Annotated in this window: 44 protein-coding genes and 1 pseudogene (2 of these 45 only partly in view); 29 read left to right on the forward strand and 16 right to left on the reverse strand. The window is 72.3% G+C overall.

Annotation, left to right across the window (positions count from 1 at the left end):
- From ACICHK_RS28580 to ACICHK_RS28605, 6 genes are all read right to left on the reverse strand, one after another.
- Positions 1-41, reverse strand: partial view of an LOG family protein gene (locus tag ACICHK_RS28580; RefSeq protein WP_406841340.1) — the 5' portion only. 1,072 nt of this gene lie to the left of the window's left edge; only the first 41 of its 1,113 coding nucleotides appear in the window; it begins with the start codon at positions 39-41; the stop codon falls past the left edge of the window.
- 738 nt (positions 42-779) lie between these two features.
- Complete coding sequence (locus ACICHK_RS28585; RefSeq protein WP_151472183.1) at positions 780-1,187, reverse strand: VOC family protein; 408 nt, start codon at positions 1,185-1,187, stop codon at positions 780-782.
- A gap of 118 nt (positions 1,188-1,305) precedes the next feature.
- A complete protein-coding gene (locus tag ACICHK_RS28590) occupies positions 1,306-3,024 on the reverse strand; it encodes a hypothetical protein (protein ID WP_406839095.1) in 1,719 nt (572 codons plus the stop codon).
- Complete coding sequence (locus ACICHK_RS28595; RefSeq protein WP_406839096.1) at positions 3,006-3,743, reverse strand: ABC transporter ATP-binding protein; 738 nt, start codon at positions 3,741-3,743, stop codon at positions 3,006-3,008. Before ACICHK_RS28595 ends, ACICHK_RS28590 begins: the two co-directional genes overlap by 19 nt.
- A 259-nt stretch (positions 3,744-4,002) precedes the next feature.
- Positions 4,003-5,367, reverse strand: a complete 1,365-nt coding sequence (locus ACICHK_RS28600; protein WP_406839097.1) for an aspartate aminotransferase family protein — start codon at positions 5,365-5,367, stop codon at positions 4,003-4,005.
- Positions 5,368-5,369: 2 nt separating this feature from the next.
- Entirely contained in the window at positions 5,370-5,885 is a 516-nt protein-coding gene (locus tag ACICHK_RS28605) for an Lrp/AsnC family transcriptional regulator (protein WP_151472186.1), read from the reverse strand.
- Between the two features lie 187 nt (positions 5,886-6,072).
- On the opposite strand from ACICHK_RS28605, the gene ACICHK_RS28610 reads away from it, so the two are divergent.
- Positions 6,073-7,512, forward strand: a complete 1,440-nt coding sequence (locus tag ACICHK_RS28610) for a gamma-aminobutyraldehyde dehydrogenase (protein ID WP_151472187.1) — start codon at positions 6,073-6,075, stop codon at positions 7,510-7,512.
- Positions 7,513-7,600: 88 nt separating this feature from the next.
- Here the strand turns inward: ACICHK_RS28610 and ACICHK_RS28615 are convergent, their stop codons facing one another.
- The gene (locus tag ACICHK_RS28615; protein ID WP_406839098.1) at positions 7,601-8,233 is read right to left on the reverse strand and encodes a hypothetical protein; all 633 of its coding nucleotides are present in this window, start codon (positions 8,231-8,233) and stop codon (positions 7,601-7,603) included.
- A gap of 339 nt (positions 8,234-8,572) precedes the next feature.
- On the opposite strand from ACICHK_RS28615, the gene ACICHK_RS28620 reads away from it, so the two are divergent.
- The 9 genes from ACICHK_RS28620 to ACICHK_RS28660 all read left to right on the forward strand — a co-directional run bounded on the left by ACICHK_RS28620 (position 8,573) and on the right by ACICHK_RS28660 (position 16,609).
- On the forward strand, positions 8,573-9,229 hold the full coding sequence (locus tag ACICHK_RS28620) for a response regulator transcription factor (protein ID WP_406839099.1): 657 nt from the start codon (positions 8,573-8,575) through the stop codon (positions 9,227-9,229).
- Positions 9,226-10,782 (forward strand): sensor histidine kinase, encoded by a 1,557-nt coding sequence (locus ACICHK_RS28625; RefSeq protein ID WP_406839100.1) that lies wholly within the window; start codon positions 9,226-9,228, stop codon positions 10,780-10,782. The genes ACICHK_RS28620 and ACICHK_RS28625 overlap by 4 nt, the downstream gene beginning before the upstream one ends.
- A gap of 50 nt (positions 10,783-10,832) precedes the next feature.
- Complete coding sequence (locus ACICHK_RS28630; RefSeq protein WP_406839101.1) at positions 10,833-12,023, forward strand: PotD/PotF family extracellular solute-binding protein; 1,191 nt, start codon at positions 10,833-10,835, stop codon at positions 12,021-12,023.
- A 156-nt stretch (positions 12,024-12,179) separates the two neighbouring features.
- Positions 12,180-12,611 carry a sortase-dependent protein gene (locus ACICHK_RS28635; RefSeq protein ID WP_406839102.1) on the forward strand — a complete coding sequence of 144 codons (432 nt, stop codon included), beginning with the start codon at positions 12,180-12,182 and terminating at the stop codon, positions 12,609-12,611.
- On the forward strand, positions 12,608-13,234 hold the full coding sequence (locus tag ACICHK_RS28640; RefSeq protein WP_406839103.1) for a class F sortase: 627 nt from the start codon (positions 12,608-12,610) through the stop codon (positions 13,232-13,234). The genes ACICHK_RS28635 and ACICHK_RS28640 overlap by 4 nt, the downstream gene beginning before the upstream one ends.
- A 184-nt stretch (positions 13,235-13,418) precedes the next feature.
- Entirely contained in the window at positions 13,419-13,910 is a 492-nt protein-coding gene (locus tag ACICHK_RS28645; RefSeq protein ID WP_151472231.1) for an RNA polymerase sigma factor, read from the forward strand.
- A complete protein-coding gene (locus tag ACICHK_RS28650; protein ID WP_406839104.1) occupies positions 13,894-14,436 on the forward strand; it encodes a hypothetical protein in 543 nt (180 codons plus the stop codon). Before ACICHK_RS28645 ends, ACICHK_RS28650 begins: the two co-directional genes overlap by 17 nt.
- 217 nt (positions 14,437-14,653) lie before the next feature.
- The gene (locus tag ACICHK_RS28655) at positions 14,654-16,018 is read left to right on the forward strand and encodes an FAD-dependent oxidoreductase (protein WP_151472193.1); all 1,365 of its coding nucleotides are present in this window, start codon (positions 14,654-14,656) and stop codon (positions 16,016-16,018) included.
- Positions 16,019-16,081: 63 nt separating this feature from the next.
- The gene (locus ACICHK_RS28660) at positions 16,082-16,609 is read left to right on the forward strand and encodes a hypothetical protein (protein ID WP_406839105.1); all 528 of its coding nucleotides are present in this window, start codon (positions 16,082-16,084) and stop codon (positions 16,607-16,609) included.
- Here ACICHK_RS28660 and ACICHK_RS28665 read toward each other — a convergent pair.
- From ACICHK_RS28665 to ACICHK_RS28675, 3 genes and pseudogenes are all read right to left on the reverse strand, one after another.
- Complete coding sequence (locus tag ACICHK_RS28665; protein WP_406839106.1) at positions 16,602-17,753, reverse strand: serine hydrolase domain-containing protein; 1,152 nt, start codon at positions 17,751-17,753, stop codon at positions 16,602-16,604. The two genes, ACICHK_RS28660 and ACICHK_RS28665, sit on opposite strands and share 8 nt — an antisense overlap.
- Before the next feature lie 134 nt (positions 17,754-17,887).
- Entirely contained in the window at positions 17,888-18,622 is a 735-nt protein-coding gene (locus ACICHK_RS28670) for a glycerophosphodiester phosphodiesterase (protein WP_406839107.1), read from the reverse strand.
- 17 nt (positions 18,623-18,639) lie between these two features.
- A pseudogene (locus tag ACICHK_RS28675) lies at positions 18,640-19,788 on the reverse strand (adenosine deaminase); the annotation flags it as partial.
- Positions 19,789-19,909: 121 nt separating this feature from the next.
- On the opposite strand from ACICHK_RS28675, the gene ACICHK_RS28680 reads away from it, so the two are divergent.
- Positions 19,910-21,010 carry a DUF4190 domain-containing protein gene (locus ACICHK_RS28680; RefSeq protein ID WP_406839108.1) on the forward strand — a complete coding sequence of 367 codons (1,101 nt, stop codon included), beginning with the start codon at positions 19,910-19,912 and terminating at the stop codon, positions 21,008-21,010.
- A 43-nt stretch (positions 21,011-21,053) separates the two neighbouring features.
- On the opposite strand, the gene ACICHK_RS28685 is transcribed toward ACICHK_RS28680, so the two are convergent.
- Positions 21,054-22,577, reverse strand: coding sequence for an MFS transporter (locus ACICHK_RS28685; RefSeq protein WP_406841341.1), 1,524 nt, complete (start codon positions 22,575-22,577; stop codon positions 21,054-21,056).
- Positions 22,578-22,867: 290 nt separating this feature from the next.
- A complete protein-coding gene (locus ACICHK_RS28690) occupies positions 22,868-23,419 on the reverse strand; it encodes an NADAR family protein (RefSeq protein ID WP_151472199.1) in 552 nt (183 codons plus the stop codon).
- Positions 23,420-23,626: 207 nt separating this feature from the next.
- Here ACICHK_RS28690 and ACICHK_RS28695 point away from each other — a divergent pair, with 207 nt between their 5' ends.
- The 8 genes from ACICHK_RS28695 to ACICHK_RS28730 all read left to right on the forward strand — a co-directional run bounded on the left by ACICHK_RS28695 (position 23,627) and on the right by ACICHK_RS28730 (position 33,823).
- A complete protein-coding gene (locus ACICHK_RS28695) occupies positions 23,627-25,153 on the forward strand; it encodes a gamma-aminobutyraldehyde dehydrogenase (protein WP_406839109.1) in 1,527 nt (508 codons plus the stop codon).
- A 74-nt stretch (positions 25,154-25,227) separates the two neighbouring features.
- Positions 25,228-26,475: a spermidine/putrescine ABC transporter substrate-binding protein gene (locus tag ACICHK_RS28700; protein WP_406839110.1), complete on the forward strand. Its 1,248-nt coding sequence runs from the start codon at positions 25,228-25,230 to the stop codon at positions 26,473-26,475.
- 5 nt (positions 26,476-26,480) lie between these two features.
- Positions 26,481-27,635, forward strand: coding sequence for an ABC transporter ATP-binding protein (locus ACICHK_RS28705; RefSeq protein ID WP_406839111.1), 1,155 nt, complete (start codon positions 26,481-26,483; stop codon positions 27,633-27,635).
- Entirely contained in the window at positions 27,635-28,567 is a 933-nt protein-coding gene (locus tag ACICHK_RS28710) for an ABC transporter permease (protein WP_406839112.1), read from the forward strand. The genes ACICHK_RS28705 and ACICHK_RS28710 overlap by 1 nt, the downstream gene beginning before the upstream one ends.
- Positions 28,568-29,368, forward strand: a complete 801-nt coding sequence (locus tag ACICHK_RS28715; RefSeq protein ID WP_406839113.1) for an ABC transporter permease — start codon at positions 28,568-28,570, stop codon at positions 29,366-29,368.
- 27 nt (positions 29,369-29,395) lie between these two features.
- Entirely contained in the window at positions 29,396-30,823 is a 1,428-nt protein-coding gene (locus ACICHK_RS28720) for an NAD(P)/FAD-dependent oxidoreductase (RefSeq protein WP_406839114.1), read from the forward strand.
- Positions 30,824-31,185: 362 nt separating this feature from the next.
- Positions 31,186-31,644, forward strand: coding sequence for a hypothetical protein (locus ACICHK_RS28725; protein WP_406839115.1), 459 nt, complete (start codon positions 31,186-31,188; stop codon positions 31,642-31,644).
- Between the two features lie 337 nt (positions 31,645-31,981).
- Positions 31,982-33,823, forward strand: a complete 1,842-nt coding sequence (locus ACICHK_RS28730; RefSeq protein ID WP_406839116.1) for a chitinase — start codon at positions 31,982-31,984, stop codon at positions 33,821-33,823.
- On the opposite strand, the gene ACICHK_RS28735 is transcribed toward ACICHK_RS28730, so the two are convergent.
- Positions 33,762-34,412, reverse strand: a complete 651-nt coding sequence (locus tag ACICHK_RS28735; protein ID WP_406839117.1) for a phosphatase PAP2 family protein — start codon at positions 34,410-34,412, stop codon at positions 33,762-33,764. The two genes, ACICHK_RS28730 and ACICHK_RS28735, sit on opposite strands and share 62 nt — an antisense overlap.
- A gap of 688 nt (positions 34,413-35,100) precedes the next feature.
- Here ACICHK_RS28735 and ACICHK_RS28740 point away from each other — a divergent pair.
- Positions 35,101-36,333, forward strand: coding sequence for an RNA-guided endonuclease InsQ/TnpB family protein (locus ACICHK_RS28740; RefSeq protein ID WP_406839118.1), 1,233 nt, complete (start codon positions 35,101-35,103; stop codon positions 36,331-36,333).
- A gap of 133 nt (positions 36,334-36,466) precedes the next feature.
- Here ACICHK_RS28740 and gabT read toward each other — a convergent pair whose 3' ends face one another.
- The gene (gene gabT / locus ACICHK_RS28745) at positions 36,467-37,801 is read right to left on the reverse strand and encodes a 4-aminobutyrate--2-oxoglutarate transaminase (protein WP_406839119.1); all 1,335 of its coding nucleotides are present in this window, start codon (positions 37,799-37,801) and stop codon (positions 36,467-36,469) included.
- Positions 37,802-38,114: 313 nt separating this feature from the next.
- Here gabT and ACICHK_RS28750 point away from each other — a divergent pair, with 313 nt between their 5' ends.
- The 3 genes from ACICHK_RS28750 to ACICHK_RS28760 all read left to right on the forward strand — a co-directional run bounded on the left by ACICHK_RS28750 (position 38,115) and on the right by ACICHK_RS28760 (position 44,077).
- The gene (locus ACICHK_RS28750) at positions 38,115-40,529 is read left to right on the forward strand and encodes an ATP/GTP-binding protein (protein WP_406839120.1); all 2,415 of its coding nucleotides are present in this window, start codon (positions 38,115-38,117) and stop codon (positions 40,527-40,529) included.
- A 205-nt stretch (positions 40,530-40,734) separates the two neighbouring features.
- Positions 40,735-42,402, forward strand: a complete 1,668-nt coding sequence (locus ACICHK_RS28755; RefSeq protein WP_406839121.1) for a PucR family transcriptional regulator — start codon at positions 40,735-40,737, stop codon at positions 42,400-42,402.
- 229 nt (positions 42,403-42,631) lie between these two features.
- On the forward strand, positions 42,632-44,077 hold the full coding sequence (locus tag ACICHK_RS28760; RefSeq protein ID WP_406839122.1) for an aldehyde dehydrogenase family protein: 1,446 nt from the start codon (positions 42,632-42,634) through the stop codon (positions 44,075-44,077).
- A gap of 200 nt (positions 44,078-44,277) precedes the next feature.
- On the opposite strand, the gene ACICHK_RS28765 is transcribed toward ACICHK_RS28760, so the two are convergent.
- Positions 44,278-47,193, reverse strand: coding sequence for a glycoside hydrolase family 3 C-terminal domain-containing protein (locus ACICHK_RS28765; RefSeq protein ID WP_406839123.1), 2,916 nt, complete (start codon positions 47,191-47,193; stop codon positions 44,278-44,280).
- Between the two features lie 362 nt (positions 47,194-47,555).
- Between ACICHK_RS28765 and ACICHK_RS28770 the strand changes: the two genes are divergently transcribed.
- The 6 genes from ACICHK_RS28770 to ACICHK_RS28795 all read left to right on the forward strand — a co-directional run bounded on the left by ACICHK_RS28770 (position 47,556) and on the right by ACICHK_RS28795 (position 56,478).
- Positions 47,556-49,235, forward strand: coding sequence for a Tat pathway signal sequence domain protein (locus ACICHK_RS28770; protein ID WP_406839124.1), 1,680 nt, complete (start codon positions 47,556-47,558; stop codon positions 49,233-49,235).
- A gap of 26 nt (positions 49,236-49,261) precedes the next feature.
- Positions 49,262-50,314: an ABC transporter permease gene (locus tag ACICHK_RS28775; protein ID WP_406839125.1), complete on the forward strand. Its 1,053-nt coding sequence runs from the start codon at positions 49,262-49,264 to the stop codon at positions 50,312-50,314.
- On the forward strand, positions 50,311-51,246 hold the full coding sequence (locus ACICHK_RS28780) for a carbohydrate ABC transporter permease (protein WP_406839126.1): 936 nt from the start codon (positions 50,311-50,313) through the stop codon (positions 51,244-51,246). Before ACICHK_RS28775 ends, ACICHK_RS28780 begins: the two co-directional genes overlap by 4 nt.
- A 119-nt stretch (positions 51,247-51,365) precedes the next feature.
- Complete coding sequence (locus ACICHK_RS28785) at positions 51,366-53,372, forward strand: beta-galactosidase (RefSeq protein WP_406839127.1); 2,007 nt, start codon at positions 51,366-51,368, stop codon at positions 53,370-53,372.
- The gene (locus ACICHK_RS28790) at positions 53,369-55,723 is read left to right on the forward strand and encodes a glycosyl hydrolase family 95 catalytic domain-containing protein (protein WP_406839128.1); all 2,355 of its coding nucleotides are present in this window, start codon (positions 53,369-53,371) and stop codon (positions 55,721-55,723) included. Before ACICHK_RS28785 ends, ACICHK_RS28790 begins: the two co-directional genes overlap by 4 nt.
- 38 nt (positions 55,724-55,761) lie before the next feature.
- Positions 55,762-56,478: a glycoside hydrolase family 12 protein gene (locus tag ACICHK_RS28795; RefSeq protein ID WP_406839129.1), complete on the forward strand. Its 717-nt coding sequence runs from the start codon at positions 55,762-55,764 to the stop codon at positions 56,476-56,478.
- Between the two features lie 50 nt (positions 56,479-56,528).
- On the opposite strand, the gene ACICHK_RS28800 is transcribed toward ACICHK_RS28795, so the two are convergent.
- On the reverse strand, positions 56,529-57,671 hold the 3' portion of the coding sequence (locus tag ACICHK_RS28800; protein ID WP_406839130.1) for a TIM-barrel domain-containing protein. It continues 900 nt past the right edge of the window; 1,143 of the gene's 2,043 nt are visible here — the last part of the coding sequence; its start codon lies off the right edge, out of view; it ends in the stop codon at positions 56,529-56,531.

The following is a 57,671-nucleotide window of genomic DNA, read 5'->3' on the forward strand; positions in this document are numbered from 1 at the left end:
TCGATCTCACGGTCGTGGGAGGAGTGGAGAGGAGTCGGCAGCACGCGGCCATGCTAGGGGCTGCCGCCCGAGGTGCACCCGGTATCCGGGCCTTCCCGGAATCGCGACCCGGCCCGGGCCCGAGTCCCCGCCGAGACGGACGGACACCTACGCGCCGGCCCCCGCCCCCGACTCCGCACCCGCACTTGACCCTGACTCCGCGCCCGCGCCGGCGTCCGACCCTGACTCCGTGTCCGTGCCCGTGCCCGGCTCCGCGCCAGCGCCGGACCCTGACTCCGCGTCCGACCCGGACTCTGCACCCAGCCCTGGCTCCGCGCCGGGCTCCGCGCCAGCGCCCGACCCTGACTCCGTGCCCGACCCGGACTCTGCACCCAGCCCTGGCTCCGCGCCAGCGCCGGACCCTGACTCCGTGCCCGCGCCCGCGTCAGACCCCGACTGCGCACCCAGCCCTGGCTCCGCATCCGTGCCTGGCCCTGTGCCCGGTCCGGTTCTGGCCCTGCGGCAGGTCCAGTTCCAGCCCTGCGGGCGGTTCGGTTCGGTCCGTGTTCGGGGTGGTGGTTCGTGCGGGGGGCCGCGATGGCCGGGGCGGGGAACCGGAGTGCGGTGATCCGGGGAGTTGCCGCGTCAGCCGGGTTCGGGTGGTGCGTGGGTGACGCTCCGGCAGGTGTCTCGTGGTGCGGAGGGGCGGGGCCGGGGCTCTCGGGCAGACCCGCCGGGGCCGGTGCGCGGACCCCTGTACCGCGCACCGGCCCCGGAACACCGCCCGGTCCGCGAGGGGTTCAGCCCTGGACCGCCGCCGGGTCCATCCACATGACCTCCCAGGTGTGCCCGTCCAGGTCGTCGAAGGCGCGGCCGTACATGAAGCCCTGGTCCTGTGCCTCGCCGGTCCCCGAGCCGCCCGCCGCGATGGCGGCGTCGACCAGCTCGTCGACCTTCTCGCGGCTCTCGGCGCTCAGACACAGCAGCACCTCGCTGGTCCTCGTCGCGTCCGCGATCTCCTTCTTGGTGAAGTCCGCGTAGCGCTGCCTGCTGAGCAGCATCGCGACGATCGTGTCGCTGATCACCACACAGGCACAGTCGTCGGTGGAGAACTGGGGGTTGATCGTGTAGCCGAGCTCCGTGAAGAACTGCCTCGAGGCGGCGACGTCGGACACGGGCAGGTTCACGAAGATCATCTGCTGGTACATACGAGGTTCTCCCGTCGGTGTTGTGCCGTTCGCAGGGGTAGACCGGGGACCCGCGCGGAAGTCATCGCCCGGCACGGATTTTTTCCCGGCGGATCGCGCCGAGCGCCCGGCGGACCGCTCAGCTGATCAGGGGAAGCGCGGCCAGTTCGGCGACCGCCCAGGTCAGCGGGGCGAACACGGCGAACAGCGCCCCGGCGCGCAGGGCCGCGGCACCGCGCAGCAGCATGGCGGGCGCCCCCAGCCGCAGCAGGGCGGCCGTGGTGTCGGCGCGGGCCTGCCGTGCCTCGACGGCGGCGGTCGCCAGCGTCAGCAGCGTGCACCCGGCGACCAGCAGGGCGCCGAGGGTGGTCAGCGGACCGAACGCGGGCCGGGCGCCGGTGTACAGAGCCGTCATGGCGAACCCGCCCGACGCCACCGCGCACACCACCCCCAGCGGCCGCCCGATGCGCCGTGCCTCCGCCTGGAGCGCCCGCCCGGCCAGCAGGCGCAGCGCGCCCGGACGTACGGCCTGGAGCAGCCATCCGCACAGATACGTGATCGCGGGCCCGGCGAGGGCCAGACCGACCGCCGTCAGCACCCAACCGAGCAGCACCCCGGCCGGACCGCCGACGAATCCGCCGGGCAGCGCGAGCGCGGGCGAGGGGCCCGAACGGCTCGCGTACGTCTCCACGGCCAGCCCCGCCGCCAGCGTGGCCGCGCCCCAGGGGAGCCCGTCGGGGCAGGACTGCGGGGGCGCCGGCCGACGGGAGCCGGCGTCGGCGGTCCGGTGCCGGTCCGGGCCCCAGGGCACGGCCGAGCCCTCGTACGCCACGGCCACGGCCACGTCCACGTGCGGCACGGCCACGTCCATGTCCATGTCCACGTACGGCATGTCCATGAACTCGTACGGGGGAGGGGTTCCCCGTCGACCGCGTTCTTCGTGCCGCCCGTGGGCGACGGTGGCCGAACGGTCCCGGTCGCCCGTCGGCCGGGTCTCCCCGGAGTCGTACGCCTCGGCGGTCCAGTGGAAGTCGTGCCCGGCGGAGCCGTCCGGTCCGGGGGTCCGCGGGTCGGGCGCCGGCAGGGGGACGCCGTCCGCCGCCGCGTCCCGGAACCCGTCGCCCGTGCCCGTCACGGTGAGACCGTCGCCCGCGCCCGGCACGGTGGGACCTCCGGCCGTGCCGTTCGGGGCGAGACCGTCAGCCGCGCCGTCCGCGGGTCTGCCGCGAGCGCCGTCCGCGGGCCGTCCGCCGTCGCGGGCACCGGACCGCGGGGCGCCCGCGACCGTGTTCTGCCGTGCCGACATCCAGGTGCGGCCGTACGGCCGTGCGGTGCGTGCCGGACCGCCGCGCCGCGGGCGCAGGGCCAGGGCGGCCGCCCCGGAGGCCGCGACCGGCACCAGGGTGAGCAGTGTCAGGGCCGCGGGCAGGGGCAGGGACCGGCCGGGGGCGAGGAAGTCCGTCGTGGCGCCGCCGAACGGGACGCCGGTCAGGTCACCGCGCAACTGGAGGAAGAGGAGCAGGGCGAGCAGCGAACCGAGAAGCGTGGACAGGGCCGTGGTGGCGGCGGAGACCGCCATCAGCCGGGCCGGACCGAGGCCGATGGCGGACAGACCGGTCCGGGGGCGGGTGGCGGGGTCGGTGCGGGCCACCGCGACGGCGAAGTAGACCGTGGTGGCGAGGGGAACGGCACACCAGGCCAGGCGCAGCGCGCCGGCGGCCGAGGCGTCCGGATGACTCATCGCGTAACCCAGCGTGCACAGCAGCAGGAACCCGGTGCCCGCGGAGGCGGCGGCGACCAGGAGCCGGCGGAGCTGGACGAGGGGCCGGCCCCCGCGGACTAGACGGAGAGCGAGCACGCGGTCCGGCCTTCCGCCTCGACGACCGGGGGCAGGTGGACGGTGTTCACGCGCCGTCCGTCGAGCAGGGACACCGTGCGGTCGGCGAGGGCGGCGGTGTCCGGGTCGTGGGTGGCGAGGACGACGGTGATGCCGTGCGAACGGGCCGCCGAGGTGAGGGTGCGCAGCACGTGGGCCCGGTCGGCGCGGTGCAGCGGAGCCGTCGGCTCGTCGGCGAACAGCACGGCGGGGGCGGGGGCGAGGGCGCGGGCGACGGCCACCCGCTGCCGCTCCGACTGGAGCAGGGCGTGTGGGCGCTTGCGGGCGCAGCCGCCGATGTCCAGGCGTTCCAGCCACTCCCGGGCGGTGGTCTTGGCGGCCCGGCGGGTCCAGCCGCGCAGCATCAGCGGGAGGGCGGTGTTCTCCCAGGCGTTCAGCTCGGGGATCAGCGTCGGGACCGGGTCGATCCAGCCGAACCGGTCCCGACGCAGCCGCTCGCGGGTGAGCGTGCCCATGGTGTGCACGGGCGTGCTGTTGAACCAGACCTCGCCCTCCCGCGGCACCAGCTGGCCGGACAGGCACCGCAGGAGGGTCGTCTTGCCGCTGCCGCGCGGGCCGCCGACGGCGAGGATCTCGCCCTCACGGACACCGAGCGAGACACCGCTGAGCGCGGGCGTGCCGTTGTGCTCGACGTGCAGGGCGCGGGCCCAGAGCACGTCATCGTCAGGCTGGGGCAGCATCGCGTACACCTCGTTCGGATCTGATGTGCCGTGCCGGGCGATCTCCTCGAGGTCGCTCGGTCCCCCGGACGAGGGAACGAAGGCAGGGCCGATCGGTTACAGGGCACGCTAAGGAGTCGGGGCCGGGAGGCCGGACAGCACGCGGCCCCGGGCCGCCCATTCTCACTCGAACGGGCGTCACCGGGGCCGGTGCCGGTCAGCCGTACGGAAGACCGGGCCCGCCCGGGGGAGAGGGCGGGGCCGGGCACACGGCACGGGATCAGAGCTTGGTCCACGCCTCCGTCAGCGTCGCGCGCAGGATCTGCTCGATCTCGTCGAAGGTCTCCTGGGTGGAGATCAGCGGCGGGGCGAGCTGGATGACCGGGTCGCCGCGGTCGTCGGCACGGCAGTACAGACCGTTCTCGAACAGCGCCTTCGACAGGAAGCCGTACAGGACGCGCTCGGTCTCCTCCTCGTTGAAGGACTCCTTGGTGGCCTTGTCCTTCACCAGCTCGATGCCGTAGAAGAAGCCGTTGCCGCGGACGTCGCCGACGATCGGCAGGTCGTGCAGCTTCTGCAGCGTCTTGAGGAAGTTGCCCTCGTTGTCCAGCACGTGCTGGTTGATGCCCTCGCGCTCGAACAGGTCGAGGTTGGCGAGGCCCACGGCCGCGGAGACCGGGTGGCCGCCGAAGGTGTAGCCGTGCAGGAAGGTGTTGTCGCCCTTGTAGAACGGCTCGGCGATGCGGTCGGAGACGATGCACGCGCCGATCGGGGAGTAGCCCGAGGTCATGCCCTTGGCGCAGGTGATCATGTCCGGGACGTAGCCGAACTTGTCACAGGCGAACGTGGTGCCGAGGCGGCCGAAGGCGCAGATGACCTCGTCGGAGACGAGCAGCACGTCGTACTGGTCGCAGATCTCGCGCACGCGCTGGAAGTAGCCGGGCGGGGGCGGGAAGCAGCCGCCGGCGTTCTGCACCGGCTCCAGGAAGACGGCCGCGACGGTGTCCGGGCCCTCGAAGAGGATCTGCTGCTCGATCTGGTCGGCGGCCCAGCGGCCGAAGGCCTCCGGGTCGTCGCCGTGGATCGGGGCGCGGTAGATGTTGGTGTTCGGGACCTTGTGGGCACCCGGGACCAGCGGCTCGAAGGGCGCCTTCAGGGCCGGCAGTCCGGTGATCGACAGGGCGCCCTGCGGGGTGCCGTGGTAGGCGACCGCGCGGGAGATGACCTTGTACTTGGTGTGCTTGCCCTTGAGCTTGAAGTACTGCTTGGCGAGCTTCCAGGCGGTCTCGACGGCCTCGCCGCCGCCGGTGGTGAAGAAGACCTTGTTCAGGTCGCCGGGCGCGTGGTGGGCCAGGCGCTCGGCCAGCTCCACGGCCTTGGGGTGGGCGTAGGACCACACGGGGAAGAAGGCCAGCTCGGAGGCCTGCTTGGCGGCCACCTCGGCCAGCTCCGTGCGGCCGTGACCGGCCTGGACCACGAACAGGCCCGCGAGACCGTCGAGGTAGCGCCTGCCCTTGTCGTCGTAGATGTAGGTGCCCTCACCACGGACGATGGTGGGAACGGGCGCGTTCTCGTACGAGGACATGCGGGTGAAGTGCATCCACAGGTGGTCGTACGCGGTCTTGCTGAGGTCCTTGGTGCTCACGGCTATCGGGTTCCCCACATGTAGGTCTGCTTCTTGAGCTTCAGGTAGACGAAGCTCTCGGTGGAGCGCACCCCGGGCAGGGCCCGGATGCGTTTGTTGATGACGTCCAGCAGGTGGTCGTCGTCCTCGCAGACGATCTCGGCGAGGATGTCGAACGAGCCCGCGGTCATCACCACGTACTCGACTTCCGACATGGCCGTCAGCGCTTCGGCCACCGGGTCGAGGTCGCCCTCGACGGTGACACCCACCATCGCCTGCCTGCGGAACCCCACGGTGAGCGGGTCCGTGACGGCGACGATCTGCATGACGCCCTGGTCGAGCAGCTTCTGGACTCGCTGGCGCACGGCGGCCTCGGAGAGGCCCACGGCCTTGCCGATCGCGGCGTACGGGCGGCGTCCGTCCTGCTGGAGCTGCTCGATGATCGCGAGGGAGACGGTGTCCACCTGGGGACTGCCGTTCCTGGACTCGCGGGAGTCCCTGGGTTCCGCGCTTCGACTGGCCACGAGCTCACTCTGCACGACGTATCGACAGTTCCGCAAGGCTCAGGCGATGAAATTCGTTGTTTACGGCTACGTGTCTTGCGGATTTCGCAGCCCTGGGCCGTTCGGGGGTGTTGAAAACGTGGAGCCACGGATTAGGGTGGGGGCCAGGCATCTCAGGTAGTGGACACCTGGGTCGTTGGACATCCGACAGGAGGGCCGGGCAGTGAGCACCGAGCTGCGTCGTCTGCGCAATTACATCGACGGAGAATTCCGCGATGCCGCCGATGGACGGACCACGGAGGTGGTCAACCCCGCGACCGGCGAGGCGTACGCGACCGCGCCGCTCTCCGGCCAGGCGGACGTGGACGCGGCGATGGCCGCCGCCGCCGCGGCCTTCCCGGCGTGGCGGGACAAGACCCCCGCCGAGCGCCAGAAGGCCCTCCTGAAGATCGCGGACGCGTTCGAGGAGCGCGCCGAGGAACTGATCGCGGCCGAGGTGGAGAACACCGGCAAGCCGATCGGTCTGACCCGGTCCGAGGAAATCCCGCCGATGGTCGACCAGATCCGCTTCTTCGCGGGTGCCGCCCGCATGCTCGAGGGCCGCTCGGCCGGCGAGTACATGGAGGGCATGACCTCGATCGTCCGCCGCGAGCCGGTCGGCGTCTGCGCCCAGGTCGCGCCCTGGAACTACCCGATGATGATGGCGGTGTGGAAGTTCGCCCCGGCCCTCGCGGCGGGCAACACGGTCGTCCTGAAGCCCTCGGACACCACCCCGGCCTCCACCGTGCTGATCGCCGACATCCTCGGCGGCATCCTGCCCAAGGGCGTCTTCAACGTCGTCTGCGGCGACCGTGACACCGGCCGCGCGATGGTCGAGCACCCGACCCCGGCGATGGCGTCCATCACCGGCTCCGTCCGCGCGGGCATCTCGGTCGCCGAGTCGGCGTCCAAGGACGTCAAGCGCGTCCACCTGGAGCTGGGCGGCAAGGCCCCGGTCGTCGTCTTCGAGGACACCGACATCGCCAAGGCCGTCGAGGACATCTCGGTCGCGGGCTTCTTCAACGCCGGCCAGGACTGCACGGCCGCCACCCGCGTCCTGGTCCAGGACTCCATCCACGACGAGTTCGTCGCCGCGCTCGCCAAGGCCGCCTCCGAGACCAAGACCGGCCAGCCGGACGACGAGGACGTGCTCTACGGTCCGCTGAACAACCCCAACCAGCTCAAGCAGGTCGCCGGCTTCATCGAGCGCCTGCCCGCGCACGCCAAGGTCGAGGCGGGCGGCCAGCAGGTCGGCGACAAGGGCTACTTCTACGCCCCGACCGTCGTCTCGGGCCTCAAGCAGGACGACGAGATCATCCAGAACGAGGTCTTCGGCCCGGTCATCACCGTCCAGTCCTTCTCGGACGAGGCGCAGGCGGTCGAGTGGGCCAACGGCGTCGACTACGCGCTGGCCTCCTCGGTCTGGACGAAGGACCACGGCCGCGCGATGCGCCTGTCCAGGTCCCTCGACTTCGGCTGCGTGTGGATCAACACCCACATCCCGCTGGTCGCCGAGATGCCGCACGGCGGCTTCAAGAAGTCCGGCTACGGCAAGGACCTGTCGGGCTACGGCTTCGAGGACTACACGCGCATCAAGCACGTGATGACGTCGCTGGACGGCTGAGCGGCCGCGCGTCGGACCGGGTGAACCACGTGGCCCCGGACGGGAGTCGATCCCGTCCGGGGCCGCGCCGTTCCCCCTTCGCGCCGGATCAGGCGCTCTCGGTCACGCGGGAGAGCGTGGGCGCGCCCGGCTCTCCCTTCTCCGTGTGGAAGCCGGGCAGCTCGCCGGAGCCGCCGGTGGAACCGCCGACGGAGCCTCCCCCGGATCCGGTGCCGGGCTCGCCGGGCTTGCCCGGAACGGGCAGCGGGGGCAGGCCGTCCTTCGAGGAGAGGGTGATGCCGGCCTTCTTCAGGATCGGCGCGCACGCCTTCACCGCGGCCCGGTAGCTCTTGGAGCCGGGTTCGAATCCCTTGGCCGCCCCGACCCGCACGCTGAACAGGATGCGGCCGTGCTTGTCCTTCGAGGCGTGGAAGGCCGGGAAGACCTTCTGGCCGTGGCCGCGCATGCAGGCCGCGAACGCGTCGTCGGCGGTGTTGACGTCCCCGGGCGCGTGGGAGGTGGGCCGGTACCCGACGGCGCCCGGGAGCCCCGCGGGGCCGCCCTTCGGCGGCTTGCCGGCCGTCGAGTGCTGGGCGGTCCGGACCGACGCGGCGGTCCCCGCCGTCGTGGTGGACCTGTCGGACGCCGAAGCGGCCGAGGCGCTGACGGTCCCGAGAGTGGCGGCCGAGATCAAGGCGCAGGCCAGGGCGAGTCGTCGTGGCCGAGTGGCCGGTGCAGGCATGGGCTTCCTCCATGGGGTGGGCGGCGGTGCCGCCGGTTCGGATGCGGTGGCGCACGATCGCGCACCCCTGTGCCGTCACGCGTCGTGGCGTGATCCGTCGCGGCGTGATCCGTCGTGCCGGGACGCCGCGTGGTGGGGTGTGCGCTGCCGTGCCGTGCCCCAGACAAGCCCGGGGACGGTTACGGCACGGGAACGGCCGTCCTTATCACGAACCGACAGGAGGCCGGGGCGGCCGGGACGGCGGGGCCGCTCGGGGCGCGCCAGCCCCGGCCGGGGCCGTGGGGTTCGCACAGGGGAGGCTTATCCCCGTGTAACCGCCGGGGCGCCACACTGGCCGCCATGCGTGTGCTGGTGGTCGAGGACCATGAAGAGCTCGCCGAGACCGTGGCCGCCGGGCTGCGCCGCGAGGGCATGGCGGTCGATCTCGCGCTGGACGGACCCACGGCGCTGGAGCGCGCCGCTGTCAACGGGTACGACGTCGTCGTGCTCGACCGGGATCTGCCCGGCGTCCACGGTGACCAGGTGTGCCGGACGCTGGCCGCGGGCGGCAGCCGGGCGAGGGTGCTGATGCTGACCGCGTCCGGCACGGTGGCCGACCGGGTCATGGGGCTCGGCCTCGGTGCCGACGACTATCTGCCCAAGCCGTTCGCGTTCGCCGAACTCGTCGCGCGGATAAGGGCGTTGGCACGACGAGCGCAGCCCGCCCTGCCCCCTGTCCTGGTCCGCGGGGAACTGCGGCTCGACCCGGCGCGACGGCAGGCGACCCGGGGCGGTTCGGGGCTCGCCCTCAGTCCGAAGGAGTTCGCCGTGCTCGAACTCCTGCTGGCCGCGCAGGGTGCCGTGGTCTCCACCGAGGAACTCCTGGAGCGGGCCTGGGACGAGGCGGCCGACCCCTTCAGCCAGACCGTGAAGGTCACGGTGAGCCGTCTGCGCCGCAAACTGGGGGAGCCGCAGCTGATCGCGACGGTGGACCGGGCGGGGTACCGGATCGCATGACGGACGTATCCGCAGGCGTGAACCGGCCGGGCCCGTACGGCACGTGCCCATCGTCCGCCGCGTCCGCTCCGTCCGCCGCGTCCGTACGGTCCGCGGGGTCCGGCCGCCGCCGGTGGCGCGTCCCGCGGACCGCACGCGGGCGGCGGGCCCCGGGCGCCGGGTGGTGGCCGGCCCCGGGCACCCCGGGCGCCCCGGGCGGCTTCCGGTGGCGGCTGGTCCCGCGCAGCATCCGCTGGCGGCTCACCCTGCTCTACAGCGCGCTGTTCATGGCCGCGGGGGCCGCCCTGCTCGGCTTCACCTACCTGCTGGCCTCGCGGGCCGCGCCGTCGACGGCGGTCGGGGGATCGTCCTCGGTGTCCGGGATGCCTGGGGGCGAGGGCTACACCCCCGATCCGCCCACGCTCACGATGTACGCCGAGGCCCTGCGCGCCGACCAGCTGCACCAGCTCCTCGTCGAGGCGGGCATCGCGCTCGCCGTGATGACCTTCGCCTCCGTGGCCCTGGGCCGGCTGATGGCCGGACGCGTCCTCGCGCCGCTGCGCACGATGACCGCCGCCGCCCGGCGGATCTCCGCGGACAACCTCCGCCAGCGGCTGGCGGTGCCGGGTCCCGAGGACGAACTGAAGGCGATGGCGGACACCTTCGACGACGTACTGGGGCGGCTGGAGGGCGCGTTCGAGGCGCAGAAGCGGTTCGTCGCCAACGCGTCGCACGAACTGCGCACTCCCCTCACGCTCCAGCAGGCGATCGTGGACGTCGCGCTCGCCGACCCCGGGGCGTCGGTGGAGAGCCTGCGGGCCGCGTGCCTGCGCGTGCGCGCCGCCGGGCAGGAGCAGGCGCGTCTCATCGACGCCCTGCTGACCCTGGCGCGCAGTCAGGGCGGGCTGCAGCGGCGGGAGTTGGTCGACCTCGCCGACCTGGTGCGCGAACGCCTGCCGGACGGTGCGGTGGTGGAGGGCGGCTCCCCTGACCCCGGGGCCGGGGCCGGGGCCGCCGGGCCCCAGGAGGGCGGCGGGCCCGAGAACAGCGGGCCCGAGAACAGTGGGCCCGAGCACGGCGGACACGAGAGCGGGGGGCCCGAGGACGGCCGGCCGCGTGTGCGGGCCGATCTCGGCTCCGCGCCCGTGCTGGGCGATCCCCAGCTGATCGAGCGGCTGGTGGTCAACCTCGCGGACAACGCCGTACGGCACAACATCACCGAGGACGGCGAGAGTTGGGTCCGTCTGTGGACCGGGACGGAGGCGGGCCGCCCGGTCCTGCGGATCGACAACACCGGTCCGGTGATCCCGCGCGAGCAGGTGGCCGGGCTCTTCCAGCCGTTCCGGCGGCTGGGAGCGGAACGGACCCGCGCCCAGCCGCGCGGGAAGGGCGGACCCCGTGACGGCCTGGGGCTCGGCCTGTCCATCGTCACGGCCGTCGCCACCGCCCACGGCGGCACGGTCGAGGCGTGGCCCCGTTCCCGGGGCGGCCTGTCGGTGAGGGTCACGTTCCCGCCGTGCGCACCGCCGCCCCCGGGAGCCGGTCGACAGGGTGTCGGGCCGGCGGGCCGGTGATCGACGCAGCGTCCATTGCCGGACCGGGCCCGGATCGGCATGCTTCGCGTGTGCCAGTCAACCGGAAGATCCCGTCCCCCTCCCGCCGGTCCCTGCTGCGCGCCCTGGGCGGCGGCGCCGCGCTCGGAGCCCTCGCGGGATGCGGGGTGCCGGCGGCGTACGTGGGACCGGGCGACCGGGCCGGAGCCGACCTCTCGGCCACGGACAAGCGGCTGACCTGGGCGAACTGGCCGCTGTACATCGACACCGACGACGAGGACACCACCCGGCGGCCGACGCTGGAGGCCTTCGGGAAGCGCACCGGGATCTCCGTCGACTACATCGAGGAGATCAACGACAACGACGAGTTCTTCGGCAAGATCAGTCCGTCGCTGATGAACCACCAGCGGACCGGCCGCGACCTCGTCGTCGTCAGCGACTGGATGTGCGCCCGTTTCGTCCGGCTCGGCTGGGTCCAGGAGATGGACCGGTCCCGGCAGCCGAACGTCGCCAGGTACCTCGACCCGCTGCTGAGCTCGCCCGCCTTCGACCCCGGCCGCAAGTCCTCGGTGCCGTGGCAGTCCGGGATCACCGGCATCGCGTACGACCGCCGCAGGGTCGGCCGCGAGATCCGGCACGTGTCCGATCTGTGGGCCGACGACCTCAAGGGCCGGGTCACCCTGCTCTCCGGTCTGGACGAGGCGTTCGCGCTGCTCATGCAGGCCGACGGCGTCGACATCACGAAGTGGCGGTCCGACGACTTCCACCGGGTGTGCGACCGGGTCGAGAAGCAGGTGCGCCGCGGCCAGATCCGCCGCTTCACCGGCAACGACTACATCAAGGACCTCGCGAGCGGGGACGTGCTGGCCTGCCAGGCCTACTCGGGCGACGTGATCCAGCTCCAGGCCGACAACCCCGACATCCGCTTCGTCGTCCCCGAGGAGGGCGCCGAACTGTGGGCCGAGTCGCTGATGATCCCCGACCTGGCCCGGCACAAGGCCAACGCGGAGAAGCTCGTCGACTACTACTACGAGCCGGAGGTCGCCGCCGAGCTGGCCGCCTGGGTGAACTACGTCTGTCCGGTCCCCGCCGCCCGGGACGTCCTCGCCTCCTCCAAGGACAAGGACACCGCGGCCCTCGCCGAGGACCCCCTGATCTTCCCGGACTCGGCCATGCGGAAGCGCCTCGCGATCGCCCGCGACATCACCTCCGCCGAACGCACCGAGTTCGCCAGGCGCTGGAACGCGATAGCCGGCCTGTGAGCCGGCAGCCGGCCCGCACGCCGGGGCCGTCCGCTCCCGCTCCGACGGCTTTGCCATCCCTTTACAACCCCGTCCCCCTCCGGCTCGTCTCTCCGCTCGATCCGTAACCGGCCCGCCGTTCCCATCGGCGGGCGGACCGACGAAAGAGAGCGATCGATGCGCCGAACCGTCTTCAGCGCCACCGCACTCGCGTGCACCGCCGTGCTGATGGGCACCGTGCCCGCGTTCGCCGACGGGAGTTCCCCGCGCCCCACGGCCCGCCCGAGCGCCACCTCGGCGCCCGCCCCGGCGAGCCCCACCGCGGCCGGTTCGGGCGGAGGCTCGGCCCCCGCCGAGGCGAGCCCCGTCGCGACCCGGGCGCCGTCCCCCGTTCCCAGCGCCGTGCCGACCCGGGCGCCGCGCTCGGGCCAGGCCTCCGGCACGGGACAGGTCTCCGTCCGGCCGAAGGGAGCGCCCGACACGGGGGTGGCGTCGGCCGACGCGTCCTCCTCGGGTCCGGTCGGACTCGTCGGCGGGAGCGCCGCCGCCGTGGTCGCCGCGGGCGCGGCCGTCCTCGTCGTACGCCGCCGGCGGGCGACCGGGGCATGACGTCCCGCTCCAGGCGCGCGTTCGTCGCCACGGTGGTGGCCGCGCTCCTCGTGGGCTGCGGCGGCCGTCCCTCCGGTGCCTCCGTCGGCGCACGGCCCGGCGGCGCGCGCTCCGGCGAAGCCTCCGCGGCCGCGCCGTCCGCCGTGGAACCGGCGCGTACGCCGGGGCGTTCGGTCCCGGTCGGACTGCGGATACCGGCCATCGGGGTCGACACCCGGCTGACGCGGCTCGGACTGACCCCGGACGGCCGTGCCCAGGTGCCCCCGATCACGGCTCACGACCGGGCCGGGTGGTACCGGTACTCGCCGACGCCGGGTCAGAAGGGCCCGTCCGTGATCCTCGGTCATGTCACCGTCGGCTCGTACGGCGACGGTGTCTTCCGGCACCTCGCGCGCCTGCGCCACGGCGACCGGATCGCGGTGCGCCTGGAGAACGGCGGGTCGGTGGTGTTCGCCGTCACCGAGGTCCGTACGGTCGCCAAGGCCGACTTCCCGGCGGACGCGGTCTACGGCGACGTGGACCGCCCGGAGCTGCGGCTCATCACCTGCGGAGGTCCCCGCTCCGGAAGCGGCTACCTCGACAACGTGATCGTGTTCGCGGCGCAGGCCTCCGCGAACCCCTGACCCCCGCCCCGGCCGGCCGACGGGGGCGCCGGGCGACCGGTCGCCCGCCGCCCGCGCGAGAGCCGGGCTCCCCGTCGCAGCCTCCGGGTCCCCGTGGACCGGGAGGCGGGATCCCGGGCCGACGGACCGTACGTCCGCGGCCCGGGATCCACCCCCTCCGGCACCGTCACGACCATGGAGAATGTTGAAAGGGTCCCGTGAGAAGGCAGCGTCCGAGCTGTTCGCCGCCCTCTATCCGAGCCTCGCCGGCTGGTGCCGCCGTCTCGTCGACGACGACGGGACGGCCCACGAGATCGCCTCGGAGGCGTTCACCCGGCTCTGGTCCCGCTGGACCGCCGTCGCCGAACCGCGGGGTTTCCTCTACGTCACGGCGGCCAACCTCGTCCGGGACCACTGGCGCAAGCTGGAACGGGAACGCCGGGCCGTGCGCCGGGCCACCGTCGAGGCCGCTGTCGGCCCGCGGAACGAGCAGGCCGATCCGTCCGTGCGCCTGCTCGTGCAGTCCCTGCCCGGACGGCTGCGCGTCCCGATCCTGCTGCACTACTACGCTGACATGCCGATCCGGGAGGTGGCCGCGCTGACCGGGCGCAAGGAAGGAACGATCAAGGCCGATCTCCACGCGGCCCGCGAACTGCTCCGCGCCCACCTGAGGAGAAGCCTTGATCACACACTCTGACGACGGACCGGACTTCGGCCCCGACGACCCGCTCGCCGTCATCATGCGGCCCCCTTCCGAGTACCTCTCGCCACCGCCCGGCCGTTACGAGGCGATCCGCCGGGGAGCCGCCCGGCGTCGGCTGCTGCGCGCCGCGGCCGGGGCGGCGGTGGCGTGTGCCGTCGGCGCTCTCTTCGTGCTGCCGCTGCGGTCGGCCGCACCGGAGGCGCCCGTGCCCCCGGTCGTCCCGCTGGCCCCGCCGTCCCCCGCGAGCAGTCCGCCGGCCGAGCCCGCGCCTTCGGCGTCCCCCGGGCCCGCGGAACGGGGTTCCGGGGGGAGTGCCTCCGCCGGTTCCGGCGGGAGCGGCGGAGGCGGCCGCACCTCGGCTCCGAGCACCGCGCCCGTTCCCACCGCGCGTCCTTCCGGCGTGCCCACCTTCACCCGCGGGCCGTCGGCCGCGCAGAACTCCGCGACGGCGACCGCCCGTCCGTCCGCCGCCCGGACCGGGGCGGCCGTTCCCACTCCGGCCAGGGGGACCCAGCGGTAGCGGGTGCGGTCCCCCTCGTCCGGGGTCCGTGCCGGGGGGTGCGGGAAGGCCGCGCTCCCCGTCGTGCGAAGGTGGTGGGCGCCGCCCATAAAGAGATCCTTCAGCACCCATAAGTCGGCCTTATGAGGTCATAGCCCGGACCCGCCTACTGACTTAGGTTTGCCTCAGTTTAGGCTTCCCGTCGAGTCCCCCGCCCCTGCTCGAAGGGAACCTGATCATGCCTCGCCCCCTGCGGGTAGCCATTGTCGGAGCCGGCCCCGCCGGAATCTACGCCGCCGACGCGCTGCTGAAATCCGCAGTGGCCGCCGATCCCGGTGTGTCCATCGACCTCTTCGAGCGGATGCCGGCCCCGTTCGGTCTCATCCGCTACGGCGTCGCCCCCGACCATCCCCGGATCAAGGGCATCATCACCGCCCTGCACCAGGTGCTCGACAAGCCGCAGATCCGTCTCTTCGGCAACGTCGACTACCCGCGTGACATCAACCTGGACGATCTGCGCGCCTTCTACGACGCGGTGATCTTCTCCACGGGCGCGACGGCCGACCGGGCCCTCGACATCCCCGGCATCGACCTCGACGGCTCGTACGGCGCGGCCGACTTCGTCTCCTGGTACGACGGCCACCCGGACGTCCCGCGCACCTGGCCGCTGGAGGCCGAGAAGGTCGCCGTCCTCGGCGTCGGCAACGTCGCGCTGGACGTGGCCCGCATCCTGGCCAAGACCGCGGACGAACTGCTGCCCACCGAGATCCCGCCGAACGTGTACGACGGGCTCAAGGCCAACAAGGCGCTGGAGGTCCACGTCTTCGGCCGCCGCGGACCGGCGCAGGCGAAGTTCAGCCCGATGGAGCTGCGCGAGCTGGACCACTCGCCGAACATCGAGGTCGTCGTCGACCCCGAGGACATCGACTACGACGAGGGCTCGATCGCCACCCGGCGCGGCAACAAGCAGGCCGACATGGTCGCCAAGACGCTGGAGAACTGGGCGATCCGCGACATGGGCGACCGCCCGCACAAACTGTTCCTGCACTTCTTCGAGTCGCCCACCGAGATCCTCGGCGAGAACGGCGAGGTCGTCGGCCTGCGCACCGAGCGCACGGCCCTCGACGGCACCGGGAACGTCAAGGGCACCGGCGAGTTCAAGGACTGGGACGTCAGCGCGGTCTACCGGGCCGTGGGCTACCTCTCCGACAGCCTGCCCAAGCTGCCCTGGGACGTCGAGTCGGGCACGGTGCCGGACGCGGCCGGCCGGGTGCTGGAGGAGTCGGGCGAGCACCTGGCGTCCACCTACGTCACCGGCTGGATCCGGCGCGGTCCCATCGGTCTGATCGGTCACACCAAGGGCGACGCCAACGAGACGGTCGCGAGCCTGCTCGACGACCACGCGAACGGCCGTCTGCTCACGCCCACTTCGCCCGAGCCGGAGGCCGTCGACGCCTTCCTCGGCGAGCGGGACGTCCGTTTCACCACGTGGGAGGGCTGGTACCGGCTCGACGCGGCGGAGAAGGCGCTGGGCGAGCCGCAGGGCCGCGAGCGCGTGAAGCTCGTCGAGCGCGAGGACATGCTGCGGGAGAGCGGCGCCTGAGTCACCGATGCCCCGGACGGGGGCGGTTTTGAACACGTTCAAGTCGGGGCGTACGCTCCCGGTATGAGCGACAGAGCCGCCCTGCTCCGGGGCATCCGTGCGTGGCTTGTCTTCTTCGTCGTCAGCCTGGTGCTCAGTGGCGCCACGGCCTTCCCCCTGGTGCACGAACTGCACTGGACCGAGGACCTATTGAAGGCCCTGTCCGTGCCGGAGCACCTGCCCGCCCTGGCGGACTGGATCGAGCGCGTCCGGCGCGGCCTCGACACCGCCGACGCCGACTACCCCTTCCTGCTCTACGGAACGGACTGGCTGGCGTTCGCGCACCTGGTGATCGCGGTCGCGTTCTACGGCCCCTACCGCGATCCGGTCCGCAACATCTGGGTCGTGGAGTTTGGGATGATCGCCTGTGCCGGCATCGTCCCGCTGGCCCTGATCTGCGGACCGGTCCGCGGGATCCCTTTCTGGTGGTCGGTCCTCGACATGTCCTTCGGGATCTTCGGGGTGATCCCGCTGTACGTCGTCCGGAAGAGGATCAAGCGTCTGGAGGCGCTCGGCGCCGGTCCGGCGCCTGTGCCGGCACCGGCTACTTGAGCGCGGCCAGGGCGATCCGCCGGGCCACCGGGTTCATCTCCTCGCCCTTGGCGTCGGTGGAGCCGACCGAGTAGACGAGCGTGCGCGACAGGTCCCGGGTGGCCGCGATCACGGTGCTGTAGCCGTACCGGGCGCCCGACTTGAGCCAGTAGACCGTGCCCCCGTACTCGAAGCGCTGGAGTCCCGCGCTCATGTCGGCTCCCTCGATGTCCGAGGGCACGGTGAACATCTCCTCCAACTGCCGTGCCGGGACCAGGTCTCCGCGGAACAGGTGCGTGACCAGCCGCTCCAGGTCCGCGGTGGTGGAGATCATGTCGCCCGCCGCCCAGCGGTCCGCCTGGTTCCAGTCGGTGACGTCCGTGAACGCGGTCGTGCCGTCGGGCCGGGGCACCGCCTGGTACCCGTGGTTGTGCGGCCCGTGGATGCGCGGGTCGGTGCCGGGGAAGTACGTGTGGCGCATACCGGCCGGACCGAGGATCCGCCGGGCCGCCTCGTGTTCGTAGGTGTGGCCGGTCACCTTCTCGATCAGCAGGCCGAGGACCGTGTAGTTGATGTTCAGGTAGTCCTGCCGGGTGCCCGGCGCGAACTCCGGCCCCTTCGCCACGGCGGAGGCCACGACCTGGCGCGGGGTGAGGGTGTCGAAGCGGTGCGCGTACGCGTCCTCGAAGGCGTCGCCGAAGCCGTCCCCGGCCTGGATGCCGCTCGTGTGGTTGAGCAACTGCCGTACGGTGACCGGCTCGAAGGCGGACGGCAGCAGACCGGGCAGGTACTTCTGCACCGGGGTCCCGAGCCCGATCCGGCCCTCGGCCGCGAGCTGGAGGACGACCGCCGCCGTGACGACCTTGGTGGTGGAACCGGCGCGGAAGCGGGCGTCCGGATCGGCCGCGCGTCCGCTCTCCAGGTCGTGCACCCCGGCGCTGCCGCGCCAGGTGCCGTCGCTGCCCCCGACCCGTACGAGCGCCGCCGTCGCGTCCGCGTCCGGGAGCCCGGCGAGCGCGGCGCGCAGCGCGGCGGCGTCGGGCCCGGTGGACGTCCGCGCCGCCACGGGCGCGGGGGAGGCGGACGCCGGAGCGCCCAACGGTCCGGCCGCGAGACCGAGGGCGAGGGCGGTGGCGAGGACGACTGCGGTACGGCGTACGGGCATCGGGTGCTCCTGAGGAGGCTGTGCCGGAAGGGGACACCGCTCATCCTCCGGCCGCACGCCTGCCACGAGATCCTCACCAGGCAGGGTCCCGCCCCCCGTATCCGCGCCGGGGTCGCCCCTAGGGGGCGGGCGTGTCAACTACCTCTCGTGTCAAGCACCTTGAGGTCCGCCGGTCGCCCCTCGGCACGGTCCCCGCGCAGGGCGGTCAGCGCGTCGATGCGGTTGGTCGTGATCGAGTCGACCCCCGCGTCGAGCAGCCGGCGCATGGAGCGACGGGTGTCCGGGGTCCATACGGAGAGCAGGTGGCCGCCGCGGTGGACACGGGCCGCAAGGTCCCGGTCCACCAGGGGGAAGCGGTAGTTGAGCCAGCGGGGCTTCACGGCGTCGAGCACGCCCGGGCGCGGTGGCGCCAGGCTCGTCCAGGTCAGCGCGATCTCCGCGGACGGGTCGGCGGCCCGCACCGCGAGCATGGCGGGGGCTCCGGCGCAGTAGTACACCCGCTCCCCGGCCCCGCACGCCCGCACCACGTCCACGACCTCGCGCGCGACCCCCACGTCGACCTGCCCCGGCAGGTCGACCATGACCCGGCTGTCGCCGGTCGCCCCGAGGGCCTCCGCCAGCGTCGGCACACCGCCGGCCGTGAGCCCGCGCACCTCGTCGCCGGAGAGCGAGCTCAGCGGCCGGTCGTGTCCCCACAGGCGTTTGAGCGTCGCGTCGTGCAGCAGGACGGGTACGCGGTCGCGCGTGAGCCGTACGTCGATCTCGACGGCGTCCGCGCCCCGGTGGAGCGCGGAACGCAGCGAGTCGAGCGTGTTCTCACGGGCGCGATAGGGGTCGCCGCGGTGGGCGACTGCGGTCACGGTGCGCATGGGGCCATTGTGGTGGGTCAGAGAGCGAGCCAGGTCGCGGCGTACGTGTCGATCTCCGCGAGGAGTTTCGCCTTCTCCGCCTCGCCGAGGAACGACGCGTTCACCGCGTTCCTCGCGAGCCCGGCGACGCCCTGCTCGTCGAGGCCGAGGAGACGCGCGGTGACCGCGTACTCGGTGTCGAGGTCGGTGCCGAACATCGGCGGGTCGTCGGAGTTGACGGTGACCGTGACCCCGGCCGCCACGAACTCCCTGACGGGGTGTTCGTCGAGGGTGCGGACCGCGCGGGTGGCGATGTTCGACGTCGGGCAGACCTCGAGCGCGATGCCGTGCTCGGCGAGATGGGCGAGCAGTCTCGGGTCCCGCGCGGAACTCGTGCCGTGGCCGATGCGCTCGGCGCCGAGGAAGTTCAGCGCGTCCCAGACGGTCTCCGGACCCGTCGTCTCACCGGCGTGCGGCACCGACCGCAGTCCCGCCGCGCGGGCACGGTCGAAGTACGGCTTGAACTGGGGCCTCGGCACGCCGATCTCGGGACCGCCGAGCCCGAAGGAGAGGAGTCCCTCCGGCCGCAGCCGGTCGTCGGTCGCGAGCCGCATGGTCTCCTCGGCGGCCTCCAGACCGGCCTCGCCGGGGATGTCGAAGCACCAGCGCAGGACGACACCGAGCTCCTTCTCGGCGGCCTTGCGGGCGTCCTCGATCGCGTCCATGAAGGCGCGCTCGTCGATCCCGCGCCGCGTGGACGACCACGGAGTGATCGTCAGCTCGGCGTAGCGCACCTGCTGACGGGCCATGTCGCGGGCGACCTCGTACGTCAGCAGCCGTACGTCCTCGGGCGTGCGGATGAGGTCGACGACGGACAGGTACACCTCGATGAAGTGGGCGAAGTCCGTGAACGTGAAGTAGTCCACGAGCGCCTCGGCGTCGGTCGGCACCCGGGAGTCGCGGTGGTTGGCGGCGAGCTCGGCCACGATGCGCGGGGAGGCGGAACCGACGTGGTGGACGTGCAGTTCGGCCTTGGGCAGCCCGGCGATGAAGGTGCGCAGGTCGCGGGCTTCGTCACGTGCGGTGATGTGCTCGGTCAACGGGTTCCTCCCCGGAGCGGCGTCCCCGTGCCGGGTTCGGCGGGACGCGGGTGATCGGCTGATCGGCGGTTCGGGATCATCGTAGGCGTCCGCCGCCGTCCGGGCCCGGCGTGTTCCGCGCGGGAGGGACGGACCCTCGTACGACGGAGATCCACGCGGGGGCGCGGGCCGTAGCATGACGGAACGTACGAGAGAGGGGACCTCGCGCATGTCCGACGACGCCCAGAGGCCGACAGCCCCGCGCGACGCGGGTGCGTGGGCTCCGCCCGGCGGGGCGGACCCGGCGTCCGCGCGGGCCGGGTCGGCCGGGACGGGCGCCGCGCCGGACTCCGGTTCCGCGACGGACGCGATACCCGGCGCGGACCGCGCGGACGCCGCCGGTCCCGACCGCGCGGCACCTCTGCCGGACGGCGGCCGGGACGGTGATCAGGGCCCTGGGCCGGGGGAGAGCGCGCCGCGGCCGGACAGCGCGTCCGGCGACGGACCGGGGCACCGGGTGTCCGCGCCGGGCGCCGCGCCGAAGGGTTCGGTGCCCGCGCAGGGCACCGCGCCGTTCGCCGCTCCCGCCCCCACCCCCGACGCCAGGGTCTCCCTGGGGAAGCGGGACGTGGACGGGGAGCCCGGGTTCGACCCGTGGGCGCCGCCCGAGGAGATCTCCCCGTCCGGGGGGACCGCACGGGGGAGCGCCGTGCCTCCTCCGGCGTACGGACTTCCCACGATCACCTCGCTGCCCGGCGCACCGGTCCCGCCCGGACCGGGAGGCCCCGGCGGCCCCTCCTGGGACAACCCCTTCGCCCCGCCGACGGGGAACAACCCCTTCGCGGCGCCGACGGTCCCCACCCCCTATCCGGGGCCCGTTCCCGGCGAGCCCGTCCCCCCGCCGCCGATCGCCCCCGGCGGCCCGGGCCTTCCGTACGGCTACGGCCCCCCGCCGTACCCCGGCGCTCCCGCGCATCCGGGCGCACCGGGCTACGGCTGGCCCCTGATGCAGCCGGTGCCGAGCAACGGCATGGGAACCGCCGGGCTCGTGCTGGGCATCATCGCGGCGGTCCTGTTCGTCGTGTGGCCGCTGGCGATCGTGCTGGGCGTCCTCGCGGTGGTCTTCGGGCTGATCGGTGGGGCCAAGGCCCGCCGCGGCGAGGCCACGAACTCCGGGCAGGCGCTGGCCGGGGTCATCTGCGGAGCCGTCGGGCTCGTCCTCGCCGTCGCCGTGTTCGTCCTCGTCATCGTCTTCGCCCAGGACGACAGGGGCGGTGACACGGGCGGCGACGACGACGGCTTCTCCACGTCGCTGGTGACGCACCGGTGACGACCCGCGGCCGGCTCGTCCGCGGGCCGGTCCGACGGCGGTGTCAGCCGGCGGGCGGGGGGTCGTCCGGTGCCGCCGTCCCCCCTCGGCCTCCGGGGTGGCGCAGGGCGCAGAGGAATCCGACGGCGAGCGCGATCGCCATGCCGTAGAAGACGTACTGATTGGCCTCGGCGAAGTCCGTCCGCACGCTCGTCATCACGTCGCGCATGGTCGACGCGGCGGCGCCGGTGCCCGTGGGCTGCCGTGCGTCGGCGTTGCCCGTGACGGCCTGGGCGATGTCGTCGGCGATGCCGTGGGCCGCGGACGACGACATGCCGTGAGACGTGAGCGTCGAGACGACCTTGTCCGTCATCGTGTGCGTCAGGACGGTCCCGAAGACGGCGAGCCCCACGCTCGCCGCGTAGTTGCGGACGGTCTGCGTGATGCCGGTGACCTCCCCGTAGGAGGCGCCGATGGACCGGTTGACGGCGTCGGTGGAAGCGGGTGCCAGGACGAAGCCGATGCCGGCGCCCGCGAGGGCGACGTACGGCCACTGGTCGTGCATCGACAGGTCGGTCAGCTTGCCGGCCCAGAGGTAGAACCCGACCGCGCCCAGGGCGGTGCCGATCTTCATGGGCGGCCGCGCGCCCTTCTTGTCCAGCATGCGGCCGCCCCACTGGGAGGCGATCGCGAAGCCCGCGAAGAAGTACAGCAGGTAGAGCGCCGCCTGGTTCGGCGAGGCGCTGAGGGAGACCTGCGCGTACACCGAGGCGAAGAAGAAGACCGGGACGAAGGCGAGCATGATGAAGAAGAGCACCAGGGCGTCCACGGTGAACGCCTTGTCCCGGAAGACCGCCAGGTTGACCAGCGGATGGCGCCGGTCCCGTTCGTAGCGGCAGAACAGGACCAGGAGGACGAGGCCGCCCACGATGCAGACCCAGGTCGCCACGCTGTCCCAGCCCCAGGACGCGGCCTGCTGGAATCCGAGCACGCTCAGGCCCATGCCCACCGCGATGAGCACGGCCCCGACGGCGTCCAGCGACTCGTCGCGCCGCCGGTCGGGGATGCGCGCCAGCGCGGTCAGGACGAGCGCCACGACGGCGACGGGCACGTTGACCCAGAAGATCGCCCGCCAGGTCCACGCCGTGAGCCAGCCGCCCAGCAGCGGGCCGATGGCCGTCAGCGCCCCCGACAGTCCGAAGAACAGCGCGAGGGCCCGGCCGCGCCGCTCCACCGGGAACACGGCCACCACCACGGCGAGCGCCGCGGGGAAGAGGAGGGCGGCCCCCAGGCCCTGGGTCGCCCTGAAGACGATCAGCCAGGTCTGGGCGAGGTCCCCCTCGGGCACGCAGCCGCACAGCACGGAGGAGACGACGAACACGAGGGTGCCGACGACGACCACCCGGCGTGGCCCGAACAGGTCCGCCAGCCGTCCGCCGAGGGCGAAGAACGCGGCCAGCGACAGCAGGTAGGCGTTCACCACCCACTGCATCCCGGACGCCGAGAGATTCAGCTCGTGGACGATGTCCGGGGCCGCGATGGAGACGATCGTCTGGTCGATGAACGTCATCGCCACGGCGAAGAGCATCGCCGCCAGCGCCAGCGACTGGTTCGGCGTACGGGGTCCTGGGAGCGCGGTGTCGTCCCGCGCCGCGTCGGTGCCGGTCACGGGCACAGTCTCAGCCGGTTCGCCCGCCACTGCATCCGGGCCACCGCACCGCCGGACACGCCCGGAGACGCGCCGGGGCCGTCGGTCGCCGCGTGGACCCGGTGGCGGGACCGGGGCGGCGGCGCCCGCCGCGCGGACAGCCGTCGCGCGGAATCCGGGGCGCGGTGGCCCCGGGTTCCCGCGCCCCGGCCCTCTGCCGAGCCCAGCGGCTAGCGCAGCCGCTCGCGTGCCTCCATCAGGGCGAAGCCCAGCAGGTTCTCGCCGCGCCAGCGGCGGGGGTCGTGGGCACCCTGGTCGGTGGCGGCGAGCCCGATGCCCCAGACCCGGTCCATGGGGCTCGCCTCGACCAGCACCCGCCCGCCCGTGCCCACGAGGAACGCCCGCAGGTCGGGGTGGGCGGCGAACTTGTGGACGCTGCCCTCGACGACGATCCCGAACCGCTCGCGCTCCCAGACGGCCTCGTCGAAGCCGCGCACCAGCCGTCCGGCCTTCTTGGCGAGCGCGGGGTTCGCCGCGTCGATCGCCTGCCGCTCGGCCTCGGCGTCGCGGAAGAGGCGTGCCTTGGACGCCATCATCCAGTGCTCCGCCGTCGCGTACTCGACTCCTTCGACCACGAAGGGTGACGGCCACCACTGGCTGAGACAGCCCGGCCCCACCGAGCCGTCGGCCCTCGGGCGGTGTCCCCAGAAGTGCAGGTACTTCACCGGCGTCCCCGACGAGACCGCGCTGATCAGCGCGTCACGTGTATCGATCTTCCCCATGCACGCCACTTTGGCACGCACCACTGACACACCGTCCCGCCTTTTCCGGGAGGACTCGACACCTGGTCAAAGGAATCCGTCGCGTAACCAAAAGGCAACAACGGAATCACTTGTTGGAGTCCCTTTGCTCTGTCAGGATCGGCACTCAAATCGAGCTGGAGCTACGCCGGCCCCGTCTCGACGGGGAGACCGGCGGAGGAGAGCGACATGCACAATCCGGGCCATCGCTTCCAGGCGCAGGACCGCCTAGCGGACGGCGCGCAGTACATCGGGGGCCGTCTCGTCAAGGGCACCTCCGGTCGCATGCACGCGGTCGTGAACCCCGCCACGGGCGAGGAGGTGTACACGTACGAGCTGGCGAGCACCGCCGACGTGGACGCCGCCGTCGCGGCCGCCCGCGCGGCGTTCCCCGGCTGGGCGGCCACCACCCCCGGGGAGCGGTCCGACGCGCTGCACCGGTTCGCCGCCGTGCTCGCCGAGCGGGCCGAGGAGTTCGCGCGGGCCGAGTCGCTGCAGTGCGGAAAGCCCCTCAAGCTCACCCGCGAGTTCGACGTCCCGGGAACCATCGACAACACCGCGTTCTTCGCGGGCGCCGCCCGGCACCTGCAGGGCCAGTCGGCCGGTGAGTACTCCGGCGACCACACCTCGTACGTACGCCGCGAGCCCATCGGCGTCGTCGGCTCCATCGCGCCCTGGAACTACCCGCTCCAGATGGCCGCCTGGAAGATCCTCCCCGCCATCGCGGCCGGCAACACGATCGTGCTGAAGCCCGCCGAGCTGACCCCGCTCACCTCCCTGCTGTTCGCCGAGGCGGCCACCCACGCGGGCATCCCGGACGGTGTGATCAACATCGTCACAGGTCTGGGTAAGGAGGCCGGCGAACACCTCGTCGGGCACCCCGACGTCGCCATGACGTCCTTCACCGGCTCGACCGCCGTCGGCAAGCGCGTCGCCGAGATCGCCACCTCGACCGTCAAGCGCCTCCACCTGGAGCTCGGCGGCAAGGCGCCCTTCGTCGTCTTCGACGACGCGGACCTGGAGGCCGCCGTGCAGGGCGCGGTCGCCGGTTCGCTCATCAACACCGGGCAGGACTGCACGGCCGCCACGCGCGCGTACGTGCAGCGGCCCCTCTACGAGGCGTTCGTCGAGCGCACCGCCGCCCTGATGGCGAGCGTCCGCGTGGGCGACCCGTTCGCGCCCGGCACCGACCTCGGTCCGCTGATCTCGCACGCCCAGCGCGACCGCGTCGCCGGATTCGTCGACCGGGCCCGCGGCTACGCGCGCGTGGTCACCGGCGGCGAGGCCCCGCAGGGAGACCTCAAGAGCGGCGCCTACTACGCGCCCACACTCGTCGCCGACGCCGCACAGGACAGCGAGATCGTGCAGGCCGAGATCTTCGGCCCGGTGCTCGTGGTGCTCCCCTTCGACACCGACGACGAGGGCATCGCGCTGGCCAACGACACCCCGTACGGACTCGCCGCCTCCGCCTGGAGCCGCGACGTCTACCGGGCCAACCGCGCGACCCGCGAGATCAAGGCCGGCTGCGTGTGGGTCAACGACCACATCCCGATCATCAGCGAGATGCCGCACGGCGGCTACAAGGCGTCCGGCTTCGGCAAGGACATGTCCGCCTACTCCTTCGAGGAGTACACGCAGGTCAAGCACGTCATGTTCGACAATACGGCGGTCGCCAGGAAGGACTGGCACCGCACGGTCTTCGGGGACCGGCCGTAGCCCCACCGGCTACGGCCCTGTGGCAGACCAAGGCCGCGACCACGGCCGTGACCCATCCGAAAGGGCACCAGAGCATGGAGCAGTACGAGCCCGAACGCCTGTCCCCGGTACAACTGGCCGCCATGCGGCGCAGTCTCCGCAGCGGCAGGGCGTCCCTCACCCGCCGTTCGCTGCTGCGCGCCTCGGCGGGCGGCGCGCTGGCCGTCGGCGGACTCGGGGCGCTGACCGGCTGCGGGATCCCCGCGGCCGGCCGGACGCAGGGCGGCACGTCCGCCCAGGACCACTCGGCCACGGAGAAGACCCTCAGCTTCTCCAACTGGACCGAGTACATCGACCTCGACGACAGCGGCAAGCACCATCCGACGCTGGAGACCTTCCGCAAGCGGACGGGCATCTCGGTCAAGTACACCGAGGACATCAACGACAACAACGAGTTCTTCGCGAAGATCAAGCCGCAGCTCGCCGCGGGCCAGGACACCGGCCGCGACCTGATCGTCCTCACCGACTGGCTGGCCGCGCGCGTGATCCGGCTGGGCTGGGTGCAGAAGCTGGACCCGTCCAACCTGCCGCACGCCTACACCAACCTGTCGCCGCAGTTCCGCAACCCCGACTGGGACCCGGGACGCGCCTACTCCTACCCGTGGCAGGGCATCCCGACGGTCGTCGCCTTCAACAAGAAGGCGCTCGACGGCATCGAGGTGAAGTCGGTCTCCGACCTCCTCGACAACCCGAAGCTCAAGGGCCGCGTCTCGTTCCTGTCCGAGATGCGCGACACCATGGGCATGACCCTGCTCGACATGGGCAAGGACCCGGCGAAGTTCACCGACGACGACTTCGACGCGGCGATCGCCCGGCTCCAGAAGGCCGTCGACAAGGGCCAGATCCGCCGCTTCACGGGCAACGACTACACCTCCGACCTCACCAAGGGCGACATCGCGGCCTGTGTCGCCTGGGCCGGCGACATCGTCCAGCTCAAGAACGACAGCCCCGACGTCGACTTCGTCATCCCCGACAGCGGCTACATGACGTCGACCGACAACCTGCTGGTCCCGAACAAGGCACGTCACAAGACGAACGCCGAGCGGCTGATCGACTTCTACTACGAGCCGGAGCAGGCCGCCGAGCTCGCCGCGTACATCAACTACGCGACTCCGGTCGAAGGCGTGAAGCCCTACCTTGCCAAGATCGACCAGGACGCGGCGAACAACCCGCTGATCGTTCCTGACAAGGCCATGCAGGCCAAGTCGCACTCCTTCCGCGCGCTGAGCCAGAAGGAAGAGACGGCCTACGAAGAGAAGTTCGCGAAGCTCACAGGGGCGTGACGATCATGACGACAGAAACCAGCGGCGACGTCCGCCTCTCCGGGATCAGCAAGACCTACGACAACGGCTTCACCGCCGTGCACCCGCTCGACCTGACCGCGCCGCAGGGCTCCTTCTTCGCCCTGCTCGGTGCCTCGGGCTGCGGCAAGACGACCACCCTGCGCATGATCGCCGGTCTGGAGGAACCCTCCACCGGCACCGTGCACCTCGGCGACCAGGAGGTGACGCACCTGCCGCCCTACAAGCGGCCGGTGAACACCGTCTTCCAGTCGTACGCGCTCTTCCCGCACCTGGACATCTTCGAGAACGTCGCCTTCGGCCTGCGCCGGCGCGGCATCAAGAGCGTCAAGAAGCAGGTCGACGAGATGCTCGACCTGGTCCAGCTCGGTGAGCAGGCGCGCAAGAAACCCCACCAGCTCTCCGGCGGCCAGCAGCAGCGCGTCGCGGTCGCCCGCGCGCTGATCAACCACCCCAAGGTGCTGCTCCTCGACGAGCCGCTGGGCGCCCTCGACCTCAAGCTGCGCCGTCAGATGCAGCTGGAGCTCAAGCGGATCCAGACCGAGGTCGGCATCACCTTCGTGCACGTCACGCACGACCAGGAGGAGGCCATGACCATGGCCGACACGGTCGCCGTGATGAACGGGGGCCGGGTCGAGCAGCTCGGCTCGCCCACCGACCTGTACGAGAACCCGCGGACCACGTTCGTCGCCAACTTCCTCGGCACCTCGAACCTCATCGAGGCCGAGGTGGACACCAGGAGCGGCGAGGACGTCGTCCTCAAGGCGGGCGGCGGCAAGCTGGTGCTGCCCCGGGCGCGATGTTCGGCCCCGGCGCAGACCGGCGGCAAGGTCCTCGTCGGCATCCGCCCGGAGAAGATCTCCCTCACGCACGCCGACGACGCGGGCGCGATACCCGCCGGCCGCAACCGGATCACCGGCAAGATCGCCCACTCCAGCTTCATCGGCGTCTCCACGCAGTACGTCGTCGACAGCGCCGTCTGCCCCGAGTTCGAGGTCTACGCCCAGAACATCGAGCGCGACTCCCGGCTCGTCCCCGGCGCGGACGTCGTCCTGCACTGGAGCCCGGCGCACACGTTCGGACTCGACGCCGCCCAGGACATCGACGCGGGTGTCGACACGGCCGAGGAGGAGGCCGCCTGATGGCCGCCACCGTCACCGAGGCCGAAGCGCCCCCGCTCGCACCGGGGACCGACCCGAAGCCGCCGAGGAAGCGGGGCCGCCTCGTCCCGTACTGGCTGCTGCTGCCGGGACTCCTGTGGCTCGTGATCTTCTTCGCGCTGCCGATGATCTACCAGGCCTCCACGTCCGTGCAGACGGGCTCCCTGGAGGCGGGCTACAAGGTCACCTGGCACTTCGCGACCTACTGGGACGCGCTCACCGAGTACTGGCCGCAGTTCCTGCGCTCGGTCCTCTACGCGGCCGCCGCCACGGTCCTGTGCCTGCTGCTCGGCTACCCGCTGGCGTACCTCATCGCCTTCCGCGCGGGCCGCTGGCGCAACCTGATCATGATCCTGGTGATCGCCCCGTTCTTCACCAGCTTCCTGATCCGCACCCTCGCGTGGAAGACGATCCTCGCCGACAGCGGCCCGGTCGTCGGCGCGCTCAACACGCTGCACGTGCTCGACGTGACCAGCTGGCTCGGCTGGACCGCGGGCGACCGCGTCCTCGCGACGCCACTGGCCGTCGTGTGCGGTCTGACGTACAACTTCCTGCCGTTCATGATCCTGCCGCTCTACACCTCGCTGGAGCGCATCGACGGCCGGCTGCACGAGGCCGCGGGCGACCTGTACGCCAGGCCCTGGACGACCTTCCGCAAGGTCACCTTCCCGCTGTCGATGCCGGGCGTGGTCTCCGGAACGCTGCTCACCTTCATCCCGGCGGCCGGTGACTACGTCAACGCCGAACTCCTCGGCTCGACCGACACCCGCATGATCGGCAACGTCATCCAGACCCAGTTCCTGCGGATCCTGGACTATCCGACGGCCGCCGCGCTCTCCTTCATCCTCATGGCCGCGATCCTGCTCATGGTCACGGTCTACATCCGCCGGTCCGGGACGGAGGATCTGGTCTAAATGCCCTTCGTCAACTGGCTCAAGCGTCATCTCGTCGTCATCGCGGGACTGCTGACGCTCTCCTATCTGCTGCTGCCCAACGTCGTCGTCACCGTGTTCTCCTTCAACAAACCGAAGGGGCGCTTCAACTACGAGTGGCAGCAGTTCTCCACGGACGCCTGGAAGGACCCGTGCGGTGTCGCCGACATGTGCGGCTCGCTCGGGCTCAGCCTCCAGATCGCCGTCTGGGCGACGCTCGGGGCCACCGTCCTCGGCACGATGATCGCCTTCGCGCTGGTCCGCTACCGCTTCCGCGCGCGCGGCGCCGTGAACTCGCTGATCTTCCTGCCGATGGCGATGCCCGAGGTCGTCATGGCCGCCTCGCTGCTCACCCTGTTCCTCAACATGGGCGCCCAGCTGGGCTTCTGGACGATCCTGATCGCCCACATCATGTTCTGCCTCAGCTTCGTCGTCACGGCCGTCAAGGCCCGTGTCATGTCGATGGACCCGAGGCTGGAACAGGCCGCCCAGGACCTCTACGCCGGCCCGGCGCAGACGTTCCTGAGGGTCACCCTGCCCATCGCGGCCCCCGGAATCGCCGCGGGCGCGCTGCTCGCCTTCGCGCTCTCCTTCGACGATTTCATCATCACCAATTTCAACGCGGGCTCGACCGTCACGTTCCCCATGTTCGTCTGGGGTTCGGCACAGCGCGGAACGCCCGTCCAGATCAATGTCATCGGTACGGCCATGTTCCTCGTCGCCGTGCTGTTCGTCCTGTTCGGAATGATCATCGGAAATCGCCGGAACAGGCAGAAGGCATAACCGTCACCCTTGTAGGGAGTTGAAATCATGGCCCCAAGCGCCATGACCCGTGGTAATCAGTGGACGAAATCCCTTTCCGACGCCCAGCCGGTCCCGTACTGGCTGGACGACCCCGGCAGGCCCCGCCCCGAGCCCGCGCTCACCGGTGCCGAGACCTGCGACCTGCTCGTCGTCGGCGGCGGCTACAGCGGGCTGTGGACCGCGCTGATCGCCAAGGAGCGCGACCCCGGGCGGGACGTCGTCCTGGTGGAGGGCCGCGAGGTGGGCTGGGCCGCCTCGGGCCGCAACGGCGGCTTCTGCGCCGCCTCCCTCACCCACGGTCTGGCCAACGGGCTCACCCGCTGGCCGGACGAGATCGGAAAGCTGGAGGAGCTGGGCGCCCGCAACCTCGACGAGATCGAGGCGGCCGTCGCCCGCTACTCCCTCGACTGCGACTTCGAGCGCAGCGGCGAGATCGACGTCGCCACCGAGCCGCACCAGGCGGCCGAGCTGCGCGAGTGGTACCAGGAACTGGAGCGGCGGGGCCTCGCCGAGGGCATCGAGTTCCTCGACACCGCGGCGGTACGGGAACAGGTCGACTCCCCGACCTTCCTGGCCGGGCTGCACGACCGCCGCGGGGTCGCCATGCTCCACCCGGCGAAGCTGGCCTGGGGCCTCAAGCGCGCGTGCGTGGAGCTCGGGGTGCGGGTGTACGAGCACACGCCCGCCCTCGACCTGAAGCCGTACGGCGCCGGCATGGCCGTCCGCACCCCGTACGGCTCGGTCCGCGCCCGCCGGGTGGCCCTCGGCACCAACATCTTCCCCAGCCTGGTCAGGCGCGTCCGCTCGTACACCGTCCCGGTCTACGACTACGCGCTGATGACCGAACCGCTCACCGACGCACAGCTCGCCTCGATCGGCTGGAAGAACCGCCAGGGGCTCGGCGACTCGGCGAACCAGTTCCACTACTTCCGGCTGTCGGCCGACAACCGGATCCTGTGGGGCGGTTACGACGCGATCTACCCGTACGGCGGCCGGGTGCGCGCCGAGTACGACGACCGCCCGGAGACGTACGCCAAGCTCGCCGAGCACTTCTTCACCTGCTTCCCGCAGCTCGAGGGAGTCCGCTTCTCGCACGCCTGGGGCGGCGCGATCGACACCTGCTCCCGGTTCTCGGCGTTCTTCGGCAGCGCCCACCACGGCAAGGTCGCCTACGCGGCCGGCTACACGGGCCTCGGTGTGGGCGCCACCCGGTTCGGCGCGGAGGTGATGCTCGACCTGCTGGCGGGGGAGCGCACCGAACGCACCGAGCTGGAGATGGTCCGCAGGAAGCCGCTGCCGTTCCCGCCCGAGCCGTTCGCCTGGACCGGCATCGCGCTCACCAAGTGGTCGCTGGCACGGGCGGACACGCACGGCGGCCGGCGCAATCTGTGGCTGAAGGCGATGGACAGGCTCGGCCTCGGCTTCGACAGCTAGGACCTGTCCGGTCGATCATGGCGGAGACGCGGGGTGTGGCACGCACATCTGCGGCGTTGTCGTCAGTCGACGACGCTCCGCGTCGCCTCCCTCCTCCGCCTTGCAGCTGCACACACCACACCCCGCTCACCGGCACTCACCAGGTGCCGTCGGGATCCTCCACCATGATCGACCGGACAGGTCCTAGCGCTGCGGCGGGCGACGCCCGCTCCGCGCGGGCCGGTGGGCCGGTGGGCGGGTGGTCCGGTGGGCCGGTGAGTTGAACTTCTTTCAGGTCGTCGCCCGAACCCGCGTAATGAAACGCCCGGACCTCCCTCTCCTCCGTGACGCGACCCGCGTCGACACGAGAGGGAGGTTCCGTCATGACAGGGCCCAAGGCGGCGGTCGAGTGGCTGGCATCCGTGGCTCCGGACCCCGGGGCCTGCCGCCGGGAGTGGGAGCGCGATCCGCGCGGGGTCACGCTGCTGCCCGCGGGAAGGGCCTGGGACGTCCTGATCCTGCCGGGCGAGCTCGGCTATCCGACCCTCGACGTGCTGAGCCGGGTGCTCGACCTGCCCGGGCCGGTGCTCGTCGACTTCGGCGACGCCCGGACGGGCTTCTTCGTGCCCGCGGGCACCGCGGGCCGGTGGCTGGGCACGGGGGTGCGCACGGCGGGCCACGGCACATGGATCGTGGTGCCGTACCCGGGGCGGTCGACCGGCGGGGTCCGCTGGCTGGTCCCGCCGGACGGCTCGGGCACGCTCACCGATCCGGCACTGCTCGAACTGGCCATGCACGAGGCCGCGGCGGACCTCGCGGGGAGACGGGAGGGGTGGGGGTGAGGGGCGGGTCCCGGTGAGGGTGACGGCGGGGACGACGGCGGGGACCGGCGGGGGTGAGGGGCGGTTCCGGTCGCGGTGACGGGTGGTTCCGGTCGCGTTGAGGAGCCCGGTTCAGGCGGAGGTCCAGGAGGTGTTCCGCGCGTGGCCGGGGACGGGACCGGCGCGGCCGGGGGTGACCCCTTCCGGCGGAGGCGCGGGAGCCGTTCCGGCGGCTGTCCGGGAGCCGTTCCGGTGGAAGCGTGAACTCCGGTACGTGCCGGGGGACTTGACAACCGAATTGGTCTGGACCAAGTTGGGCGCGCTCCATCCTCCAACTCCCCCATGCCCGGAGGCACTCATGGCCCCCACCAGACACGACAGACCCCTCGCGCACCGTCGCCGACGGCTGCTCGCCGCCTGCGCGGCCACCGTCCTGGCCGTTCCCGGCCTGGTCGCGCTCTCCTCGGCCGCCCAGGCCGCGGACGTCGACCTCGTGAAGAACGGCGGCTTCGAGTCGGGCCTGGGCAACTGGACCTGCACGGCATCCACGGTCGTCAACTCACCTGTGCACAGCGGAAGTTCGGCGATGACGGCGACCCCGGCCGGCAGCGACTACGCGCAGTGCTCGCAGACCGTGACGGTGAAGCCCGACGCGCAGTACACCCTCTCCGGCTACGTCCGCGGCGCCTACGTCTACCTCGGCGCGACCGGCACCGGCACGACCGACGTCAGCACCTGGACCCCGTCCGCCGCCGACTGGCAGCACCTCAGCACCACCTTCCGCACCGGCGCCGCCACCACCCGGGTCACGATCTACACGCACGGCTGGTACGGCACCGGCTCCTACTGGGCCGACGACCTCTCGCTGACCGGCCCCGGCGTCGACGCGGGACAGCCGCCGGCCGCGCCGGCCGGTCTGAAGACCGGCACGGTCACCTCGTCCTCGGTCGGCCTGTCCTGGTCGGCGGTGTCCGGCGCGACCGGCTACTCCGTCTACCGCGACGGGACGAAGGTCCAGAGCGTCACCGGGACCTCGGCCACCGTGAGCGGGCTCTCGGCCTCCACCGCGTACTCCTTCCAGGTCACCGCGACCAACGACGCGGGCGAGTCCGCGAGGTCGGCGACCGTCACCGCGACCACGTCGGCGGGCTCCGGCGGCGGTGGCGGGGGCGGCGGCTCCTCCGACCTGCCCACGCACGCGCTCGTCGGCTACCTCCACGCGAGCTTCGCCAACGGCGCCGGATACACGCGCATGGCCGACGTGCCCGACAGCTGGGACGTCATCGACCTGGCCTTCGGTGAGCCGACCTCCGTCACCTCGGGGGACATCCGCTTCAACCGCTGCCCGGTCACCGAGTGCCCCACGGTCGAGAGCGACGCCGACTTCAAGGCCGCGATCAAGGCCAAGCAGGCGGCCGGCAAGAAGGTGCTGATCTCGATCGGCGGCCAGAACGGACAGGTCCAGCTGAGCACCACGGCCGCCCGTGACACCTTCGTCTCCTCGGTCTCGAAGATCATCGACACCTACGGCCTGGACGGCCTGGACATCGACTTCGAGGGCCACTCGCTCTCCCTCGACGCGAACGACACCAACTTCAAGAGCCCGACCACCCCGGTGATCGTCAACCTCATCTCGGCCCTGAAGACCCTGAAGGCCAAGTACGGCTCGAAGTTCGTGCTGAGCATGGCCCCGGAGACGTTCTTCGTCCAGCTCGGCTACCAGTACTACGGCACCGGCAAGTGGGGCGGCCAGGACCCGCGCGCCGGAGCGTACCTCCCGGTGATCCACGCCCTGCGGGACGACCTGACCCTCCTGCACGTCCAGGACTACAACTCCGGGTCGATCATGGGCCTCGACAACCAGTACCACTCCATGGGCGGCGCCGACTTCCACATCGCGATGACCGACATGCTGCTGACCGGCTTCCCGGTGGCGGGCGACGCGAACAACGTCTTCCCGCCCCTGCGTCCCGACCAGATGGCGATCGGCATGCCCGCCACCACCAACGCGGGCAACGGCTACGTCGCCCCGGCCGAGGTCACCAAGACCCTGAACTGCCTCACGAAGAAGACCGACTGCGGCTCGTACGCGACCCACGGCACCTGGCCGGGCCTGCGCGGTCTGATGACGTGGTCGGTCAACTGGGACCGGTTCGGGGGCTGGGAGTTCTCGCGGAACTTCGACGCGTACTTCGGCTGAGGAAGAGCCACAGGCAGGACAGCAACATTGCGCAGAGGCACCAACTGGCCACGACGTCCAGTGGCCAGTGGTAGCCGCGCCGGACCAGACCGAAGGCCACGCACGCGTTCAGGGCCGCGCAGACGCACAGCAGCGCGCCCCGGGCACCGGCGGTGCGGAGCAGCGGGAGGAGGAGCAGGGCCGCCGCCCCGTACGCGACGAAGGCGGTGGCGGTGTGCCCCGAGGGGTAGAAGCCGGTGCCGGGTCCCATGACCGGGGGGCCCGGCCGGGCGACGAGTTCCTTCAGGGGAACGACCACCGCGGGGACGAGGAGCATCAGGACCGCGGCGGCGGCCGGGGGCAGCCACCAGCGGTCCAGGCCGGTGGCACGGTTCCGCCGGGCGACGAGGACCAGCGCCAGGGCGAGGAGCGGCACCGCCACCTGGACACTGCCCAGGTCGGCGAGCAGTTCGGAGAACCGGTCCGGGTGGACGAGGGCACCGCTCAGCCACTCGTCCAGGCGCACGAGCGGTCCGCCCGCCACGACCTGCCAGGTGACGAGCGTGAAGCAGAGGGCGGGCAGGCCGAACATCAGGGGCGCGCGGGGCATGGGGGACAGCCTGCCATCGTCCGGCACCGGCGCGGCACGGGCCCGCCCCGCACGGTCGGCGGAAGCGGTGGGACAAGGGGCCCGCGGGCGGACGAGGCCGGCGGAACGAGGGGCCGGCGGAAGCCGGGAGTCGGCCGCCCCGGAACAGGGGGGGGTGGTTCCGGGGCGGCCGCCCGGACCGGAACGCCGCGCGCCCCGGGGGGTTTGGGGCGGGCGACCGTCCGATCGGTGAGGAGAACCGGAGCCGCAAGCTCCGGGTGTGTGCGCGAGGGCACGACCAGGGCGAAGCCGGGGAGGCCTCGGCCCGGTGCGGCCCACAGTCCCCTGTGGGCGGGTGTATCCCTGATCCGGTTAGAACCTACGGCAGGGGGTGCGGCTCCGACAGACGGATTCGCGTCCCGTCATGTACTTCGCACACCTTCTTCACCTGATTCTTGCGAGGGTGCCCCGGCGTTCACGCCGGGGCGGAATCGCATCCCGTGCGGGCGACGCGGAGCGTCGCCGCATCCGGTCCAGATGTGGTGCGTCCATGTCCGACAGTTGGGCGGGCACCGCGAACGCATGTTCCTGTGATCGCTGGTGCGGGTGGCGGCGAGGGGAAAGGGGTACGGGTGTGCGTTGCTCGCACATACGGTCTTGGTGTGTCGGGCGGAACGCCGCCCGTGGCGTGGGCCGGGAGGGGAGGGGTATGGCGGTCACTGCGTTGAGGGAACCGGGCTTGGTCGGCGGGCACGCCCGTTACACCTTCCGGCTCCGGGTGTCCGCCACGGGCCGGGCCGCGCTGGAGGCGGAGTGGGGACGCTGCCGGTGGATCTGGAACGAGTGCGTGGCCAGGTCCAGGGCGGTGCACCTGCACAACAAGGCGCACCCTCATGACAGGTGGACATGCGGTCCCGCGCAGCTCGACAGGATGCTGACCGAGGCCCGCGCCCGCACTCCGTGGCTGGCCGAGGGCTCCTCGGTGGTGCAGCAGCAGACCGTCCGCGACTTCGGCAAGGCCCGTGCGAAGGCGCAGAAGGACATCAAGGACCGGCTGCCGATGCACCGCCGTGCCGGGATGCCCCGGCACAAGAAGAAGGGCGAGGCCCTGCCCACGCTGAACTACACCAGGCGTGGATTCCGGCTGAAGGACGGCCGCCTCCACCTGGCGGGCAAGATCGTGCTGACGGTGGTGCGGTCGCGGGACCTGCCCTCCGACCCGTCCTCGGTGCGCGTGTACCAGGACGCGCTGGGGCACTGGTACTGCTCGTTCGTCGCGCCTGCCCAAGGGCAGCCCCTGCCGGAGACGGGCCGCGTGCTCGGCGTGGACTGGGGGGTGAAGGAGACCGCCACCACCACCTCCGACACGCATGACCTCCCGCACTCCCAGCACGGGAAGAAGGCGCAGCACAAGCTCGCGCGGTACGACCGGATGATGGCCCGCCGCAGACCGAAGAAGGGCCAGGCCGCCTCGAAGGGCTACCGCGAGGCGAAGAGGTGGCGGGCGAAGACCTGCGCGAAGATCGCCCGGCAGCGGCAGGACACAGCCCGTAAATGGGCGAAGAAGGTCGTGACCGACCACGACGCCGTCGCTGTCGAGGACTTCCGCCCGAAGTTCCTCGCCAGGTCGTCGATGGCACGCAAGGCGGCGGACGCCGCGATCGGCGCCACGAAGAAGGCCCTGATCGAGATGGGCCGCAAGCACGGACGGGCCATCCGCCTCGTCCACCCCGCGCACACCACCATGGACTGCGCACAGTGCGGAGCGAGAACCAAGCACGCACTCCCGCTGTCCGAACGCACCTACACCTGCAACACATGCGGAGCCGTGTCCCCCAGGGACAAGAACTCCGCCCACGTGATGCTGGTCCGGGCTGGTCTCAACCCGGCTGGTGTCGAGGGCACAAGTCCTTCGGGAGCGCCGCTCCCGAAGGCAGCCTGAGCCAGGAATCCCCTCCCCTTCAGGAGGGGAGGGTTCAAACGCCCCCACGGGAACGCCGCAGCACCAGAACCCCGCGGAATCCGCCCGTGGGCGGTTCGGTTCCGGGGACCCCGGTGCTGCGGCGGTGTCCGCGTCAGATGCGGGAGAAGGCCTGCTCGATGATGTCGAGGCCCTCGTTGAGGAGGTCCTCGCCGATGACCAGCGGGGGCAGGAAGCGCAGGACGTTGCCGTAGGTGCCACAGGTCAGGACCAGCAGGCCCTCCTGGTGGCAGGCCTTGGCGAGCGCGCCGGCCGCCTCCGGGTTCGGCTCCTTGGTGTCCCGGTCCTTGACCAGCTCGATCGCGATCATGGCGCCGCGGCCGCGGACCTCGCCGATGATCTCGAACTTCTCCGCCATGGCGCCGAGGCGGGTCTTCATGACGGACTCGATGTGCTTCGCCTTGGCGTTGAGGTCGAGCTCCTTCATCGTCTCGATCGAGCCGAGCGCACCGGCGCAGGCCACCGGGTTGCCGCCGTAGGTGCCGCCGAGGCCGCCCGCGTGGGCGGCGTCCATGATCTCGGCGCGGCCCGTCACGGCGGCGAGCGGCAGACCGCCCGCGATGCCCTTGGCGGTCGTGATCAGGTCCGGGACGATGCCCTCGTCCTCGCAGGCGAACCACTGGCCGGTGCGGCAGAAGCCGGACTGGATCTCGTCCGCGACGAAGACGATGCCGTTGTCGGCGGCGAACTGGCGGATCGCCGGCAGGAAGCCCTTCGCGGGCTCGATGAAGCCGCCCTCGCCGAGCACCGGCTCGATGATGATCGCGGCGACGTTGTCGGCGCCGATCTGCTTGTTGATCATGTCGATGGCCTGGGCGGAGGCCTCGGCGCCGGCGTTCTCCGGGCCCGTCAGCCAGCGGTAGCCGTAGGCGACCGGCACGCGGTAGACCTCGGGCGCGAACGGACCGAAGCCGTTCTTGTACGGCATGTTCTTGGCGGTCAGCGCCATCGTGAGGTTCGTACGGCCGTGGTAGCCGTGGTCGAAGACGACGACGGCCTGGCGCTTGGTGTACGCACGGGCGATCTTGACGGCGTTCTCGACGGCCTCGGCGCCCGAGTTGAACAGGGCCGACTTCTTGGCGTGGTCGCCCGGGGTCAGCTCGGCGAGCGCCTCGGCGACGGCGACGTAGCCCTCGTACGGCGTGACCATGAAGCAGGTGTGGGTGAAGTCCTGGAGCTGGGCGGAGGCCCGGCGCACGACGGCCTCGGCGCTCGCGCCGACCGACGTCACGGCGATGCCGGAGCCGAAGTCGATGAGGCGGTTGCCGTCGACGTCCTCGATGATGCCGCCGCCGGCGCGCGCGGTGAAGACCGGGAGCGTCGACCCCACACCGGCCGCGACCGCGGCGAGGCGTCGGGCCTGCAGCTCCTGCGACTTCGGGCCGGGGATGGCGGTGACGACGCGGCGCTCCTGCGGAACTGCGGTCATGAGGGGCTCCCTGATGATCTTGCGAACCGGACGGTACCCGGCGGATGCGGGGGTGGCCCGGGCGGGGGGTTTTCGGACGCTTTCCTTCTTTCTTCGCAGGCTAGAGCCGAGGAGGGGGGCTCGGCATGCGCCATGTGGGCGTTGTCGGAGGAATCCGTTGTCCGTGGTGGACATAGCGGTGGACGGGGAGGGCGGACGCGCGATGCTTCGCTTCCGCCGCGGACCCGGCCCCGTAAACGGTGAACTCGCCCCGCGGGACCACTAGATTGACCTGAGAGCGACAGGCGGACTGGCTGGTCAGGGGGCGCACACGATGGACTTCGACGGTACGCGCGACGCACGTGGCACGCATGCCGACCCCGTGCCTCGTCCGGCCGCACCCCCCGGTGCCGTCCCCGGGGGCGCTCCGCCCAGGCCCCCGGGCCCGCCGCCCGTGCCCGCCGCCCCTCCGGCGCCCCGGCAAACCGTGCGCGACTGGCTCGATGAGCCCCGCCCCGAGGCCGCCCTCGGGATCTGGCGGTACGGATACGTCGCCCCCAAGGCGTCCAGGGAGCGCAGGCGTCTGCCCTCCGTGACGATCGTCGGCCTGGTGCTCCCCCTGGTGCTCGGGCTGATCGTCTGGTCCCTGTGGCGCCGGGGGAACGTCCCCTACCAGCTGGTCGTGCTGAAACTGTTCACGCCGGACGACTGGTGGTGGGGCGGGACGACGGCCCCGAAGTCCTGGCAGGGCGTGGACGCGATCGTCGTCTACGACGGCCTCTTCTTCGCCGCGCTGGTCTACGCCATGGGGCGCCTCGGCAGCTGGCGCGAGATCGCCCACCACTTCGTCGTGCGGCGCGCCCAGCCCGGCCGGGCCCTCGTCGCGGCCCTGGCGGCCCTGCTGACCCTGACGTTCGTCTGGCCGGACGCCTTCCCGGGCGTCGGGTGGGCCCCCCTGCCGATCGTCAACCCGGTGCTGTCCCTGGTGGCGCTGCTCGCCGGCGGTGACGACGTGTTCCAGTCGCTGGCGATCAGCTACGGCGTCTACACGCTGATCACCGCGGCGGTCCTGCTGCCCTTCGCCCGGCTGGGCGGATGGTGGCCGCTCGCCAAGGAGCGGTTCGGTTCCCGGCCGGCCGCGGCGGGCGCCGCGGCCTCCCCGGCCGCCCCGGAGGAGCCGCCCGGCCCCCCGGCCGAATGGCCCGAACTGAGGGCGACCGGACAGCACAAGGCGGCGGAACTGCTGTCCTCCGAGGTGCTGAGCGAACGCATGAACGACGTGGACTGCGCGCGGATCCTGCGCGCCTGGACCTCGGCCAAGCGCGACGGACGGCTCGCCGCCTTCAGCGACACCGTGCTGCGCCGGGGCGCCGCCGCCTGGACCCACCCCTCCGGAGCCCGCGACCTGCCCGTCCGCTCGGCCTCGCACGACCTGCTCGCGGCCCAGGTGCGGCTCGGCCGGTGGGTCGCCCGCGAACGCACTCCGCTCGCCTACTCCGGCGCGGGCGCGGCCCTCGGCCCGGCGGCGCTCGGCACCTCGCTCCTGGCCGTCGGACCGGCGGGTTCGGGGAAGACGCGCCACCTCGTGGGGCCCGTCGCCGAGTCCCTCGGACTGCAGGCCCTCACCGGGCACTGCGCCGTCGTCGTCGTGGCCGCCGCCGGGACGCCGGTCGGCCCCGACGCCTCGTACGACGTCGTCGTGAAGCTCGGCGATCCCGAGTCGGTCCACGACCTGGACCCGTACGCCGACTGCGACGACGCCGACGAAGCTGCCGCGTTCCTCGCGGAGGGCCTGGTCGGGAACGCCGACGGTGTCGACGTCCGGCGTGCCGCCACGGCCCTGGCCCAGTTGCTCGGTCCCTACCGGGCCGTGCACGGCGCGTTCCCCACGATCCCCGTGCTGCGCGAGCTGCTCGAAGGAGTGCCCGAGCTGCTGGAGCCGCTGCGGCGGGAGCTGGCGGCCGGGGGGCACCCCGCGATGCTCCGCGAACTGGAGGCGCGGCTGCGGCAGAGCGGTGGTCCGAACGACCCCGGCCCGGTCCTGGCCGACCGTCTGGCGCTGCTGGACCGGCCCGTCTTCGCCGACTTCTTCGGTTCGGGCACGAGCGCCCGGCCGTTCTCGCTCCGGGCGGTGGCCCACCATCCGCTGCGCGTCCGCGTCGATCTGCCCGCACGCGGCTACGAGGAGGCGTCCCAGCTGATCACCCGGCTCCTGCTCGCCCAGTTCGCCGCCGTCGTCCGCGGCGGCGACCGGCGCGGCCACTTCGCCTGCCTGGTCCTCGACGACGCGACCGGCGCCCTGACCGCCGAGACGGTGCGCCGCATCCAGGGGCTGCGGGCGCACGACGCCGGAGTGGTCCTCGCCCTGCGGACCATCGGGGACGTCCCCGAGTCCCTGCACGGGCCGCTGTACGGCGCGGTCGGCTGCCGCATGGCCTTCTCCGGCGTCACGACGTGGGACGGAGGGCGCTTCGCCGAGTCCTGGGGCACGGAGTGGGTGGAGACGAAGGACGTGGCCCAGCACACCGTCTTCGCCGACCAGCCCATGACCCGGGCCATCCACGCGCTGCGCAAGCTGGTGACCGGCAAGGCGGTGACCACGGACGCCGTGACCGTGCGTCAGGTCGAGCGGGAACGCTGGTCCGCGTCCGAACTGGCCCACGCCGTCCCGCCCGGACACGCCGTGCTGTCGCTGACCGGTGTGAAGGGGGACCACGCCCCGCCGATGCTGGTGGATCTGCGGGGCTGACGGGCGGCCGGGGCGGCGAGCGGTGCGTATCGGGGGGAACGTATGAATATGCGGACCCGCCGACCAGGACATACGGGTATGACCGCACGCGGTTACCGTACGGTGAGGCAGAATTGGCACAGGCCGTTCATACGTCGCGGCCAAAAGATCACAGAGATCATAGTGATCGCAGAGATCGCAGAGCTCACACCGACCTGAAGGCCCCATGCCCCTCACGCTCGCCTCGCTCGTCCAGCACTCCGCGCTCAAGCTCACGGTGCGCGCGGGGGAGGACCGCCTGGACGTGCCCGTCCGCTGGGCCCACGTCAGCGAGCTCGCCGACCCCGTGCCGTACATGGAGGGCGGGGAACTGCTGCTGATCACCGCGCTCAAGCTGGACGCGGACGACCCCGACGTCATGCGGCGGTACGTGAAGCGGCTGGCCGGTGCCGGGGTCGTCGGGATCGGCTTCGCCGTCGGGGTCACCTACGACGAGATCCCGAAGGCACTCGTCGACGCGGCCGACGAGGAGGGACTGCCGCTCCTCGAGGTGCCCCGGCGCACCCCCTTCCTCGCCATCAGCAAGGCCGTGTCCGCCGCCATCGCCGCGGACCAGTACCGGGCCGTCACCGCGGGGTTCGCGGCGCAGCGCGAACTCACCAGGCAGGCACTGAACGAGGGGCCCGAGGGACTGCTCGCCGCGCTCGCCGGGCAGGTCGACGGATGGGCCGCGCTCTATGACGCCTCCGGTTCCGTCGTCGCCGCCGCCCCGGACTGGGCGGGACGCCGCGCCGCGCGGCTCACCCCGGACGTGGAGCGGCTGCGCGAGCGGCCCGCGCCCGCGAGCTCGGTGGTGGGCGGGGAGGACCGCGTCGAACTGCACTCCCTGGGGACGGGACGCAGGCCGCGCGCCGCGCTCGCCGTCGGGACCGCCGGCGCCCTCGGCACCGCCGAGCGCTACGCCGTGCACTCGGCGATCGCCCTGCTGACCCTCACCACCGAACGCTCGCGGTCCCTGCACGCCGCCGAGCAGCGGATCGGCGCGGCCGTCCTCGGGATGCTGCTCGCCGGGGAACCCGAACACGCGCGGGCCGTCGCCGGAGACCTGTACGGCGAACTGCTCGACGCGCCCTTCCGGCTGATCATCGCCGAGTCGGTGCCCGCGTCGGCCGGACGGGCGCACGCCGACGGGCACGCGCGCGCGGGCGCCGCCCCGACCTCGAAGACCGCCGTCGCCGTGCCGGACGTCACGGGCGATCCGCTGGAGGGTCTCGCGGAGGTCGTCGAGTCCGCCGCCGTGCGTTCGGGGGAGTCCGTGCTCGTGGTGCCCGACGGGGAGCGGCTGGTCGTCCTCGCCGTGGACGGCGGCGCCGCGGTCGCGGCCTGCGGGGACTACGCCGCGGTGCTGGAGTCCGCGCGGGGCGTTCCGCGCGAGCAGGCCGCCGGGGCCGCCGGGGACGAGGACGAACTCGTCGTCGGGCTGTCGGCGCCGGCCGGCCCGATCGCCGCCCGCGCCGCCTACAAGCAGGCCGAACAGGCCCTCTCCGTCGCCCGGCGCCGGGGCCGGTTCCTCGTCGAGCACGAGGAGCTGGCGGCCGGGTCCGTCCTGCCGCTGCTCGCGGACGACGCCGTGCGGGCGTTCGCCGACGGGCTCCTGCGGGCGCTCCACGAACACGACGCCACCGGCCGCGGGGACCTGGTCGCCTCGCTGCGGGCGTGGCTGTCGCGCCACGGCCAGTGGGACGCGGCGGCCGCCGACCTGGGGGTCCACCGGCACACTCTGCGCTACCGGATGCGCAGGGTCGAGGAGATCCTCGGACGCTCCCTGGACGATCCCGACGTCCGGATGGAGCTCTGGCTGGCCCTGAAGGCGACGGCCGCGACGGGGGAGTGAACGGGTCTCACGGGGGAGTAAACGGGTCTTCCCGCCGTCGGCGCCGGTTCGCCCGGCACGAGGCGCGCGCCCCCGGGCGACCAGTCCAAACCGGCGCACCCCGCCCTTCGACTGTTACGCGCCGGACAAACGCCCCGTGATGGTCCCGGCCCTACCGTGGACGGGAAAGCGCAGCACCAGAAACACCCCCTGTCGTCACCCCCAACACGGAAGGGCCGGGACTCGCACAATGACTTCCACCCACGCCTTCTGGCTCGCCGGCCGCCAGGCCACCGGCGAGACCGCCTTCGACGTCACCTCGCCGTGGGACGGCCGCCTCGTCGGTCAGGTCAGCGTGCCCACCGAGGCCCAGGTCGAGGAGGCCGTGGCCGCCGCGTACGCCGTGCGTGACGAGTTCGCCGCCACCCCGGCCCACGTACGCGCCGCCGCCCTCGACCACGTCTCGCGCCGACTGGCCGAGCGCACCGAGGAGATCGCGCAGCTCATCTCCGCCGAGAACGGCAAGCCGATCAAGTGGGCCCGGGGCGAGGTCGGCCGCGCGGTGTCCGTGTTCCGTTTCGCCGCGGAGGAGGCCCGCCGCTTCAACGGCGGCGAGGCCCAGCGCCTCGACACCGACCTGGGCGGCCAGGGCCGGCTCGCGCTCACGCGCCGCTTCCCCAAGGGCGTCGTCCTCGGTATCGCGCCCTTCAACTTCCCGCTGAACCTGTGCGCCCACAAGGTCGCCCCGGCCATCGCCGCGGGTGCCCCGATCATCCTGAAGCCGGCGCCCGCGACCCCGCTGTCCGGCCTGATCCTCGGTGACCTGCTCGCCGAGACCGAGCTGCCCGCGGGCTCCTGGTCGATCCTCCCGGTCGCCAACGACAAGATGCCCGCCCTGGTCCAGGACGAGCGCCTGCCCGTCATCTCCTTCACCGGTTCCGAGACGGTCGGCTACGCGATCATGGACTCGGTGCCGCGCAAGCACTGCACCCTGGAGCTGGGCGGCAACGGCGCGGCCGTCGTCCTCGCCGACTTCGCGAGCGACGCGGACCTGGACTGGGCCGCGACCCGGATCGCGACCTTCTCCAACTACCAGGGCGGCCAGTCCTGCATCTCGGTGCAGCGCGTGATCGCGGACGCCGCGGTGTACGAGCGCCTGCTGCCGCGCATCGTCGCCGCCGTCGAGGCCCAGGTCACCGGTGACCCGTCCGACGACGCGACGGACGTCGGCCCGCTGGTCAGCGAGGCCGCCGCCGAGCGCGTCGAGTCGTGGGTGGACGAGGCCGTCGCGGCCGGCGCCACGCTGCTCACCGGCGGCAAGCGCGACGGCGCCTCCTACGCCCCGACCGTCCTCGCCGACGTTCCGGCCGATGTCACGATCTCCTGCGAGGAGGTCTTCGGACCGGTCCTGACCGTGCAGAAGGTGGACGGCGAGGCGGCCGCCTTCGAGGCCGCCAACGACTCCAAGTACGGCCTGCAGACGGGCGTGTTCACGCACGACCTGCAGACGGCCTTCCGCGCGCACCGCGCCCTGGAGGTGGGCGGTGTCGTGATCGGCGACGTCCCCTCCTACCGCGCCGACCAGATGCCGTACGGCGGCGCCAAGCAGTCCGGCGTCGGCCGTGAGGGCGTCAGGTTCGCGATGGACGACTACACCTACGAGCGCGTGCTCGTACTGACGGGTCTCGCCCTCTGACGAAGACCCACCCGGCGCCACCGGCCCGAGCCCACTGTGCGGGGGCTCGGGCCGGCGGCGTCCTCGGCGGGGGAAAGCGTTCGGGACGTGGCCGGAAACGGCATGCCTGGTGACAATCGTTTTCAGCTAACGTCTGCGGAGAAGGGGCCCGGCACCGATGCCTTCCGGTGCCGGACCCCTGTGCCGGTTCCTCCGGACCCTCAACCGGAGAAGCCGACGTGCGCGAGCCGCACGGGGCCGCGCAGTCCGAGGCGGACGTCGTGCACACCGCCGGCGGTGAACGCGGCGGTGAGGGTGCGGTGGTCGTAGGGCCCCCGCGTCCCGCCGACCGCGAGCTCGGCGACCGGCCCGCCACTCGGCGGGCTCCCGGGCGCCGACGGCCCGGCGGCCGGTGGGAGTCCATGCGTCCACGGTCCGCCGTCCAGTGACACCTCGACGGTCCCCTCGCCCGCGGCCTCGACGACGACCCCGGTCACCCCCTCCCCGAAGTCGCACGCCCGGTAGAGGAGTTCGCCCGTGCCGCCGTCCGCCGGGGTCACCGCGTCGCCCGTCGTCCTCGTGCGGTCGACGATCGCGATGCCGTACTGCTCGTCGAAGTCGGCCGCGTCCAGGCCGCGTTCGCGGACCGGGCGGAACGCGCCCGGCTCGCCGTCGAGTTCGACGGTCGCACCGAGCCGGATGTCCTCGCCGGACGCGCCGACCAGCAGTTCGTAGGCGCCCGGTTCCAGTCGGCGGCGGCCGAGGGACACGTCCCAGAACTCCAGTGCCGTGAGCGGGACGTCGAAGGTCACGGTCGTCGACGTGCCCGGGGCGAGCCCGACCCGGCGGTGCCCCGCCAGTTCACGGCGCGGCCGGGGCACGGACGGGGCGACCGCCCGGGTGTAGAGCTGGACGACCTCGTCGGCGGCGACGGTCCCGGTGTTCGTCACGGCGCAGGAGACGGTCAGCGCGTCCGCCTCCCGGCGGACCCGCAGGTCCGTGTAGGCGAACGACGTGTAGGACAGTCCGTGTCCGAAGGGGAACAGCGGGGTCCCCTCGAAGTAGAGGTAGGTCTGCCGGCCGCCGATCACGTCGTAGTCGAGCAGATCGGGAAGGTCGGCGTCCGCGGCGTACCAGGTCTGCGGGAGGCGGCCCGCGGGGGAGACGTCACCGGCCAGGACGCGGGCCAGCGCGGTGCCCGCCGCCTGGCCGCCGTGCGCGGTCCACAGCAGGGCGGGCAGGCCGGTGTGGTCGACCGCGTACGGGTAGGCGGAGACCAGCGCCAGCACGGTGTCCGGGTTCACCGCGCGGGCGGCGTCCAGCAGCCGCTCCTGATGGGCGGGCAGCCGCAGCGTCGTACGGTCCTCGGTCTCGCGGCCGTCGATGTGCGGGTCGTTGCCCGCGACGACGACGACCACGTCGGCCGAGGCGGCGGCGCGCGCCACGGCGTCCTCACCGCGTTCGGTGAACTCCACCTCGAAGACCTCGGCCTCCCGGGCGTCCTGTCCGGCAACCTTCACGCCGTCGGCGGCGACACGGACGTATCCGCCCGTCCCCAGGTGCTTCAGGAGGTGGCCGCCGTCATGGGCCGCGGAGGGTTCCAGCCGGAAGGTCTCCTGGACGACCCAGCCACCCGGCTGGTCGGCCGAGGCGCGCAGGAACCCGTCGTCGGCGACCGACAGGTAGCGGCCGTCGGGGGCGCGCAGGGTCAGGACGCCCTCGCGCCAGTCGATCAGCGCCAGTTCGGTGCCGACGGCGTCGGCGGTCAGCGGGGGCAGGTCGGTGCGGCCCGCGATCAGCGCGGGGTCGAGGGCGCCCCCGCCGTCCCGCGGCTCCTCAGGCGGGTCCTCCACGGCGGGCACCGCGAGGTACCGCCCGGACGAGGTCCTCAGGCGTACGCGGTCCACGCCCTCGGCGAAGTCCACGCGCTCGGCGCCGAAGCGCTCGTACAGGCCCTCCAGCGGTGTCGACCGGTGGATGAGCGTGCCGCTGTACCAGTCGAGCTTGCACTCGTCGGCGAGCAGGCCGACGACGGCGAGGCGGACGCCGGGGCGCAGCGGCAGCAGCCCGTCGTTCTTGAGCAGGACGATCGCCTGCTCCGCGGCCTCCCGGGCGAGCGCGCGGTGGGCGGGCGTGTCGAACTCCCCGGTGTCCGCGTACGGGTCGAGGTCCGGGTCGAACTCGCCCAGCCGGAAGCGCACGGCGAGCTGGCGGCGGACGGCGGTGTCGATGTCGGCCTCGGTCAGCAGGCCCCGCTCCAGGGCGCCCCGGACGCGGGCGGTGATCCGCGAGCCGTCCGTGCCGTGGTCGGTGAAGCTGTCGACGCCGGCGAGGAGCGCGGCGGCGGTGGCCTCCTCGTGGGTGTCGAAGTAGTGCTCGGAGTCGACCAGGTTGGAGGGCGCGCCCGCGTCCGAGCAGACCAGCAGCTCCTGGTCGGTCCAGGCCCGCAGGTGCTCGCGCAGATACGGCGAGAGGTGGTTGGGACGGCCGTTGACCAGGTTGTACGCCGGCATCACCCCGGCGACGGCGCCGGCCACCACGGTGTCGCGGAAGGCGCGCAGATCGTACTCGTGCAGCACGCGCGGCCGGACGGAGGAGGACGAGGTGTCCCTGGCGGTCTCGTTGTTGTGCGCGAGCCAGTGCTTGAGGACCGGGGCCGCGCGCCAGTAGACCGGGTGGTCGCCGCGCAGTCCGCGGGTGTACGCGGTGGCGACGGCGGAGGTGAGCGCCGGGTCCTCCGAGTAGCCCTCCTCGTTGCGGCCCCACAGCGGATGGCGCAGCAGATTGACCGTGGGGGACCAGACGTTGAGGCCCACGCGGTCGTCGCGTGCGCGCATCGCGCGGGCCTCCGACGACACGGCCTCGCCGATCCGGCGCACGAGGTCCTCGTTCCAGGTCGCGCCGAGCCCGACGGCCTGGGGGAACACCGTCGCCGGGCCCATCCAGGCGACCCCGTGCAGGGCCTCCTGGCCGGTGCGGAAGGCCCGGATCCCGAGCCGCTCGACGGCGGGCGCGAACTGGTGCAGGAACGCGATCCGTTCGTCCAGGGTCAGCCGCGTCAGCAGGTCGTCGACGCGCTTCGCGAACGGCAGGCTGGCATCGCGGAAGGGCGGCATGGAGGGCGTCTCTGCGGTCACGTGGTGATCCCTTTGCGGTGGGGCGCCGAAGTGCTTTCGAAGCGCTTCGATGCTCGATCGGCCGAGGGGTGGGTGTCAAGACGCCGGTGTGTACCACCTCCGTTTCCCGCCAGTCGCATCAAGTGCCGCAGGGGGACGCCCTGTTGTCGCTCGCCTCCGAGGAATCTTGGGACCGGCCCTTGTGCACCCCCAGGCGTTCACTTAACCTCGCAGCAACATCGAAGCGCTTCGACTGTCGGGCTTCCCTCTCTCCAGGGCGCAGCCTCCGAGGACCGCTTCAGCTCGGGCAGATCCACTCGAGACACCGCAGCCGACGGCCCCACCGCCGGGTGTCCTGCTGTGCGCCACGAAGGGTTGACGCAATGACGCCGAACTCCGCCCCCTCCGCCCCCAGCCGGAGAAGCTTCCTCGCCTCCACGGCGGTCGCAGCGGCCGCCGTGGCCGGCGGAACGCCCCTGCTCACCGCCTGCGGCGGCGGCCGGGACGGCGACAAGGACGGCACCACCTCGGGGAAGGACGCCCAGAAGATCCTTCCGGCGTTCGTGGCGTCGAGCGTCGTCACGCCCGACCTTCCGTCGAAGAACGGATCGGCGGCCGGGTTCACCCGTGCGATCGACCTGGACGCGCTGAAGACGTCCGTCCCGAAGAAGCTGGGCGGCGGCAGCGACCTGAAGATCATGTCGCCGTTCTGGGGCAGCCCGCCGGCCGGCGACAACGCGTACTACACGGCCATGAACGAGGCCATCGGCGTCAAGGCGACCTGGCAGAACCAGGACGGCAACACCTACGACGAGAAGCTGGGCGCGATCCTCGCCTCCAGCGACATCCCGGACGTGGTGGTCGTCCCGGGCTGGAACCTGAACGGCAGGATACCGAGCGCGATCAACGCCAAGTTCGCCGACCTCGGACCGTATCTGTCGGGCGACAAGGTCAAGGCCTATCCGAACCTCGCGGCCGTCCCCACCGACGCCTGGCAGCGCTCCATCTTCGGCGGCCGGCTGCGCGCGATCCCGATGCCGGCCTCGTACGTCACGAACATCGCGCCCTTCTACCGCAAGGACGTCTTCGCCGAGAAGGGCTACACCCCGCCGAAGTCGCCGGACGAGTTCCTGGCCTGGGCGAAGGAGGCCACCGACGCCAAGGCGAAGGTGTGGGCCTGCGACGACCTCAAGTGGACGGCCTTCAACGTCCACGGCGTCCTCAACGGCAGCGACAAGGCCCTGTGGTGGGACCTGAGGGACGGCAAGCTGGTCAACCGGATCGAGACCGACGAATACCTCGAAGCCCTGGAGTGGACCCGCAAGCTGTACGCGGCGGGCGTCGTCCACCCGGACGCCAAGGCCGTCAAGGGGGACGCCTCCAACCGCTTCACCGCGGGCCAGTCCCTCGTCTTCAACGGCGACCTGTCCTACTGGTACGGCTCGACGGCCGAACAGCGCACCCAGAAGACCGACTTCGAGATGGGCGCGTTCGACATCTTCGGCCCCGACGGCGGTGACCCCACCCTCTGGGCCACCCAGCCCGCGGGCATCTTCACCTTCGTCAGCAAGTCCGCGTCCGCGCGGCAGATCAAGGACTTCCTCGCGCTCGCCGACTTCTGCGCCGCCCCGTACGGCACCAAGGAGTACATGCTGACGGTGTACGGCGTCGAGGGCACCGACTACACCGTCGAGAACGGCCTGCCCACCAAGACCACCAAGGGCACCAACGAGGTCAACGGCGCCTACGACTACACCGGTGACCCGGCCGCCTACCTCGCCCACCCCGACCTGCCCGAGATCGCCCGGCTCCAGGTCGAGTGGCAGCAGCGCATGGGCGCCTTCACCAAGAAGTCCTCCTTCTACGGACTGACCATCACCGAGCCCAACCGGTGGACCAACCTCGCCAACGACTTCGAGCAGCTGGAGGACGACGTCGTCCGCGGCCGCAAGAAGATCGCCGACGTGCAGCAGGCCGTCGCGGACTGGAGGAGCAAGGGCGGCGACGACCTGCGCGCCTGGTACAAGAAGCTGCTCGACGACAACGGCTCCCCGGCCAAGTGACCCAGGACTGAGGCAAGGAGAAGGCCGTGTCCCACAGCACGGTGCCTCGGAGCAGGGCCGGGGCCAGGGCGGACAGGAAGGCGCCGGACGGGAGCCCGCCCGAGGGCGCCGGCGGGCGGCGGGCCGCCGGGAGCACCGGACGGGGCGCGGGAAAGCCGGCCCTCCGGCTGCGGTTCAGGCGCGACCGCACCCTGATCCTGATGACCCTGCCCGCGATCGCGCTGCTGCTCGTCTTCACCTACGTCCCGGTGCTGGGCAACGTCGTCGCCTTCCAGGACTACGACCCCTATCTGAGCGACAACGGCTTCGTCGCGATGTTCGAGAGCCCCTGGGTGGGTCTGGAGAACTTCCGGCGGATCTTCGAGGACTCGGCGTTCTGGCACGCGGTGCAGAACACGTTCGTCCTGTTCCTCCTCCAGCTCGTGCTCTACTTCCCGGTCCCCGTCGCCCTCGCGCTGCTCATCAACAGCGTGGTCAGGCCCCGGGTCCGGGCCGTCGCCCAGGCGGTCATGTACCTCCCGCACTTCTTCTCCTGGGTCCTCGTCGTCACCGTCTTCCAGCAGATCCTCGGCGGGGCGGGCATCATCGCCCAGACCCTGCGGCGCCACGGCCACCAGGGCATCGACCTGATGACCGACCCGGGGACCTTCAAGTTCCTGGTGATGGCCGAGGGCGTCTGGAAGGACGCGGGCTGGGGCATCATCGTCTTCCTCGCGGCCCTCTCGGCCGTCCCGCCCGACCTGTACGAGGCCGCCGCCATGGACGGGGCCGGACGGTGGCGGCGCATGTGGCACATCACCCTGCCCGCCCTGCGCCCGGTGATCGCCCTGCTGCTGGTGCTGCGCGTGGGCGACGCGCTCACCGTCGGCTTCGAGCAGCTCCTGCTCCAGCGCGACGCGGTGGGCCCCGGCGCCGCCGAGGTCCTCGACACCTACGTGTGGTGGAACGGCATCCGCAACCAGGACTTCGGCTACGCCGCGGCGGCCGGACTGGTCAAGGGGGTGGTCGGCCTGGGGCTCGTCCTGACGGCCAACAAGGTCGCCCACCTCATGGGCGAGCAGGGGGTGTACGAGAAATGACCGCCGTGACGCCCGATGCCCGCGCCCGGTCCGGCCGGTGGGCGGCGCCGCCCCGCCCGCCCTGGGAGGAGGAACCCTCCAGGGCCGGCCTCGCGGGCAAGGGGATCGTCCTCGCCCTGGCCGCCTTCGCGATCCTCTTCCCGCTCTGGATCGTCGTCGTCACCAGCCTCCAGTCGAAGAGGGCCATCGACGCGGCCGGCGGCCTGGTCGTCGTCCCCAGGGGCGTCACCTTCATCGCCTACGAGGAGCTGCTCACCGGCGGTCAGGTGCAGCGCGCCGCGCTCGTCAGCGTCGGCGTGACCCTGGTCGGCACCCTGTTCAGCATGGCGGTCTCGGTCCTGTGCGCGTACGGACTCTCGCGCACCGGATCGCTCGGTCACCGCTGGTTCCTGATGCTGCTGCTCGCCACGATGTTCTTCGGCGCGGGCCTCATCCCGACCTATCTGCTGGTGCAGGCGCTCGGCCTCACCGACACCTATCTCGCGCTGATCCTCCCCAGCGCGGTGAGCGTCTTCAACGTCCTGGTGCTGCGGGCGTTCTTCATGGGCATCTCGCCCGAGCTGATCGACAGCGCCCGCATCGACGGCGCGGGCGACTGGCGCATCCTGTGGCGGATCGTGATGCCGCTCTCCCGGGCGGTCCTCGCGGTCATCTCGCTCTTCTACGCGGTCGGTTACTGGAGCGCCTGGTTCAACGCCTCCATCTACCTGACCGACCAGGACATGATGCCGCTGCAGAACGTCATGATCCAGCTCGTCCAGAAGCAGGAACGCCCGGTCGGACTCGCCACCCAGATCAACACCGGACAGCTCTCCCCGCTCGCCGTGCAGATGGCCGTCATGGTGATGGCGCTGCTTCCGGTCGCGGTCCTCTCGCCCTTCGTCCAGCGGCACTTCAAGAAGGGCATGCTCACCGGCGCCGTGAAGGGATGACCTCACCGAGGCCCCCGGCGCCGCCCCCCGGCCCGTCGCGGCCGACCTGCTCCTGACCGGCGGTCGGCCGCGGCGCACCACTCCCGTCACTCCCTCCCTCACCCCGATCGAGGTGGCTCATGCGCACGCCCCGCGGAACCGGCCCGGAGCCCGGGCGGCCGTCCCTGAGCGACGCCACCCGGGGCCGCATCCTGTTCGGCGGCGACTACAACCCCGAGCAGTGGCCCGAGGAGACGTGGCACGAGGACGTCCGCCTCATGAAGGAGGCCGGCGTCAACTCCGTCACCCTCGGGGTCTTCTCCTGGGCCAGACTGGAACCACGGCCGGGAGCGCGGGAGTTCGGCTGGCTGGACCGGCTGATGGATCTGATGCACGAGCACGGCGTCGGCGTCGTGCTCGCCACCCCCACCTCCTCGCCACCCCCCTGGATGGGCCGGCTGCACCCCGAGACCCTGCCCCGGGACGAGGACGGCCGCACCGAGTGGTGGGGCTCCCGCCAGCACTTCTCGCACTCCAGCGCCGTCTACCGCCGCTGCGCGGCCGCCATCACCGAGGACCTGGCCGCCCGCTACGCGAGCCACCCCGCCCTCACGATGTGGCACATCAACAACGAGTACTGCACCTTCGACTACGGCGACGAGGCGGCCGCCGCCTTCCGGCGCTGGCTCCAGGACAGGTACGGCACCGTCGGGGCGCTCAACACGGCCTGGGGAACGGCCTTCTGGGGCCAGGGCTACGACGGCTGGCACGAGGTCCTCCCACCCCGTCGCGCGCACTACATGAAGAACCCGACGCATGTCCTCGACTTCAAGCGCTTCACCTCCGACATGCTCCTGGAGTGCTGCACCGCCGAGCGGGACATCGTGCGCCGCCACAGCCCCGGCACCCCGGTGACCAGCAACTTCATGCCGATGTGGGTCGGCCAGGACGCCTGGCGGTGGGCCGCGGAGGAGGACGTCGTCTCGGTCGACCTCTACCCCGACCCGCGTGACCCCCTCGGCGCGCAGCACGGCGCGCTCGTCCAGGACATGACGCGCTCCCAGGCGGCGGGCGGCCCCTGGATGCTCATGGAGCAGGCGGCCGGAGCGGTCAACTGGCGCGGGGTGAACCGTCCCAAGCCGCGCGGGCTCAACCGGCTCTGGTCGCTGCAGGCCGTGGCGCGCGGCGCCGACGCCGTCTGCTACTTCCAGTGGCGCCAGTCCCGGCAGGGAGCGGAGAAGTTCCACTCCGGGATGATCGGCCACGCGGGGGAGCGGGGCCGCGCCTTCCAGGAGATCAAGCGCATCGGCGCCGAACTCGCCCTCCTCGCCCCCCATGTGACGGACACCCGGGTCACGCCGGACATAGCGGTCCTGCACGACTGGGACTCCTGGTGGGCCGGGGAGCACGAGGGCCGGCTGTCCGCCGAGAACGACTACGCCGAGGTCGTACGGGCCTGGCACCGCGCCCTGTGGGAGGCGCACCTCACCACCGCGTTCGCCCGCCCCGAGCACGACCTCTCCGCCTACCGCATGGTCGTCGTGCCCCAGCTGTACCTCCTCACGGACACGGCGATCGAGAACCTCCTCGCCCACGTGCGAGCGGGCGGCACGCTCGTCTGCGGCTTCCTCACCGGCGTCGCCGACGAGGACGACCGGGTGCGGCCGGGCGGCATGGACGAGCGGCTGCGCGGCCTGTTCGGCATCCGGACGCTGCACGAATGGTGGCCGCTGGACGCGGGGGAGAGCGTCGCCTGTGACGGCTTCTCGGGCACGCTCTGGTCCGAGGAGATCGAGCCCGGCCCCACCGCCGTCGTCGAGGCGCGCTACCGCGGCGGCGAGCTGGACGGACTGCCCGCCGTGCTCCGCAGGGGCACCGCACGCTACCTCTCCACCCTCCCCGAACCGGCCGCCCTGCGTGCCCTGCTGGCGGGCGCGGCCCGGAGCGCGGGCGTCCGGCCGGTGCTCGACGGGCTGCCCGACGGTGTCGAGGCCGTCCGGCGCGGCGACCTGCTCTTCCTGCTCAACCACGGGCGCGGCCCGGTGACCGTCGAGGTGCCGGGCAGCCACCGCGAGCTGCTCGGCGGCGCGTCCGTGCGGGACTCCGTACGACTGGAGCGGTACGGAGCGGCGGTGCTCGCCCCATGACGGACGAGGCCCGCTCCGGCTCCCGCGCGCACGGCTCCCCGGCCTCCCGAGCGCACGGCTCCCCGGCGGACGGCGGCCGCGGCTCCGTCCCCGTCCACGGCACCTGGGAACCCCTGCCCGCCGCCCGCTGGGAGGACGCCTTCCTGAGCGGGAACGGCACCCACGGCGTCATGGTGTTCGGCGATCCGGACGACGACCGGGTGATCGTCAACCATCACCGTCTGGTCCGTCCGAACGGCAGCTCGGACGCCCGTCCGCCCGAGCTCGCCGACCGCCTCGCCGCCGTACAGGACCGGCTCCTGGCCGGAGACGTGCGTGCGGGCGAGGACTTCACCGACGGGCGGCCGCTGCTGTGGGTGCAGCCCTTCCACCCGGCGTTCCAGGTGCGGGTGCGCCGCCCCGCCGGGGAACCGCGCGACTACCGGCGCGAGGCCGACTTCACCAGCGGGGTCGTCCGCGCCGTGTGCGGCGACCGGCGCGGCGAGGTCTTCGTCTCGCGCGCCGACGACGTGATCGCGCAGTACGTGACCGCCCCCGGCCCCGCGGCCGAGGTGGCGCTCGACCACCGGCTGCCGGGAGCGCCCGGGGACCTGGCGGTGGAGCACGGAGCCGTCCGCACCCCCGAGGGCGCCCTGCTCACCCTGCTCGCCCGCTATCCGGGCAGCGACCTGGCGTACACCGGGGTCACCCTCCTCGTCACGGACGGCGTCACCCGTCCCGCCCCCTCCGGCGTACGGGTCGAGGACGCCCGCTCGATGCTGCTGCTGACCCGGGTGCGCCGGCACCCGGGCGGCCCGGACGTCCTCGCGGAACTGCGCGCACTGCGGGAACTGCTGACCGGGACCGGGACCGGGACCGGGACCGAGACCAGCGCCGAGACCGAGGCCGAGACCGGCGCCGGTCCCGGCACGGAGGACGTCGAGCGGGCCTACGCCCGTCTGCTCGCCCGCCACACCGCCCTGCACCGTGCCGCCTATCTGCGGGTCACCCTCGACCTGGGCGCCGACCCCGCCGAACGGGCCCTGCCCGGATCGGAGCTGGTCCGGCGCCCGAAGAGCCCGGCCCTCCTGGAGCGGCTCTTCGCGGCGGGCCGCTACCACCTGCTGTCCGCGTCCGGCACGCTCCCGCCGCGGCTGACCGGCCTGTGGACCGGTGACTGGGAGACCGCCTGGTCCGGGGCGTTCACCACGGACGCCAACCTCAATCTGCAGACGGCGTCGGCCGCCGCGGCCGCCCTCCCCGAGGTCACCGAGGCCCACGCGGCCCTGGTGCACGGCCAGTTGCCGCACTGGCGGGACAACGCCCGGGCGGTCTTCGGCGCCCGCGGCGTGGTCGCCCCGGCCCACACCGACGGCGAGTCGGGACACACCTGCCACCTCAGCCGCGACTACCCGCTGCACGTGTGGACCGCGGGCGCGGACTGGCTGCTCAAGCCGCTCGTGGACCACGACGAGACCCGCGGCGGACGCGACCCGCGGCTCGCCGCCGCGCTCGCCGAGACCGCCCGCTTCTACGAGGACTTCCTCACCCGGACCGACGAGGACGGCCACCTGGTGATCGTGCCGTCCTACTCCCCGGAGAACCGTCCCGCGAACGCGGGCCGGGTCACCGTCAACGCCGCCATGGACCTCTCGGCCGCCCGGCACGCCCTGTGCACCGCGGCCGCGTACCACCCGGGCCCCGACGCCGAGCGCTGGCTCGCGCTCGCCGACCGGCTGCCGCCGCACCGGGTCAACGCCGAGGGCGCGCTGGCCGAATGGGCCCGTCCCGGACTCCTCGACACCTACGACCACCGGCACCTCAGCCATCTGTACGGCGTCTGGCCGCTCGACGAGATCAACCCGTACGACACCCCCGGACTCGCCGCGGCGGCCCGTCGCGCCCTCGAACTGCGCGGAGCCGAGAACGACTCGGCGCACGGCCACCTCCACCACGCCCTGGTCGCCGCCCGGCTGCGGGACGCCGGGCGCGTGGCGAACGCCCTCGACGCCGTCCTGGCCGGGGACTTCTTCCACGTCTCCCTGATGAGCGGCCACTACCCGAACCGGCACGTCTACAACGCCGACGCCGCCCACACCCTGCCCGCCGTGCTCATCGAGGCACTGATCCAGTCCACACCGCGGCGGCTCGTCCTGTTCCCGGCGCTCCCCGCCGGCCTGCCGAGCGGCGAACTCCGCGGGATCCGCACACGGTTCGGGGCCCGGGCCGACCTCACGTGGACCCCCGACGGCGCCACGGCCGTCCTGCGGCCCGGCCGCACCTGCCGCGTCGAACTCCGGACCCCCTCCGGCGCGCGACCGCTCTCCCTGAACGCCGGAGAGGACCGCGTCCTCACCTTGGGACCGCGGTAGTCCCCCCGCATCTCCCCCCCACCCATGGAAGGAAGACCATGGCACTTCGCACACCGAACAGGCTCGTCAAGGCCCTCGTCGCCCCCGCGCTGGCGCTCGGCGCGACGATCGGCCTCGCCTCGGCCCCCGCCCAGGCCGCCGTCTGGTCCTCCTGCGACCAGTGGGGCAACACCACCCTGAACGGGTACACGCTCTACAACAACATCTGGGGCTCCGGCGCGGGCAGCCAGTGCGTCTGGGCCAACTCCGGCACCAACTGGGGAGTCCGGGCCGACCACCCGAACACGGGCGGGATCAAGTCCTACCCCAACTCCAAGAAGTACGTGGGCAGGACGATCGCCGGGCTGTCCTCGCTCAAGAGCAGCTACAGCGTCACCGTCCCGTCGTCCGGCGCCTACAACACCTCGTACGACATCTGGGACACCGGCTACGCCCACGAGATCATGCTCTGGGTCAACCACAACGGCGCCGTCGGCGCGCTCGGCACCTCGCAGGGAACGCTCACGCTGGGCGGCAACACCTGGACCGTCTACAAAGGCAACAACGGCGCTAACGACGTCTTCTCGTTCCTGCGCAGCTCGGACTCGACCTCCGGCACCATCGACATCCTCCCGATCCTGAGGTGGATCGCGAACACCAAGGGCTGGATGTCGAGCGGCGCGACCATCGGGGACGTGCAGTTCGGCTTCGAGATCACCTCGTCCGCGGGCGGTCTCGACTTCGTCACCGACAACCTCACCGTCAGCAGCGGCTGACCCGGCCCCGAAGGCGCGGCCGGTCCCTCACGGGGCCGACCGCGCACGCCCTAATCCGCCACGGGCAGCCGCGCCCCGTCCCGCAGGAACAGCGGGATCCGGTCCAGCGGCGCGTCCACCGTGACGGCCGCGCCGCCCTCGTACGACGTCCCGGTCCACGCGTCCGTCCAGCGGGCACCCGCCGGGAGGTACGCCGTACGGGCCGTCGCGCCCGCGGTGAGGACCGGCGCGACCAGCAGGTCCGGGCCGAGGAGGTAGGCGTCGTCCACCGGCCAGGCCGCCTGGTCGCCGGGGAACTCCAGGAGCAGCGGGCGCATCACCGGCAGCCCCTCCTCGTGAGCCTCCCGCATGACCTCCAGCAGGTACGGCTTCAGACGCTCCCGCAGCCGCAGGTACTTCTCCATGACGGCGCCGGCCTCCTCGCCGTAGGACCAGACCTCGTTCGGGCCGCCGGTCATGGAGGGGCCGAGCGGAAGCCCGGGGTCGCGGAAGCCGTGCAGCCGCATCAGCGGCGACAGCGCGCCGAACTGGAACCAGCGGACCATGACCTCGCGGTAGGCCGGATCGTCCGGATCGCCGCCGTGGAAGCCGCCGATGTCGGTGTTCCACCAGGGGATGCCGGACAGCGCGGTGTTGAGGCCCGCCGCGATCTGGCGGCGCAGGGTCGCGAAGTCGGTCCCGATGTCGCCCGACCACAGGGCGGCCCCGTAGCGCTGACTGCCCGCCCAGGCCGAGCGGTTGAGGGAGACGATCTCGGTCTTCCCGGCGGCCCGCAGGCCCTCGTAGAAGGTGCGGGCGTTCTCGCGCGGGTAGAGGTTGCCCACTTCGAGTCCCGGGCCCGCGTGGTAGCGCAGGTTCTCGGAGAAGCCCGGTTTCAGCTCCGGCTCGCAGGCGTCCAGCCAGAAGGCCGAGATGCCGTACGGGTCGAGGTAGTTGTCCTTCACCCGCGACCACAGGAACGCGCGGGCCTCGGGGTTCGTGGCGTCGTAGAAGGCAACCTGGACCGTGGACGCGACCTGCTTGTCCGGCCAGTCGGCGTGCGCCATGGGGCCGTACTCGGTGCCGATGAACCAGCCCCGCTGCTCCATGAGCCCGTGGTTCTCCGAGAGCGGGGAGACCGACGGCCAGACGGACACGGCCAGTCTGACGCCGAGTTCGGCGAGTTCGGCCTGCATGGCCGCGGGGTCGGGCCA

This window comes from Streptomyces sp. AHU1, assembly GCF_045343905.1.
Taxonomy (GTDB): Bacteria; Actinomycetota; Actinomycetes; order Streptomycetales; family Streptomycetaceae; genus Streptomyces; species Streptomyces triticiradicis.

What these genes read in the sequence shown, in the direction of transcription:
- ACICHK_RS28585 (WP_151472183.1), bottom strand. Translation starts at nt 1,187, where the DNA reads ATGTACCAGCAGATGATCTTCGTGAACCTGCCCGTGTCCGACGTCGCC.
- ACICHK_RS28595 (WP_406839096.1), bottom strand. Translation starts at nt 3,743, where the DNA reads ATGCTGCCCCAGCCTGACGATGACGTGCTCTGGGCCCGCGCCCTGCAC.
- ACICHK_RS28615 (WP_406839098.1), bottom strand. Translation starts at nt 8,233, where the DNA reads ATGCCTGCACCGGCCACTCGGCCACGACGACTCGCCCTGGCCTGCGCC.
- ACICHK_RS28620 (WP_406839099.1), top strand. Translation starts at nt 8,573, where the DNA reads ATGCGTGTGCTGGTGGTCGAGGACCATGAAGAGCTCGCCGAGACCGTG.
- ACICHK_RS28625 (WP_406839100.1), top strand. Translation starts at nt 9,226, where the DNA reads ATGACGGACGTATCCGCAGGCGTGAACCGGCCGGGCCCGTACGGCACG.
- ACICHK_RS28635 (WP_406839102.1), top strand. Translation starts at nt 12,180, where the DNA reads ATGCGCCGAACCGTCTTCAGCGCCACCGCACTCGCGTGCACCGCCGTG.
- ACICHK_RS28640 (WP_406839103.1), top strand. Translation starts at nt 12,608, where the DNA reads ATGACGTCCCGCTCCAGGCGCGCGTTCGTCGCCACGGTGGTGGCCGCG.
- ACICHK_RS28655 (WP_151472193.1), top strand. Translation starts at nt 14,654, where the DNA reads ATGCCTCGCCCCCTGCGGGTAGCCATTGTCGGAGCCGGCCCCGCCGGA.
- ACICHK_RS28660 (WP_406839105.1), top strand. Translation starts at nt 16,082, where the DNA reads ATGAGCGACAGAGCCGCCCTGCTCCGGGGCATCCGTGCGTGGCTTGTC.
- ACICHK_RS28665 (WP_406839106.1), bottom strand. Translation starts at nt 17,753, where the DNA reads ATGCCCGTACGCCGTACCGCAGTCGTCCTCGCCACCGCCCTCGCCCTC.
- ACICHK_RS28670 (WP_406839107.1), bottom strand. Translation starts at nt 18,622, where the DNA reads ATGCGCACCGTGACCGCAGTCGCCCACCGCGGCGACCCCTATCGCGCC.
- ACICHK_RS28680 (WP_406839108.1), top strand. Translation starts at nt 19,910, where the DNA reads ATGTCCGACGACGCCCAGAGGCCGACAGCCCCGCGCGACGCGGGTGCG.
- ACICHK_RS28685 (WP_406841341.1), bottom strand. Translation starts at nt 22,577, where the DNA reads ATGCTCTTCGCCGTGGCGATGACGTTCATCGACCAGACGATCGTCTCC.
- ACICHK_RS28690 (WP_151472199.1), bottom strand. Translation starts at nt 23,419, where the DNA reads ATGGGGAAGATCGATACACGTGACGCGCTGATCAGCGCGGTCTCGTCG.
- ACICHK_RS28695 (WP_406839109.1), top strand. Translation starts at nt 23,627, where the DNA reads ATGCACAATCCGGGCCATCGCTTCCAGGCGCAGGACCGCCTAGCGGAC.
- ACICHK_RS28700 (WP_406839110.1), top strand. Translation starts at nt 25,228, where the DNA reads ATGGAGCAGTACGAGCCCGAACGCCTGTCCCCGGTACAACTGGCCGCC.
- ACICHK_RS28705 (WP_406839111.1), top strand. Translation starts at nt 26,481, where the DNA reads ATGACGACAGAAACCAGCGGCGACGTCCGCCTCTCCGGGATCAGCAAG.
- ACICHK_RS28710 (WP_406839112.1), top strand. Translation starts at nt 27,635, where the DNA reads ATGGCCGCCACCGTCACCGAGGCCGAAGCGCCCCCGCTCGCACCGGGG.
- ACICHK_RS28715 (WP_406839113.1), top strand. Translation starts at nt 28,568, where the DNA reads ATGCCCTTCGTCAACTGGCTCAAGCGTCATCTCGTCGTCATCGCGGGA.
- ACICHK_RS28720 (WP_406839114.1), top strand. Translation starts at nt 29,396, where the DNA reads ATGGCCCCAAGCGCCATGACCCGTGGTAATCAGTGGACGAAATCCCTT.
- ACICHK_RS28725 (WP_406839115.1), top strand. Translation starts at nt 31,186, where the DNA reads ATGACAGGGCCCAAGGCGGCGGTCGAGTGGCTGGCATCCGTGGCTCCG.
- ACICHK_RS28730 (WP_406839116.1), top strand. Translation starts at nt 31,982, where the DNA reads ATGGCCCCCACCAGACACGACAGACCCCTCGCGCACCGTCGCCGACGG.
- ACICHK_RS28735 (WP_406839117.1), bottom strand. Translation starts at nt 34,412, where the DNA reads ATGCCCCGCGCGCCCCTGATGTTCGGCCTGCCCGCCCTCTGCTTCACG.
- ACICHK_RS28740 (WP_406839118.1), top strand. Translation starts at nt 35,101, where the DNA reads ATGGCGGTCACTGCGTTGAGGGAACCGGGCTTGGTCGGCGGGCACGCC.
- gabT (WP_406839119.1), bottom strand. Translation starts at nt 37,801, where the DNA reads ATGACCGCAGTTCCGCAGGAGCGCCGCGTCGTCACCGCCATCCCCGGC.
- ACICHK_RS28750 (WP_406839120.1), top strand. Translation starts at nt 38,115, where the DNA reads ATGGACTTCGACGGTACGCGCGACGCACGTGGCACGCATGCCGACCCC.
- ACICHK_RS28755 (WP_406839121.1), top strand. Translation starts at nt 40,735, where the DNA reads ATGCCCCTCACGCTCGCCTCGCTCGTCCAGCACTCCGCGCTCAAGCTC.
- ACICHK_RS28760 (WP_406839122.1), top strand. Translation starts at nt 42,632, where the DNA reads ATGACTTCCACCCACGCCTTCTGGCTCGCCGGCCGCCAGGCCACCGGC.
- ACICHK_RS28770 (WP_406839124.1), top strand. Translation starts at nt 47,556, where the DNA reads ATGACGCCGAACTCCGCCCCCTCCGCCCCCAGCCGGAGAAGCTTCCTC.
- ACICHK_RS28780 (WP_406839126.1), top strand. Translation starts at nt 50,311, where the DNA reads ATGACCGCCGTGACGCCCGATGCCCGCGCCCGGTCCGGCCGGTGGGCG.
- ACICHK_RS28785 (WP_406839127.1), top strand. Translation starts at nt 51,366, where the DNA reads ATGCGCACGCCCCGCGGAACCGGCCCGGAGCCCGGGCGGCCGTCCCTG.
- ACICHK_RS28790 (WP_406839128.1), top strand. Translation starts at nt 53,369, where the DNA reads ATGACGGACGAGGCCCGCTCCGGCTCCCGCGCGCACGGCTCCCCGGCC.
- ACICHK_RS28795 (WP_406839129.1), top strand. Translation starts at nt 55,762, where the DNA reads ATGGCACTTCGCACACCGAACAGGCTCGTCAAGGCCCTCGTCGCCCCC.